This window comes from Amycolatopsis ponsaeliensis (genome assembly GCF_030182635.1).
Classification (GTDB): domain Bacteria; phylum Actinomycetota; class Actinomycetes; order Mycobacteriales; family Pseudonocardiaceae; genus Amycolatopsis; species Amycolatopsis ponsaeliensis.
This window is the reverse complement of record NZ_JAPZLD010000065.1, coordinates 1-52,542: the sequence shown is the minus strand read 5'-3', so window position 1 is coordinate 52,542 and position 52,542 is coordinate 1. Positions and strand designations below refer to the sequence as shown.

Below are 52,542 nucleotides of genomic sequence, written 5' to 3'. Positions count from 1 at the left end.
GGGGGCGTCCCATACTGTCCACCCACCGCCCCACCCCCCCCCCCCCCCCCCCGGTGAGCCCAGCCCGCCGTACGAGACCCTGACCTCGTACGGCGGCCTTTCCGCGCGCTGGATCAAGCGCTTGTCGGAAAGTACAAACCGGGGCCGTAAATTCACCCGTCTTTCAGGGGTTTTGCCGTGGTCGCGGCCACACCTCAGCGTGTGTACTTCTTCACGAAGCAGCCCCGAAAGGACGTCCACAGTGGAATTCCTCCGACCCGCCACGCTGGCCGACGCGCTCGCCGCGAAGGCCGCGAGCCCCGGTGCGGTCCCGATCGCCGGCGGCACGGACGTGATGGTCGAGCTCAACTTCGACCACCGCCGCCCCGGTGCCCTGCTCGACCTCGGCCGCGTCGCCGAGCTCCACGAGCACGGCACCGACGGCGGCCGGATCCGCCTCGGCGCGGCCGTGCCCTACGCCCGGATCATCACCGAGCTGGGCACGAAGCTGCCCGGCCTCGCGATGGCTTCGCGGACCGTCGGGTCCCCGCAGATCCGCAACCGCGGTTCCGTGGGCGGCAATCTGGGCGCAGCTTCGCCCGCGGGCGACTCCCACCCGGCGCTGCTCGCCACCGACGCGGAGGTCGAGATCGCCTCGGTCCGCGGCACCCGGATCGTCGCCGCCAAGGACTTCTACACCGGCGTCAAGCGGAACGTCCTGGAGCCGGACGAGCTGATCACGTCCGTGCTGCTGGCACCGGCCACCGGCCCGCAGCAGTTCAGCAAGATCGGCACCCGCAACGCGATGGTGATCGCGGTCGCGGCGTTCGGGCTGGCGCTGCACCCGGAGCAGCGGCGCGTCGGCACCGGCGTCGGCTCGGCCGCACCGACCCCGCGCCGGGCCCTCGATGCCGAGGAGTTCCTGGCCGGCGAGCTGGACTGGGAGTCGCCCCGGGCGTTGACCGACTCCGTGAAGCGCCGTTTCGGTGACCTGGTGGCCGGAGCCGCGGCTCCGATCGACGACGTCCGGGGGAGTGCGGCCTACCGCCGGCACGCGCTGAGCGTGATGGCGCGGCGCACGCTGACCTGGGCCTGGACCGAATACTGCGAAGGGAGCGCGAAGTGCGCGTGAACGTCACCGTCAACGGCGAACAGCGCCGGGCGGACAACGTCTGGGAAGGCGAAAGCCTGCTCTACGTGCTGCGTGAGCGGCTCGGCCTGCCGGGCTCGAAGAACGCCTGTGAGCAGGGCGAATGCGGTTCCTGCACGGTCTACCTCGACGGCGTCCCGGCCTGCGCGTGCCTGGTCGCGGCCGGGCAGGCCGAGGGCCGCGACGTCGTCACGGTCGAAGGGCTCGCTTCCGGGGACGAGCTCGACCCGGTCCAGGAATCGTTCGTCGAACGCGGCGCCGTCCAGTGCGGGTTCTGCACGCCGGGCCTGCTGGTCGCGGCGCACGACCTGATCGAGCGTGTCCCCGAGCCGAGCGACGTCGAGATCCGCGAGGCCCTCGCCGGGAACCTCTGCCGCTGCACCGGCTACGAGAAGATCCTCGACGCCGTCCGCGACGCCGCCGCGAAGAAGGCCGTCCGATGAGCGCCCCGGCTCATTCCCCGCAGGAAATGCAGGACACGATCGCCGGCGGCATCGGCGAGAGCCCGCTGCGCCCGGACGGCACGCTCAAGGTCCGCGGCGAGTTCGCCTACTCCTCCGACCTGTGGCACGAGGACATGCTGTGGGGCGCCACGCTGCGCAGCCCGCACCCGCACGCCCGGATCGTCCGCCTCGACGTCTCCCGCGCCCTGGCCCAACCGGGTGTGCACGCCGTACTCACGCATGAGGACGTGCCCGGCGAGAACGTCTACGGCCTCAAGTACCAGGACACCCCCGCGCTGGCTGCGGACCTGGTCCGGTTCCAGGGCGAGCCGGTCGCGATCCTCGCCGCCGACCACCCGGAGATCGCGCGGCAGGCACTCAAGGAGATCGTCGTCGAATACGACGTCCTCGAGCCGATCACCGACCCCGAGCGGGCCGCGCACGACGACTCTCTGCCGAAGCTGCACCCGGACGGGAATCTCGTCCGCCACCAGCGGATCGTCAAGGGCGACCCCACGGCGACCGCGGACGTCGTCGTGTCCGGCGTCTACGAGATCGGCATGCAGGACCAGGCGTTCCTCGGTCCGGAGTCCGGGCTCGCGGTACCGGCCGAGGACGGCGGCGTCGACCTCTACCTGGCCACCCAGTGGCTGCACGTCGACCAGCGCCAGACGGCGAAGGCCCTCGGCCTGCCGCTGGACAAGGTACGGCTGACGCTGTCCGGCGTCGGCGGCGCGTTCGGCGGCCGCGAGGATCTGTCGATGCAGATCCACTCGTGCATGCTCGCGCTGCGCACCGGCCGTCCGGTGAAGATGAGCTACAACCGGCTGGAGTCGTTCTTCGGGCACGTCCACCGCCACCCGGCGAAGATGTACTACGAGCACGGCGCCACCCGCGACGGCAGGCTCGTCTACGTCCGCGCGAAGATGTACTTCGACGGCGGTGCGTACGCGTCCAAGACCCCGGTGGTGGTCGGCAACGGTACGACGCTGAGCGTCGGCCCCTACGACGTGCCGAACGCGCACATCGAGGGCTGGGGCGTCTACACCAACAACCCGACCTGCGGCGCGATGCGCGGCCTCGGCGCGGTCCAGCCGACCTACGCCTACGAGTCCCAAATGGACAAACTGGCCGCCGCGCTGGGCATGGACCCGGCCGAACTGCGGATCCTCAACGCCCTGAGCGAAGGGTCCACTGTGGTCACCGGCCAGGTGGTCGACTTCCCGGCGCCGGTCGCCGAGCTGGTCCAGCGCCTGCGTGACCTGCCTCTGCCACCCGAACCCACTGGCGAACGCGACATCCGCGAGCTGCCCGGCGGCGCGTCCAACACCACCCACGGCGAAGGCGTCGTCCGTGGCGTCGGTTACGGCGTCACCATCAAGAACATCTCCTACGCCGAAGGCCTCGACGACTACTCGACCGCCCGCGTCCGGCTGGAGGTGCTCGGCGGCGAGGCGGTGGCGATGGTGCACACCGCCGCGGCCGAGGTCGGCCAAGGGCTGGTGACGCTGCAGCAGCAGATCGCGCGCACCGAACTCGGCCTGACGCGGGTGAGCGTGCACCCGGCCGACACGAGCGTCGGCGACGCCGGTTCGAGTTCCGCGTCGCGTCAGACGTACGTCACCGGCGGCGCGGTCCGCAACGCCTGCCGCGCGGTCGCCGACGCGGTGTACGCCCTCGCCGCGGTCCGGCTGGGACGCGCGGTCGAAGGCGCGACGCTGACCGGAGGCAAGATCGTCGCGGCCGACGGCGAGGTCGTCGCCGACCTGGCCGAGCTGCTGGGGGAGACCGCGATCGAGGAGACCCGCGAGTTCCACCACCGCAAGACCTACCCGCTCGACCCGGAGACCGGCCAGGGCGACGCCCACGTCCAATACGGCTTCTCGGCGCACCGCGCGGTGGTCGACGTCGATGTGGACCTCGGCCTCGTCAAGGTTGTCCAGCTCGACTGCGCCCAGGACGTCGGCAAGGCGATGAACCCCGACGCCGTCGTCGCCCAGATCCAGGGCGGCTCGGCCCAGGGCCTCGGCCTCGCCGTGATGGAGGAGATCCTGGTCAAGGACGGGAAGGTGCGGAACCCGTCGTTCACCGACTACCTGATCCCGACGATCCTCGACATGCCGCCGATGCGCGTCGACGTCCTCGAGCGGCCCGACCCGCACGCGCCCTACGGCGTCCGCGGCGTCGGCGAACCACCCACGATCTCCGCGACCCCGGCGATCGCCAACGCCATCCGCGCGGCCACCGGCCTCGAGCTGCCGCGCGTCCCCATCCGCCCCGAACACATCACTGGAGTCTGAGATGACCACGTCGATTTCCGCCGAGACCGAATGGCTCGACGAAGCCGTCCGCATCGCGGAGACGAACGTCGCGAACGGCGGCGGGCCCTTCGGCGCGCTGATCGTGAAGGACGGCGAGATCGTCTCCACCGGCGTCAACCGCGTCACCGCGAACCTCGACCCGACCGCGCACGCCGAAGTCGTCGCCATCCGCGCGGCCTGCCAGGCACTCGGCACGTTCAAGCTCGACGGCTGCGTGCTCGTCTCCAGCTGTGAGCCGTGCCCGATGTGCCTGTCGTCGGCGCTGTGGGCGCGCGTCGACAAGGTCCTCTTCGCCGCCGACCGCGACGACGCGGCCAAGGCCGGCTTCGACGACCGCGCCTTCTATGAGCTCTTCGACCGTCCTCGCGACACTTGGACGGTCCCCGTCACGCGACTGTCCGCAAAGGACGGATTCGCGCCGTTCGCGGCCTGGCTCGACAAGAGCGACCGCACCGACTACTGACCCGCCGCTTACTGACCCACAAGGCCAGCTGACCGGAGCAAACCCCAAACGAACGTCCCGCTCGCCCAGGCACGGCGCTGTGCCTTGGCCTGGCCGAGCACACCCACCGGCAAGGGCAGGACGCATGACCCAAGTAGAGATCCACGAGCCCGACCTCGACGAAGTACCCGAACCACCGCAACGCCGATCCCTGCTCGACAGGCTGTTCGAGCTGCGCGCCCGGCAGAGCACGGTCGGCCGCGAAGTCCGCGGCGGCGTCACGACGTTCGTCGCGATGGCCTACATCGTGCTGCTGAACCCGCTCATCCTCGGCGCCTCCGCCGACATCACCGGCGCCCGGCTGTCGGCCGCGCAGGTGACCACGGCGACCGCGCTCGCCGCCGCGGTGATGACCATCCTGATGGGCGTCGTCGGCAACGCGCCCCTCGCGCTGGCCGCCGGACTCGGCATCAACGGCATCGTCGCGTTCCAGATGGCACCCTCGATGACCTGGGCGCAAGCCTTCGGCCTGGTCGTGCTGGAGGGCGTCTGCATCGTGCTGATGGCCGTCAGCGGCGTCCGCGAGCGGATCATGAACGCCATCCCACGGCCGCTCAAGATGGCGATCACCGTCGGGATCGGGCTCTACATCGCCCTGGTCGGGCTGGTCAGCGCCGGGTTCGTGACCCGGATGCCGGACGCGGCGCAGACCACGGTCCCGGTGCGCCTCGGGGCGAGCGGGCACCTGCACGGCTGGCCGATCGTCGTGTTCTGCTTCGGTCTGCTGCTGATGATCGTGCTGATGGCCCGCAAGGTCCCGGGCGCGGTGCTGATCAGCATCGGCGTGGCGACGGTGTTCGCCGTCGTGCTGCACGAGGGGTTCGGTGTCGGCGGCTGGGGCCTCACCGCCCCGGCACTGCCCGATCACGTCCTTGCGGCACCGGACTTCGGGCTCTTCGGCCACATCGACCTCTTCGGCGGGTTCGCCTCGGCGGGCGCGCTCGCGGCCACGGTCTTCCTGTTCACCCTGGTGCTGTCCGGCTTCTTCGACGCCATGGGCACGATCACCAGCGTCTCCGACGAAGCCGGGCTGTCGAAGAACGGCAAGGTGCCGCGGATGGGCCGGATCCTGCTGGTGGACGGCGCGGGCGCGATCGCGGGCGGCGTCACGGGGTCGTCGCCGAACACGGTGTTCCTGGAGTCCGCGGCCGGCGTCGGTGAAGGTGCCCGGACGGGGCTCGCGAGCGTCGTCACCGGGCTGTTGTTCGCCGGGACGTTGCTGTTCACGCCGCTGGCAGGAGTGGTTCCGGCCCAGGCCGCGGCGCCCGCGCTGGTGGTCATCGGCGGCATGATGGTCGCCCAGTGCCGCAACATCCCGTGGAACGACCCGGACTACACGATCCCGGTGTTCCTGACCGCCGCGCTGATCCCGTTCACCTATTCGATCACCAACGGTGTCGGCGCCGGCCTGATCGCGTTCGTGCTGATCAAGATCGGCCGCGGCAAGTGGCGCGAGGCCGGCTGGCTGCTTTCCCTGCTGGCGCTGGTGTTCGCGGTGTACTTCGCCGTCGACGGCGTCGAAGCCCTCTTCCGCTAAGGAGTTCCCGTGACCCTGATGTTCTTCAACGGCGGCGCCATGCGCGGCGAACCACTGCACCACCTCCTGGCCGGCTCGCCGTTCGTTTCGGCGGCGAAAACCGCGCCGAAGTACCGGTTCTACGCGGTCGGAGACCAGTGCCCCGCGCTGTACCCGGTATCGCACGGCGGCGCGGCGGTGACCGGCGAGGTGTACGACGTCTCGTTGGACGACCTGCGGGACAAGGTGCTCCCGTCCGAGCCGCACGAGCTGGAGCTGGGTGTGGTGGAGCTGAAAGACGGCAGCTCGGCGTTCGCCATGCTGCTGCGGCGGCCCTACACCTCGCACGTCGCGCTGCGGGACATCACGGAGGTCGGCGACTGGCGGGCGTACAAGGCGAGCGCGTGAGCGTCCTCGTCGCACCGGACAAGTTCAAGGGGTCGCTGACCGCGGCCGAGGTGGCGTCGGCTGTGGCGGCCGGCCTCGCCGACGTCCACCCCGCGCTCGCGGTGCGGGCCCTTCCGGTGGCCGACGGCGGCGACGGCACAGTGGACGCCGCCGTCGCCGCGGGGTACCAGCGGGTGCGAGTCCCGGCGCGCGGCCCGACCGGCGCGCCGGTGACCGCGTCCTACGCGGTCCGCGGGGACACCGCCATCGTCGAGCTGGCGGAGGCGTCCGGGCTGCACCGGCTTGTTGGACCCCCGGCGCCGCTCACCGCGACCAGCGCGGGTACCGGCGACGTGCTGGCCGCGGCGGTGCGGGCCGGGTGCCGCCGGATCGTGCTCGGCGTCGGCGGCAGTGCCTGCACCGACGGTGGCGCGGGCATGCTGGCCGCACTGGGTGCCCGGCTGCTGGACGCCGCCGGGCGGGACCTCCCGCCCGGCGGCGCGGCCTTGTCCCGGCTCGCGTCGCTGGATCTGTCCGAAGTGGACTTGTCCGGAGTGGACATCGAGCTGGCGAGTGACGTCGACAACCCGCTCTACGGGCTGCGCGGGGCAGCGTTCGTCTACGGTCCGCAGAAGGGCGCGTCCGCCGACGACGTCGAGACGCTGGATGCCGCCCTGCGGCACTGGGCGTCGGTCGCCGGGCCGGAGTTCGCCGAGCGGCCAGGTGCGGGTGCCGCCGGGGGAGTGGGTTTCGCCGCGATGGCCGTGCTGGGCGCCCGGATGCGCCCGGGCATCGAGCTGCTGCTGGACCTGCTCGGGTTCGACGCGGCCCTGTCCGGAGCTTCGCTGGTCGTCACCGGGGAGGGTTCCCTGGACCGGCAGACGTTGTCCGGCAAGGCCCCGGCCGGGGTCGCCCGGGCCGCGGCGGCGAAGGGCATCCCGTGCGTCGCGGTGTCCGGGCGTTGTCAACTGTCCTCTCTGGAGCTGGCTGAGGCGGGCATCTCGGCCGCGTACGCCCTGACCGATCTCGAGCCGGATCCGGCGCGGTGCATGGCCGAAGCGGCACCCCTGCTGCGCCGCCTCGCCCACCGCATCGCGGTCGACCACTTATGTCCATGAGGGGCACCCTCATGGACATAACAGCCATGAGGGTGCCCCTCATGGACTACTTCTCGCTGTCCAGGTGGTCCAGCATCGCGGCGGCGTAGCGGTCGCCCGCCGCGGCGCCGGACGGGACCGCGGCCTCGATCGCGGCCAGGTCGTCGGCCGTCAGCGCGACGTCGGCGGTGCCCAGGGATTCGGCGAGCCGGGCCCGCGTGCGGGCGCCCACCAGCGGGACGATGTCCTCGCCCTGCGCGGCGACCCACCCGATGGCGAGCTGCGCGGTGGTGACGCCCTTCCCGGCGGCGAGCTTGCCGAGGGCGTCGGTGAGCGCCAGGTTGCGGTCGAGGTTCTCGCCCTGGAACCGCGGGCTGTGGCCGCGGAAGTCGCCCGCGCTCAGCTCCCGCGACGGCGTCCAGTGCCCGCTGAGCAGGCCACGCGAAAGCACGCCGTACGCCGTGACGCCGATGCCCAGCTCGCGGGCGACCGGCAGGATGTCCGCCTCGATCCCGCGGGAGAGCAGCGAATACTCGATCTGCAGGTCGGAGATCGGGTGCACGGCGACCGCGCGGCGCAGGGTCTCCGCACCGACCTCGGACAGGCCGATGTGCCGGATGTACCCGGCCCGCACGAGTTCGGCCAGCGCGCCGACCTGGTCTTCGATCGGCACGGCGGGGTCGAGCCGGGCCGGGCGGTAGACGTCGACATGGTCGGTGCCGAGGCGCCGCAGGCTGTAGGCGAGGAACGTCTTGACGGCCTCCGGGCGGCTGTCGTTGCCGAGCCAGGAGCCGTCCGGGCCGCGCAGCGCGCCGAACTTGACGCTGATCACGGCCTTCTCGCGGTTACGGCCACGCAGTGCGTCGCGCAGCAGCAGTTCGTTGTGGCCCATGCCGTAGAAGTCACCGGTGTCGAGCAGGGTCACGCCGGCGTCGAGAGCGGCGTGGATCGTCGCGACCGACTCGGTCTCGTCGGCGGGGCCGTACAGGTCGGACATGCCCATCAGGCCGAGGCCGAGGGCGCTGACGGCCGGACCGGTCCGGCCGAGGGTGCGGGTGTGCATGGATTCTCCCTGTTTCCGTTGTTACCCGACCGAACGTATCACCGATACCGAACAAGTGCTACTCAGGATTTGTTATCATCGGAACCATGGCGACGAAGACGGCAGTGGACACCCGCGAGCGCATCCTCGAAGCGGCGGCCGCGCTACTGGTGGCAGAGGGGCGCGACGGTCTCTCGACCCGCGCGGTGAGCGCGGCGGCGGGCGTCCAGCCACCGGCGCTGTACCGGCTTTTCGGCGACAAGGACGGCCTGCTCGACGCGGTCGCGGCGTACGGGTTCGACGAGTACCTGACGAGCAAGCGAGCCCTCGGCTCGACCGGCGACGCGGTGGAGGACCTCCGCCGCGGCTGGGACCTGCACGTCGAGTTCGGGCTATCGCGCCCGGAGTTCTACGTGCTCATGTACGGCGACGCACGCCCAGGCCGCACGTCCCCGGCCGCTCGCGAGGCCGAGTCGATGCTGCGGAGCATCGTTTCGCGTGTCGCGGAGGCCGGCCGCCTACGAGTGAGCGTCGAGCGCGCGGCGCGCCTGGTGCACGCAACGGGCATGGGCGTGGTGCTGACACAGATCGCGACACCGGAGGCGGAGCGCGACCCGGAGCTGTCGGCAACGGCCCGCGAGACGGTGCTGAGCCGAATCCTCACCGGCACCGAGGAGTCGGCCGGATCCGACCTGCCGGAGCGCGCGATCGCGTTGCGCGCGGGTCTCGACGGCACGGCGGTCCTGAGCGAGGCCGAGCGCGTGCTGCTCAAAGAGTGGCTCGACCGCATCGCCGACGCCTGATCCGGACGCCCACGCCTCGCCAGGTGTCTTGAATGAGTCATTCAGGACACCTGAAGACCTGAATGACTCATTCAAGACGTCGAGGCGGGGCCTGGCGGGCGGGCTGGGCCGTCCGACCTAGAGCTGGATCGATCCAGCCCGATCGGACATTGCTTGTCACCACCCCAAGCCCCAATATGTTGCGGCGCACAACATATTAACGACAACGCCGTCGGAGGGTCCCGATGATCAGGTGGAAAGCAGTCCTGGCCTGCGCCGGAGCAGGAGTCCTGCTCGCCGGCGCACTACCGGGCACAGCACAGGCAACCGGCACGGCAACCGACTGCTGCGGCAGCGGAGCATCCTGGGCAACGGGCAACAAATCCGCCCTCGGAACCTCGACGACAACGACCAGCCCCGTGTGGTTCACCGTCGCCGACGGCGTCACATCGGAGGTCTTCTACCCCCGCGCCGACGTCCCGAACATGCAGGACATGCAGTTCGTCGTCACCGACGGCACCAGCTTCGTGGACCTGGAACGCGACGCCACCAACCACGTCGTGACCATGCCCGACGAGAAGGCCCTGCAGTACACCGTCACCAACACGGCCAAAAGCGGGAAGTACCGCATCACGACGGACTACGTCACCGACCCGGCCCGCGCGACGCTCGTCCGCAACACCCGCTTCCAGTCCCTCGACGGCGGCAGCTACCGCCTCTACCTCCTGGCCAACCCGTCCATGGCCGGCGGCGGCGCCAACGACAACGCCTGGTGGGACGGCAGCGGCCTCCTCTCCAGCGGCACCGAGACGCTGTTCGGCGGCGCGGCCACCACGGTCGTCTCCGCGCTGCGCGTCTCGACCGGCTTCACCGCACACGACAACGGCTACAGTGGCGCGGCCAGCGACTGCCTGGTGGACCTGCGCGCCGACAAGAACCTGAACAACCAGTTCGACAACATCTCCGGCACCGGCAACGTCGTCCAGTGTGGACAGATCCCGGTCGGCACGGACACGACGTTCACCGTCGCGCTCGGCTACGGCGGCACCGCGGCCGCCGCCACTTCCGCCGCGAGCGGTTCGCTGAGCAGCGGCTTCTCCGCCGTGGCGACGTCCTACCGCGGCGGCTGGAACTCCTATGTGGGCGGCCTGAAACCCGCGCCCGCCAGCGTTTCCGGGGACACGCAACGGCGTCGCGCCTACTACGTCGCGGCGATGGCGCTCAAGACCGCCGAGGACAAGCAACACCCCGGCGCGAGCGTCGCGGGCCTGGCCACACCGTGGGGCAACTTCACCAACGGCGACCAGCTCAACGACGGCTACCACCGCGTCTGGGGCCGCGACCTCTACCAGCAGGCGACCGGCCTGCTGGCCGCCGGGGACAGCGCGCAGGCCAAGCGGATGGCCCAGTTCCTGTGGAACTCCCAGTGGATCGGCAGCCCGACCGCGGGCGACGGCATGACGTACCCGGCGGGGTCCTTCCCGCGCTACAGCCCGGTTTCCGGCGTCGCGGGCGCCAGCGCCCAGCAGCTCGGCTGCTGCGAACAGCTCGACCAGGACGCCGACGCGATCCTGCTGGCCTGGTTGACCGGCCTCACCGACGCTTCGACGTACGCCAAGGTCAAGACGACAGCGAACCACATCGTCGCGACCGGCCCGGACACCACCGAGCGGTGGGAGGAGCAGTACGGCAAGTCGCCGTCGTCGGTGGCGGCCGAGATCGCCGGGCTGATCGCCGCGGGTGCCCTCGCCCGGGCCAACGGCGACACCGCGAGCGCGACGTCGTGGGAGTCCACAGCGGACTCGTGGCGCAACTCCCTGGCCGGCTGGACCGTGACGACGTCCGGCTACTGGGGCGGCCACACCTACTACGAACGGCTCGACCGCGCCGGGAACCCCAACGACGGCGCGACGATCTGCTTCGACGAAGGCTGCTTCTACGAACACGACGTGACGGACTTCGGGTTCCTCGACCTGGTGCGGCTCGGCATCCGCCCGGCCGGCGACACGACGATCGCGAACTCGGTCGCGCCGACCGCGGCGGCGTCCGACGGCAACGCGGCGATGCAGGTGACGCTGCCGAACGGCGACGTCTACTTCCACCGCTACCCGCACGACAACTACGGCGAAAGCACCTCGACCTGCAACGGCTGGCCCGCGGGCGGCAGCCAGCGGTTCGGGCGGCTCTGGCCGGTGCTGTCGGGGGAGCGCGGTCAGTACGAGCTCGCCAACGGCCGCTCGGCGGCGGTGTACCTGAAGTCCATGGCGGACTCGGCCAACGACGGGTACTTCGTGCCCGAGCAGGTCTGGGACCGCGGCGACGTCGGCTGCTTCGGCCTGGGCCGCCCGACCGGCAGCGCGGGTCCGCTGATGTGGGCCGAGGGCCAGTACCTGCGGCTCGCGCAGAGCATGGACGCGGGCCACAACCTCGACACGCCGTCGATCGTGAAGTCCCGCTACGGCACCTGAGCGGCCAGGGTGCGGGCCCGGGTCAGCAGCTTCTCGACCCGGGCCCGCAGCTCCGGGGTCCCACGGCCGAGGTCCGGCAGCAGGTTCGCGTAGTCGGACACGAGACTCCGGTAGCCGCGGGCGAACTTGCTCGTGCCGGTCTGGCGGGCGTAGCGCTTGTCCAGGTCGATGATCTGCTGGGCCAGCACGGCCGCGGCCGCCGCCAGCTCGGTCCGTTCGTCCGCTTCCGCGTCCCGGCGTTCCCGCCGCGCCAGCGACGTCCGGGTGGCCCGGCGCGTGACCAGGTAGAGCGCCGGCGAACCCAGGAGCACCGCGCCGACCGCTGCCGCGGCGATCAGGTACCGCGGCAGCGACGGGCTGACCGTGCGGCCGCCGTCGGGAATCGCCCCGGAGTGCACCAGCAGGTCGTAGTTGACGACCATCACCTTCAGCGCGTCCACCGGGCGGTCGGCGAAGGCGTCGATGCCGTTGCCGATCATCGACTCCGCGACGAACGCCTTGCCGAAGTTCTCGTCGTCGCTCCCGGGCAGACGTGAGCAGCCGTACTTCTTGAAGTCGTCACCGTCGCGGCTCAGCATCACGGCGAGGGTGCCGTCGACGGCACCGCCCAGGCTGTCGCACGCGTCGCTGAGGTCCGCGCCCGGCTCGAGGAATCCGACCACCAGCCGCCGGTTGCCGATCACGCGTTCCGCGGCCGGCTCGTCGAGCGTGACCCCGGGTGCGGCGTACACCGACGCCGACCGGAGCTGCCGGGCGACCGCGCCGTCGAACACACCCGCCGACCACACCGCCCAGCCCGCCAGCGCGAGGCAGCCGAGCACCGCGATCCCGAACGCGGAGCGGAAGAACCGTTTCACGCGAGCCTCCCCTGCAGGAACTCGGCCGGCCGGTACTCCGGGCGGCCCAGCAGTCCGGCGGTGGTGTCCAAATCGGACTCGGCCGCGTCGAGCAGGCCGTGGACGTGCTTGTCCGGCAGCTTCCCGGTGAACGCCTCCCGGGCTGCCGTCAGTTGCGTGATCCCGCGGGTCAGGGCCGCGGCCGACGCGCCGTCGGTCAGTCCCGAGATCTCGACGGCGAGCGCGGTCAGCCCGGCCAGGCGCGCCGGCACGCCCGTCCCCGTGGCCCGGCCCGGGCGCCCCACCCGGCGGGCCGAGAGCACGAGGAACCCGACCGCGCAGGCGGCGAACAGCCACGGCAGCGCGGGCAGCGCGACCCGGAGCGGGTCGAACGGGGTGTAGGGCAGCGGACGGTCGAACAGCCCGGCGTAGCGGATGGCCGTGACCCGGTTGAGCCACGCGCCCAGCACGTTGCGCTGCGGGTAGGCGTACGTGCTGAGCCGGTCCGCGAACTGGCCGTAGAAGCTCGCCGTCGCGATGTCCGCGAACGCGGCGGCCGACGGCCCGTCGTACTCCACCCACTGGCCGTACATCGCGACGATCGGACGGCCGGGGAACTCCTTCGCCAGCGCCGGTCCGAAGTGGACCAGCGGCTGACCGGCCGGCTGCTGTGGCAGCGCCACGTACAACGGCTGGGCGCCGGGGAACGCGGCCGTCGTCGCCGGCGCGTCCTTGAGCGTCGCGCCCGGGGCGATGAACCGGCCGGTGCCGCGCAGCTGGGCGGTGACCTCGGCCAGTTCGGCGGCGGTCGGGTCGCGCCGGGCGAGGGCCGGTTGGTCCGGGGCGTCGGGCTGGTGGTTGAGGTGGGCGACCAGGGTGGTCAGCGACTCCGTGACGTCGCCGGTGGCGAACTGGCGAACCCACTCGGACGCGCGGTCGGCCGAGGCCTGCAGGGCGCCGCCGGTGACCTCGGTGCCGATCACCTGAACGGTCGCGTCCTCGACGTCCTTCACCCGGGCGCGGGCGTCCTTCGGCAGTCCGGGCGGGGCCACCAGGATGCGGGCCCCGGCGCTCCCGGCCGCCGCCTGGACGGCTTTCTCGTCCCAGGTCGCGATCGCGCCCGGCAGCCGCACGACCGGGGCGGCCTTGACCATCGCCGTCAGCTGCTCGGCCGGCGGGACGGTCGCGCCGCTCAGCTCGCCGGCCGAACCCTCCGGGATGGGATCGCCGTTCGCGGGCGCCTGGCCGTAGCTGACGCTGGTGCTTTGCTGCTGCACGAGGAGGAACGTCACGAGCACGGCGCCGGCGGCCGCGAGCAGGATCCAGCGAAGGCGGTCAGCCACGAGCCGCCGCCTGCCAGAGCACGTCGGCCCGCCGCGCGTGGTCTTCGGCGGTCTGCGCCGCTCGCGCGCCGCCGTGCGCGGCCGCGATCGTCTCGGCACGCGAGAGCAGCTGCTCGGCCGCGGGCAGGGGAGCGGACGCCGCGTCCCGGCTGACGGCGGCGCTGTCGATCGCCGCCCGCGCGGCCGACCAGGCGGTCCGCCGGCGCAGGTCCCGGTCCCGCCACCACGGCCACGCGACCACCCCGGCCCCGGCGGCGGCGATCACCACCGCGCCGAGCACCCACACAAGCCACGTCATCCGGCCACCTTCGCACTTCGATCTTCGGCGAGGACGTCATTCTGACTGCCGAAGCCCGGCGATGTGACAACGTTGCCGCATTGTGTCCCAGTCGAACACCGGACCAAGTGGACAGTCCGGGGCGGGCCCGGCACGCCCCCTCGGTGTGCCGGACCCGGCTCGTCACCGGACCAAGTGGACCGTCCTCGCGGCGGGGACGAACGTCGCCGTCTGGCCGCGGGTGAGGGCGACCTTGTCGGCTTCGAGGCCGTCGCCGAACGCGACCAGCCGGTCGGACTCGACCTCGACCGTCAGCGGCGCCGACGTCAGATCCCCTTCGGTGCACGTGGTCCCGGTCGTCGGCGACGGCCACGCCTCGCGCACGAACCAGACCAGCCGGGCCTCGCCGGGCGCGGGCAGCCGGATCCCGCTCCCGCGTTCCCGCCACACCGAGCCGCACCAGCCGGTCGCGCCGGTGCCCGTCCCGACCAGGATTCCCGACGACGCCTGACGCTCCGCCGGCCCGCCACCGACCCCCAGCCGGTAGCGGGCCGTCTGGTGCCCGGCGTGGCCCAGGTAGATCTCGTTGAGCGCGAGCAGCCGCTGGCCGTCGTCCGCGGTGAGCTCGGCCATCGTGCGGTGCTCGACGTCGCCGGTGGACCGCACGAGGTCCGCGACGGCGGCCGGCGGGTGGCGAACCAGGACCCCGGGCGCGCCGGGCGTCACGCCGATCACCGGCTGGCCGTCGAGGTACTTCGCGACGTTGGCGATCAGCCCGTCCTGGCCGACGACCACGACGACGTCCTCCGGGGTGAACAGGAACCGGTCGAGGTCGGCTCGTTCGACCTCGCCGCGGCGCCAGTCGAGCGGGATCGCCGCCGAAGCCGCGGTGAGTGCCGCGCGCACGGCGGTGTCCGCCTCGGTCACCTCGGCCAGGTCACGGCCGCGCGTGCGCAGGAAGAACTCCGCCTGGCCGCGCGTGCCGTGCCGGGCGAGCAGCTCGTCCAGTTCGGTGCGCCGGTGCACCAGCACGACGCGCGGGGCGAGGCTCACGACCGCACGCCCAGCTTCGTCAGCAACGGCGTGAGCAGATCCGGCGTCAGCACCAGGGTGTCGATCTCCGGCAGGTTGCCGGCCAGTTCCTTCAACGCCAGCCCGGTGAGCACGCCCTCGGGCAGGTCGCGGTACGCCGCCAGCCGGGCGGCTTCACCCGCCGCCTCCGCCTCGCCGAGTGCCCGCTTGCCTTCGGCTTCCACGAGCGTCAGGCGTTCCTTGCGCGACGCCTGCGCCTCGGTCTCGATCCGGTTCGCCGCGGCAGCTTCCTCGGCCTGGCGCCGGGTGTTCGCCCCGCGCTGGGTGACCAGCTGCTCTTCGCGGCGGGCCAGCTCGATCTGGCTCTGCAGCTCGTTTTCGCCGATCGCGCGTTCGCGTTCGACGGCCAGCGCGCGGCGTTCGAAGGTCGCCCGGTCGGCCTCCTGCTGCACCTTCTCCCGCGCGGTCGTCTGCAGCGCCTTCTCGACCTCCGGCTCGGCCCGGATGGCGACGACGCGGACGTCGACGACGGCCGAGCCGGTCTGCGCGAGCCGGGTGTCCTCCTCGGCGAGCCCGGCGCGGATCCGATCGCGGACCGCCCGGACGCCGTCGGCCAGCGCGGTCTCCAGGGGCGTGCGGGTCAGCACCTCGACGGCGTACTGCTGGACGTTCTCCGTCAGCAGGCCGCTGATCTGGGCGAGGGGATCGCTTCTCCAGCGCCCGGTGTCCGGGTCGATGGAGAAGTCGATCCGCTGCGCGGCCAGCGCCGGGTCCTCGATCCGGAACGTCAGCGCGAGCTGCACGGTGACGTCCTGGAAGTCGGCCGTGCGGGCGTGGAACAGCAGCGGCAGCTCGCGGTCGTCGACCGGGACCTCGGAGACGACCGCGGTCAGCGGCCGGTACCAGAACGACAGCCCGACGCCGTCGTGCGCGAGCTTGCCGCGGCGGTAGTGGCGGATGTGCACGGTGGGTGCGCCGCGCAGGTGCCGGAACCCGAAGCGGCGGTCGATGTCGGCCATGAGCCCTCCTCTTATCGTCGAGGTGACGATATGCGGACGCGGCCCTAATCGTCAAGATGACGATTAGCGGGTAGGGTGGTGGCATGGGTCACCCGCCGTTCGCCGTCACCGTCGACCTCGTCGTGCTCACCCTGACCGGGGACGAGCTGTGTGCCCTGGTCGTGCGCCGGGGCGTCGAGCCGTACCGGGGGGAGTGGGCGCTGCCCGGCGGGTTCGTCCGGAAGGACGAGGACCTCTCGGACGCGGCGCGCCGTGAGCTGGCGGAGGAGACCGGGCTGGCGCCGGGGACCGTCCACATCGAACAGCTCGCCGGCTACGGCGCGCCCGATCGGGACCCGCGGATGCGGGTGGTGACGGTCGCGTACCTGGCGCTGGCGCCGGACCTGCCGACGCCGAGCGCGGGCACGGACGCGGCGGAAGCCCGCTGGACCCCGGTGCGGTCGCTGGGCGGCGAGCACCTGGCGTTCGACCACGACCGGATCCTCGCCGACGGCCTCGAGCGGGCGCGCGCGAAACTCGAGTATTCCCCGCTGGCGACGGCGTTCTGCGCCCCGGAGTTCACCGTCGCGGAGCTGCGGCGGGTGTACGAGCTGGTCTGGGACACGCGGCTCGACCCGCGCAACTTCCACCGCAAGGTGACCGGCGCGGAGGGGCTGCTGGAGCCGACCGGCCGCACGACCACCCGCGACGGCGGCCGCCCGGCCCAGCTGTACCGGCGCGGGAAGGCCGAACTGCTCTACCCGCCGATGCTTCGGACCTGATCCGCGCCAGGCCGACCGCCGAGGGGGACTGCGGAAGCCGCCGACCGCATTGGTGCGCGGCCACGCACTGACCGATCCCGGTCCGCTGCCACTCGACCAGGCCCCGGGCGGTTCCTCCCCGGCCGAGCCGATCCTCCCTATGCCGCTCGGGCGGGCACCAGCCGTCGCGCGGCCGTGACCAGCGGGAGCAACCGCGTGCCGAAGTTGCGCACCGCGAGGCCGCCGCGCGTGGCCGGGATCAGCAGGGCCGCCGCCGTGGAAACGTTGCGCTGCTTGGGTTCCACGAGCTTCCGGTGCGCGCTCTCGTACCGGCGGAACGCCGACGCCGCGTCACCCGGTGTGCGGCCCAGCTCCTCGGCCAGGGTGTACGCGCCCGCCATCGCCAGCGTCGAGCCGTCGCCGAACAGGGACACGCACGACGCCGCGTCCCCGGCCAGCGCGATCCGCCCCGACGCCCAGCCGTCCATCCGCACCCGGCTCACCGAGTCCAGGTACAGGTCGTCGGCCTCGCGAACGCGCTCCAGCAGCTCCGGCACGCGCCAGCCCGCGCCGTCGTACGCCTGGGCCAGCATTCGCTTGTGCAGTGCCGAATCCCGGTGGTCGAACCCCGCCACGGCGTCGCCGCGGAACATGAACGCCGCGATCCCGTTGCCGCGCGCCGGGTGCACCGCGACCGCCCGGCCGGGCGAGTTGTACATCACCAGCTCCGTGCGGTCGGCCGGCGGCTCGGCCAACGGCAGCGTCGCGATGTAGACGCCCATGTGCTCGACGAACGCGTGCTCCGGACCGAACGCCAGCCGCCGCACGGCCGAGTGCAGCCCGTCCGCGCCGATGACCAGGTCGAACCGCCGCGGAGCGCCTCGCTCGAACGTGACGTCGACGCCGCTCGCGTCCTGGTCGAGCCCGGTGATCGAGTCGTGGAAGACGAACTCGGTGTCTTCGCGGGCGGCGTCGTGCAGGATCGCGGCGAGGTCGGTGCGCGGCAGCTCGATGCCGCCGTCGCCGCCCATCGCGACCCGGCCGGTCCGCCGCCCCGCGTCGTCGACGAACTTCAGCGACGTCACGGCGGTGCCCGCTTCGCGCAGCTTGGCGGTGATGCCCATCCGGTCCGCGACGGCCGCGGCCGGTCCGCGGACGTCCACCGGGCTGCCGCTCGAGCGCAGCCCGGCGGCGCGCTCGACCACGGTCGGCCGGAAGCCCGCGCGGGCCAGCCAGTACGCCAGCGTCGGCCCGGCGACGCCCGCGCCGGAGATCAGTACGGTCTGCTCGGTCATGGTGATACCCCATCAAGGTCCTGACCATCGGTCAGTACCGACCGTACGCTCCTGTCCAACGGTCAGGCAAGGCGGCTAGGCTCGGGTGATGACCGACGACACCCGCGCCCGGATCCTGCGCGCCGCGCTCGAGGAGTTCTCCGAGCGCGGCTTCCACGCGACGTCGGTCCGGGAGCTGGCCGAACGCGTCGGGGTCACCAAGACCGCGGTGCTCTACCACTTCCCAGGCAAGGCCGACATCGTAACGGCGCTGGCCGAACCGCTCCTGGACGACCTCGAAGCGACCATGACGAAGGCCGCCGACGCCGCCGACCCGCGCGCGGCGGCGATCGAAGGCCTCCTCGACGTGTGGCTCGATCACCGCTACCTGCTGCGGATGAACCTGCGCGACCTCGGGCTGACCGCGTCGAAGGTGGTGTTCGACCGCTTCCGCGACGGCATGCTCCAAGCGAACCACCTGGTGGCGGGCCCGGACGCGGACCTGGCCGGCCGGGTCCGCGCGGCGCAGGCGATCGCGATGCTCAGCGACCCGGTGGTGCTGTTCGCCGACGCCCCGGTGGACGAGCTCCGCGCGGCGATCCTCGACGGCGTCGACCGGCTGTTCGCCGCGCCGGAACCCGAGGTCAGGCCGCGTGCTCGCCGGGGCCGTCCGACGGTGATGAGCCAGGAGACGATCGAGGCGGCCCGGCGTCTCCAAGACGCCGGCCACGCCCCGGCCGACATCGCGACCGCGCTGGGGGTCTCCCGCGCCACGATCTACCGGCACCTACCCGGCGTCGAATAATGAGACGTACTAATGAGACTTATTGAGACTCGACCTCGATGGCCGGCAACGCCGCGAGCTGGGCGGAAGTCAGCTTCGAAGCCGCCTCGAACACCTTCCCCTGGTGCTCCTTGATGCGCTCGTCCACCAGGCGGCTCAACTCGAAGGCCAGCCGCCCGGTCTGCCGGACCGTGACGTCGTCCACCAGCGGCCGGACCGCGGACGTGATGACGACCCCCGAGGCCTCGCCGGCCGGGGATTGTGAGACGCCCACCGAGTACGTCTCGCGCGGGTTGACCGGCCCGTCGATCGAGAAGTCGCGGATCCGGCCGAGCAGCGCGTGCCACTCGGCGACCTCACCCGGCACCTCGGTGGCTTTGACGTCTTCCACCGTCAGGCCCATGCCCCGGTCGCCGGTGCGGAAACACCGGGCGTACGAGTTGAGCGCCGACACCCACAACGCCTCGACGAGCACGGCGTCCACCCGCGGGTGGGCCAGCTCCGTGACCAGTCGTTCGCAGCACTTGAGGGTGAACTGGAGGTCGTCGAAGATCGCGACGAGGTCGGCCAAGCCCAGCGCGCCGGGCGTGGTCAGCTGCCGGGCACTCGTCGGGGTCGTCGTGGAGGGGGTCATCCGGGGACGCTCCTGTCCTGCGGCCGTCTGGACCCTCAACGACACCGCATCCTGGAGCGTCCCGGGGTCTCAATTTGCGACACCACCCGCCATGGGCCGCAGCGACAGGGTGAACGACGTCTTCTGCGGCACGAGCCGGTAGCGCGGCAGCACCCCGGGCCCGCACGCAGCCGTCCCGAGGCCGTGCTGCGCCACGTCCAGTGTCAGGTGCACCAGCGCGCCGGACTCCAGCTCGTCCGTGTGCCGCGCCGCCTCCAACGCCGCTGCCGTCCAGCGGCGGGCCGTGAAGTCGAACGTCGGTTCGCCGTCGACGCGGATGCCCGCGCCGGACGGGGTCGTGAAACTCGCCCAGCGCGCGTCGATCCGGTTGCCGTTCTCCTGCGGGAAGACGTACGGCGTCTGCAGGCCGTCGACGCTGCTCGAAAACCGCCCGATCCGCACGGCCTGGCGGCTGTCCGGGTACGCCTCGCCCGGGCCGCCGCCGAACCACTCCGCCGAGCCGAACGTGCCCGGGACCGCCATCGCCAGGCCGAGCCGGGGGAGCGTGCCGGGGAACTCGCCGTCGGGGGTGACGTCCACGCGCAGCCGCAGGCCGCCCTCGAAGGCCGTCCACGTGTAGTCCGCGAACAGGCCGAACGGCTGCGCCGGCGGGGCGACGCGGGTGCGCACCACGAGCTCGTCCCCGTCCGCGTCGACGGTGATCACGCGGTGCTGCATCCGGTGCAGTCCCGCCTCGAGCCACTGCGAAGCCTCGGACGGCCCGGGCGACGAGCCGCGGTCGTTGTCGGTGGTCGCGCGCCAGACGTCGAGCCGCGGCCCCCGCACCGGGTGCCCGCCGAGTGCCGTCAGGGTGCCGGTCGCGGCGTCGAACTCGCCGGCCCCGAGGATCAGCTGCCCGGACGTGCGGAACACCGGCCCGCGCGTCGGCGGCGAGGGCCGGGTGGGCGCCGGAGACACCGGCAGCTGTCCCCAGCCGACGACGTGCCCGGCGGGCGCCCACGCGGTCGGGGAGCTCAGCGACGCCGAGACAGTCAGGAACGACTCACCGTTGGTGGCCGGTAGTGAAGGCAGCGCAACCGAAACACTCTGTCCGGAATGGACCGGTGGGGCGTCGAGGACACCGTCCGCGACGGCGATTCCCTCGTCCTCGAGCACCCAGGCGAACCTCAAGTGCCCGGTGTCGACGAAGTCGTAGTGGTTCTCGATCCGGACACCGGAGGGGTCCGAGGAGATCCGGACCGGCTCGATGATCTTCGCGAACTCCGTCAGCCCCGGCGACGGCGTCCGGTCCGGGAAGAGCAGGCCGTCGATGACGAAGTTGCCGTCGTGAATGGACTCGCCGAAGTCGCCGCCGTAGGCGAAGTGGCCGGGAACGGCCAGGCCGTGGTCGATCCACTCCCACACGAACCCGCCCTGGCAGTTCGGGTACCGCTCGAACAGCTCGCGATACTCCAGCAGCCCGCCCGGCCCGGTGCCCATCGCGTGCGCGTACTCGCAGAGCACGAACGGCAGATCCCGGCGCCGCGCGTTGTCGTCCTCGCGGCGCCCGATCCGCTCGACCTCGCCAGGTGACGCGTACATACGACTGTGGACGTCCACATAGGAGCAGTCGTGGTCGCCCTCGTAGTGCACCGGCCGCGTCGGGTCGCGGTGGCGCACCCAGTCCGCCATCCGTGCCAGGTTGTCCCCGGTGTGGCTTTCGTTGCCCAGCGACCAGAGGATCACGCTGGGCCGGTTCTTGTCCCGCTCGACCGTGCGCCGCATCCGGTCCAGGTAGGCGTCCGTCCACATCGGCTCGGAGCTCGGGTTGCGGTCCCACCCGAGCGGGCCGAACCCGTGGGTCTCCAGGTCGCATTCGTCGACCACCCACAGGCCGTACTCGTCGCACAGCTCGAGGAACGCCGGGTCCGGCGGATAGTGGCTGGTCCGGACGGCGTTGACGTTGTGCCGCTTCATCAGCAGGACGTCGGCGAGCGCGGTCTCGCGCGAGACGACGCGCCCGGTGTGCGGGTCGTGCTCGTGCCGGTTCACCCCGCGCAGCAGCAGGCGCCGGCCGTTGACCTTGAGCTGCCCGTCCTCGATCGTCACCGTCCGGAAGCCGATCCGCACCGGCACCCGTTCGGCCACAGTGGACAGCGTCCCGTCGTACAAGCGCGGTGTCTCGGCGCTCCACGGCTCGACGGGCAGCTCCAGCGGCTCACCGGCCGGATGGCCCGCGATGCCCAGCGAAGGGATGTCCAGCACGACGTCCGCGCCGGTGTCGACCCGGATGGTGCCGAGCCCGGTCGTGTGGTCGTAGTCCGCGCGGACCCAGTAGTCGCCGATGCCGCCGGACGGCCGCGCCAGCAGCGTCACGGCCCGGAAGATCCCGGACAGCCACCACATGTCCTGGTCTTCGAGGTAGCTGCCCGCCGACCACTGGTGCACGCGGACGACGAGGACGTTGTCCCGCGGCTTCAGCAGCGGCCCGACCTCGAACTCGGACGGCAGGCGGCTGCCCTTCGTGACGCCGAGTTCGGTGCCGTTGAGCCAGATCCGGCCGCACGAGTCGATCCCGTCGAAGCGCAGGAGAGCGGACCCCGGCGGCCACGGATCGGGCAGGTCGAACCGCAGCCGGTGGTCGCCGGTCGGGTTCTCCGACGGCACGTGCGGCGGGTCGACGGGGAAGGGGTAGTGCACGTTCGTGTAGGCGGGCGCGCCGTGGCCGTGCAGCTGCCACAGCGACGGCACCGGCAGCTCGTCCCACGCCGAGTCGTCGAACCCGGGGTCGAAGACGTCCGGGGGAGCGGCCGCCAGGCCGGGCGAGAGCCGGAACCGCCACGTGCCGTTCAACGACAGCGATGGGGCGTCGGAGGTGAAGGCCGCGCGCGGGGGTACCGAACCGTGGCCGGGGCCCGGGTCTTCGACGTACGACATGGAGTCCTTTCAGCCCTTGAGGGCACCGGCGGCGATGTTGCGGACGAAATGGCGGGCCCCGAAGGCGAAGACGACGATCAGCGGCACGATCGCCACGAGCGTGCCCGCCATGACGACGCTGTAGTCCTTGACGTACAGGCCGTTGAGCTGCGAAAGCGCGACCTGGAGCGTCACGTGGCTCGAGTCGATCAGCACGACCAGCGGCCACAGGTAGTCGTTCCACGCGTTGACGAAGGTGAAGATGCCGAGGAACGCGAGTGCCGGGCGCAGCACCGGCAGGCCGACCGTCAGGTAGGTGCGGAAGAAGCCGCAGCCGTCGATCCGGGCGGCTTCCAGGAGCTCGTCCGGGATCGCGGTCTGCGCGTACTGCCGCATCCAGAAGATGCCGAACGCGTTGGCCGCGGCCGGCACGATCAGCGCCTTGAGGTCGCCGACCCAGCCGAGGTGCACCATGGTCGTGAACTGCGGGATCGCCGAGAGCTGCGTCGGCACGACGAACGTCGCCAGCACGGTGCCGAACAGCAGCGAGCTGCCGGGGAAGCGGTACTTGGCGAAGGTGAACGCGGCCAGCGAGTCGAAGAACAGCACCAGCAGCGTCGTCACGATCGCGACGAGCAGCGTGTTGAGCAGCGAGCCGAAGAAGTCGATCTTCGCGAACACCTGGCCGATGTTGTGGAAGAACTCGCCGCCGAACGTCCAGGTCGGCGGCGACGAGTAGATGTCCGCGGTCGTGTTGGACGCCATCACGACGAGCCAGTAGTAGGGGAAGAGGGTGATCAAGGCACCGATCGTCAACGCCGCGTAGGTGACGACCCGGCCGGCTCGTGTCGTGGTCATCGGCCCGCCTTCAGGAAGCCGGGGCGCTGGATCAGCCGCCAGTTGAGGATCGCGAACAGCGCCACGACGACGAAGATGCCCCACGCGATCGCGGCGCCGTAGCCGAAGTCGCTGTTCACGAAGGCGTTGTTGTAGAAGTAGAGGACCATGGTCATCCCGGCTTCGTCCGGGCCGCCGCGGTTGCCGAGCAGGATCTGCGACTCGGTGAAGATCTGCAGCCCGCTGATCGCCGACATCACGACGGAGAACAGCAGGACCGGGCGCAGCAGCGGGAGCGTGATGCGGAAGAACGTCCGCACCGGGCCGGCGCCGTCGACGCGCGCGGCTTCGTAGACGTCCGGCGGCAGCGCCTGGAGCCCGGCCAGGAAGATGATCGCGTTGTAGCCGACCCACCGCCAGACGATCATGATGGAGATCGCGCCCCGGATCGCCCACGGGTCGGTCAGCCACTGGACCGGATCGATGCCGACCAGGCCCAGGAGCCAGTTGAGGATGCCGAACTCGCTGCTGAAGATCGAGCCGAAGACCAGCGACATGGCCACGATCGAGGTGACGTTCGGCAGGAAGTAGGCGATCCGGAACGCGCCCTTGAACCGGATCGAGGAGTGCAGCCCGACGGCGATCAGCAGGGCCAGCGCGGTCATCGGGACGGTCGACATCACCCAGATGACCAGTGTGTTCCCGATCGAGTCCCAGAACACCGGGTCGGTGACGAGGAACTGGAAGTTGCCCAGGCCGACGAACTTCATCGGCCCGACGCCGTCCCAGCGCTGCAGCGCGAGGTAGAGCGAGTACAGCACGGGGTAGAGGCCGAAGACGGTGAAGAGCACGAAGAACGGCGAGATCGCGAGGTACTGCGGCAGGTACTTCAGCCGTCTGCGACGCGGGGGAGTCCTGACGCGGGTCGGTGCCTCGGGACGGGTGAGTGTCGCCATCAGAGCACCCCCTGCCGGGTCAGCAGCCGTTCGACGGTCCGGCGGGCGTCGTCCCAGGCCCGGCCGGGGTCCTTCCCGGCGAGTTCGACGTTGGTGAGCTCGTCGGTGAACGTGTCGCTGATCGCGATGTCCCACGGGCTGAAGTAGGCGGGCTTGACCTCGCGGGCCGTCTTCCCGAGCACGGCCATCGTGGCCTGGCCGCCGAAGAACGGCTCCGGCGCGAGCAGCCGCGGGTCGGCGAACGCCGCCGGGCTGGTCGGGAACAGGCCCGCTTCGAGGTAGGAGCGCGGCTGGTTCTCCGGCGAGAGCAGCCAGCGGACGACCTCGAACGCCCGCTCCGGCCGCGGGCAGTACTTCGTGATCGCCAGGAACGACCCGCCCTGGTTGCCGGCGCCGCCCGGAGCGCGGCAGACCCGCCACTTCCCGGCGGTGCCCGGCGCGGACTTCTTGAGCTCGCCGCCGATCCACGACGCATTGACGAAGCTCAGCTCCTTGCCGGAGTTCCAGGCGGCGTGCCGTTCGACCGAGCTGCCCGGGTCCTGCGAACCGGCGTAGCCCGCGGTCAAGCCGGACCGGAACGCGGTGAGCGCGCGGTCCCAGGCGCGGCGGACCTGCGGTGCGTCGCCGAGGTAGGTGTTGTCGCGGGTGAAGTACTTCTGCGGCTCCTGCGCCATCGAGTACGTGTAGACGGTCTTGGTGTCGGTGATCAGGTGCCGGCCGGGCAGCTTCTCCTGCAGGCGGCGGCCGAAGTCGAAGTAGGCGTCCCAGGTCGGCACGGCCGCGGCGACGTCGTCCGGTTCGCTGGGGAAGCCGGCCTGCGCGAACAGGTCGTGCCGGTAGTAGAGGGCGGCGGGGCCGATGTCGATCGGGAAGCCGAGCTGGAACCCGTCCGGGCTGGTCCCGGCCTGCCACTTCCAGGGCAGGTACTGGTCCTTGACCGCGTCCGCGCCCAGGGACCGCAGGTCGGTGAAGTGGGCGGTGTCGGCGAAGTAGGTGGCGATGTCGTCGCCGAGCATCGTGATGTCCGGCAGGTACGCCTCGCCGGCGAGTGCGGCCAGGAGCCGCTGCTTGAGCTGGCCGCTGACCTGGGACGGGTACAGCTCGCCGAACCGCCTCTGGGCGTCGGCGACGACCGAGTCGGCCAGGCCGCCGCTGGTGGACCAGAGCGTGAGCTTGCCGGGGTTGGCGGTGGTCGGGCTCGTGCAGGAAGCGGCGGTGCCGAGCGCCGCCACGCCCAGCCCCGCCGCGGTCAGGAAGCTACGTCGAGTCAGCGTCATCGAGGACCCTCCGGGCGCGTGCCCGTGAACGCTCCCGTGAACGTTCACGGATTGCCCGGAAGTGTGCGTGGCGGCGGACCGGGGTGTCAAGGGATCAGGCGGATTCGCGCAGGTGGAGCGCGGCGCGGACGATCAGCTCGGCGGGTTCGAGGGGCGCGGCCCCGGTCACGAGCCGCGCCGCCTGGTCGACGGCCAGCGCGCCCAGCGTGCGGGTGTCGATCGCGACGCTGGAGAGCTCCGGCTCGACCAGGGTGCCGAGCGCCAGCCCGTCGAAGCCGATCACGGCGAGGTCGCCGGGCACGCGCAGGCCGAACCGGCGGGCTTCCCGCAGGGCGCCGATGGCGATCACGTCGTTGAAGGCGAACACGGCGGTGACGTCGGGGTGCGCGGCGAGCAGGGTGGCCAGGGCCGCGCCCCCGCCGTCGACGGTCTGGGCGGCGCGCGCGATCCACCCGGGCGCGACGGCGATGCCCTGCTCGGCGGCGGCCCGGAGGAACCAGGTCTGCCGGATGCTGGGCTCGGGCCGCCGGTCGTGGTCGAGCATCCCGATCCGCCGGTGGCCGCGCCCGACGAGGTGGGCGACGGCCTCGCGGACGCCGTCCTCGCCGTCGATCGAGATGCCGCTGAACCGCGGAGTGCGGGGTTCGCGGCCGATCAGGACCACGGGGATGCCCGGGGTGAAGCGGTCGAGGTCCTCGTCGGACCGGCTGAAGTAGCCGACCACGGCGTCGACCTGGGTGCCGATGACGCGGAGGGTGGCGAGCTCCTGCTCGACGTCGTCGGCGGTGTCGTAGACGACGACGTGCCAGCCGCGCGCCCGCGCCGCCTGCAGCGCGCCGGAGGCGACCTCGGTGAAGAAGGGGTTGAGCAGGTCGGGCACGACGAGCCCGATGGTGGTGGTGTCCTGCCGGACGAGCCCGCGCGCGAACCGGCTCGGCCGGTAACCGAGCTCCCGCGCGGCATCGAGGACGCGCTGCTTGGTCGAGCCGTCGATCTCGGCCTTGTCGTTCAGCGCGCGCGACACGGTCTGCCGCGAGACCCCGGCCGACCGGGCGACGTCGTGGATCGTCACGCGCCGGGGTTCCGTGCTCGAGGACACCGCCCACCTCCCTGTCGGAGGTCGAGTATGCCCGCCCACGGCCGGGGCGCTACCCGAGCGGGTGCCTCAGAAGACCGACCAGCCGGTCAGCGTCGTGAAGCGGTCTAGTGCCGACACGCCCGCCACGGAGTTCCCCCGCGCGTCCAACCCCGGGCTCCACACGCACACCGCGCACCGGCCCGGGACCACCGCGACGATCCCGCCGCCGACGCCGCTCTTGCCCGGCAGGCCGACCCGGTAGGCGAACTCGCCCGCCGCGTCGTACGTGCCGCACGTCAGCATCACCGCGTTGATCCGCTTCGCCGCGCTCAGCTCCAGCAGGCGGGTGCCGTCGTTGCGGATGCCGTGGCGGGCCAGGAAGAGCGCCGAACGCGCGACGTCCGCGCAGCTCATCGCGATCGAGCACTGGCGGACGTACTGGTCGAGCACCGACGGCACCGGGTGGCGCATGTTGCCGTAGGACGCCATGAAGTACGCGAGCGCGCGGTTGCGGTCGGCGTGGCCCACTTCCGACGCGGCCACCTCCGGGTCGACGTCGATGTCCGGCCGGCCGCTCTCCTCGCGCAGGAACTTCAGCAGCGCCTCGACCGCGTCGCCGTACTGGGCCAGCTCGTCGGTCACCACCAGCGCGCCCGCGTTGATGAACGGGTTGCGCGGGATGCCGTCCTCGTGTTCCAGCTGCACCAGCGAGTTGAACGGGTCGCCGGACGGCTCGCGCCCGACGCGTGCCCACACGCCGTCGCCGCGGGAGAGCACCAGTGCCAGCGTGAACACTTTCGACATGCTCTGCACCGAGAACGGCCGCTGCCAGTCGCCGACGCCGTGCACCGCACCGTCCACTTCGGCCACTGCCATGCCGAACCGGTGCGGCTCGATCCGGGCCAGGGCGGGAATGTAGTCCGCGACGGCGCCGCGGCCGACCTCGGGCGCGACGTCGTCGGCGATCCGGTCCAGCAGCGCCGCGAGGTCCACGGCCGTAGCGTAGAAGCCGCGTTCGCCCGGGCGCACGGCGGCCCTGTCAAATCGAAACCGGCAGATACCAGCGAAATGCCACTGGTGATCTCCGGCACACCTTAAGTCTTCCTTAGCCCGCTTGGTGACCTGCCGCACACGCTTTAACGTCTGGCAACCGTGACTCCACCAACGCGCAGAGGCGTCGGCTTCCCGTGTCGGCGGCTAAGCCGCGCCACGGAGGGCCAGCCCGGCCCGATCCAGGATGTTCAATGCGCCAACCCGGTCCGCGTGGGCCGTGTAACCACATGCAGTGCATTCGAATCTCGACTGGCTGACGCGGTTCTCCCGTGCCACGTGCCCGCATCCTCCGGCGGAGGTCGGGCAGGTGCGAGAGGTGTTGCGCGCGTCCACGGCGACCATGCGACGACCGGCGCTCTCAGCCTTGTTCGCCAGGATCGTCAGGAACTGCGCCCAACCCGCATCCAGGATGCTGCGATTCAGGCCTGCTTTCGCCGCTGCGCCATTGGGCAAGAACTTCCCTTCGTTGTCCGGGTCGGGCCTGGCCCTCGGACAACGGGTCATACCCGCGATGTGCAATCTCTCGTGCGCGATGACGTCGTGTGCTCGCACCAGGGCGAGTGCGGACTTGTGGTGGTGGTCATTTCGCTGCCGACGGATCTTTTCATGCAGCTTGGCAACCCGGCGGACGGCCGCACGGTGCTTCCTTGTCCTCTGCGGTGTTCTTTTGGGGAACGCCGCCAGATGGCGTTGGGCGTCAGCCAGGTCTTTCGCGGTTCGGTTCCCCCAGCGCGGATTGACAACGTGTTCGCCGTCAGAGGTGGTGAGGAAACGCGCCACGCCGAGATCGATGCCAACCTGCCGGCCGGTGGCGGGGAGAGACTCAGCAGGCACGCCATCACATGTGAGGATGACGTACCAGCGAACTCCTTCCCGTTTGACGCTGATTGTCTTGACCCGACCCTTCACCGGTCGATGTCGGTGCGCCCGGATGTGTCCGACTCCGTGCAGGCGGAGCCGGGTGACCGTGTCGTGCGGAATGGAGTCCCAGCGACACCCGTCGCCATCCTTGGGGAATGCGACGGTGTCGAAGCGACCGACAGTCTTGAAGCGCGGGTAACCGGGCCGCTCTCCCGCCTTGAGGCGCCGGAAGAAAGCCTGCATAGCCTTGTCCAGCCGTCGCAGCGTGGCTTGCTGCGAAGAGAAAGACCATCGGCCTTGCCGCTCCGGGTCGAAATTCCGAATCTCCTTGAGCTGCGCAGACTGCTCGCCGTATCTGACAGTGGTCTTCGATGCGTGCCGGTAGGCATCGCGACGTTCCTGCAATGCGCCGTTGTAGAGGGAGCAGTGATCCCGAAGCATCTCCGACAAGGCTTGCGCCTGCTTGGCTGTGGGCCGCAGAAGAAACTTGTACGCACGTATCACGGGCGTACCTCCTCAGTCCATGGCCGCGGGCGCTCCATCGCCACGGGACACCACTCCCTGGCTACGATCTGACGGCAAATATACACACAGAGTAATTCGATCGAGAAAGGAGGTGGCGAGGGCGTTCGGTGCAAGGTTCGGGTGGTGGCTTCCGTCCCGATGCGATGGTTCACCAGTCCGCCGAAGCGCCGATCCACTCGCCGAAACCATGGATTCCTCGCTGCTCACCGAAAAAGGTGAAAGCTACTCAAAAGCACTGGGCAACCGCCAGGTGCAGATGATCGCCATCGGCGGCGCGATCGGCGTCGGGTTGTTCCTCGGCGCCGGCGGCAAGCTCCACCAGGTCGGCCCGTCGCTGGTCCTCTCCTACGCGATCTGCGGAGTGGCCGCCTACTTCGTGATGCGCGCGCTCGGCGAGCTCGTCCTGCACGAGCCGAACTCCGGCAGCTTCGTCACCTACGCGCGGAAGTTCATCGGCCCGTGGGCCGGCTTCGCCTCGGGGTGGATGTACTGGGTCAACTGGGCGATGACCGGGATCGCGGAGATCACCGCGGTCGCGATCTACGTCCACAAGTGGCTGCCGGATGTTCCCCAGTGGATCACCGCGCTGGTCGCCCTCGGCGTGCTGCTCGCGGTGAACCTGGTGAGCGTCAAGCTCTTCGGCGAGCTGGAGTTCTGGTTCTCGGTGGTCAAGGTGCTGGCCATCGTGGTCTTCCTGATCACCGCGCTCGGCCTGGTGTTCACCAGCGCCGACATCGGCGGCACGCCCGCCGGCGTGCACAACCTGACCGACCACAGTGGATTCTTCCCGGCGGGCATCGGCATCGCGCTGATGACGCTGCAGGCGGTCATCTTCGCCTACTCGGCCATCGAGGTCGTCGGCATCGCGGCCGGCGAGACGAAGGACGCCCGCAAGGTGCTGCCGAAGGCGATCAACGGCGTCGTGTGGCGGATCGGCGTGTTCTACGTCGGCTCGGTGCTGATGCTGGCGATGCTGCTGCCCTGGCCGTTCTACAACGGTGACGAGAGCCCGTTCGTGACGGTGTTCAGCCGGCTCGGCATCCCGGGCATCGGCGACGTGATGAACGCGGTCGTGCTGACCGCGGCGCTCTCCAGCGTCAACTCGGGCCTCTACTCGACGGGCCGGATCCTGCGCTCGCTGGCCGAGAAGGGCGAGGCGCCGTCGTTCGTCGGCCGGATGAGCAGCCGGCACGTGCCCTACGGCGGCATCCTGTTCACCTCGGTCGCCTACCTGCTCGGCGTGGTGCTGAACTACCTGGTGCCCAAGGACGCGTTCGACATCGCGATCGCGATCGCCTCGCTCGGCGTGATCACCACGTGGGCGACGCTCGTCTTCTGCCAGATGCGCCTGCGCCAGGCCGCGCTGCGCGGCGAACTGGAGCGGCCGTCGTACCGGATGCCGTGGGCGCCGTACTCGGGCTGGGCGACGCTGGCGTTCCTGGCGCTGGTGGTCGTGCTGATGGGCTTCTCGGACGGCGCCGAGAAGATCGCGTTCTATTCGATCCCGGTGCTGGTCGTGGTGCTGGCGGTGGGCTGGCGCGTGATCTCGAAACGGCGCGAAAGCATTCCGGCGGAGTAGCGCCGGGTGGAGCGGGCCTCCTCGGGAGACCCCGAGCTCCCGGGGAGGCCCTCGCTTCAGCGCAGGTAGTTGTAGACGCTGGCCCGCGAGATCCCGAGCAGGTCGGTCAGCGTCGGGACCGCGTTCTTCACCTCGAGGAACCCGCGCTCCCGCAACGTCCGCACCAGGTCCTTCTTGGCGGCGCCCGGCAGGCTGCGCGGGGTGTGGCCGCGCTCGGTCGCGTAGTCCTCGACCAACGCCCGGAGTTCATCAGCCGTGCGGGCGCGCAGGGACTCGGTCAGCGGGGCCGGCTCGTCGGCGCGGGCGAGGCGGGTCAACGCGCGGGCGGCGGAGCCGAGCAGGGAGACGTCCAGGTTGAGGCACAGCGCCGCGACGTACTCGCCGCCCGAATTGCGGAGGCCGATCGACGTGCTCTTCGCGGGCCGGCCGTCGGGGAAGCGGTTCGGGTAGTTCTGCAGCACGTCCGGGAACCCGGGATCGGCGATCCGGGCCAGGCCCAGCTCGGTCGCCGGGTCGCCGACGGCGCGTCCGGACAGCCCGCCCTCGATCGCGCGGACGGCGTGGGCCGGGTCGCGCAGGTCGTGCAGCACGACCTCGCACAGCCCGGGGAACATCCGGCCGATCGCTTGGGCGATCTTCTCGGCCTCGCGCAGCAGGAGCTCGTCCTCGGTCATCCGATCAGCTCCCGCAGCTTGTCGGGCGCCTTCAACCCGGAGCCGGTGAGGACGACGACGGTCGTCTCGCCCGGCCGGATCGCGCCGCGCTCCCGGAAGACGTCGATCGCCGCGGCGGCGGTCGCGCTGGTCGGCTCCGCGTAGAGGCCGAGCGACGCGAGCCGGCGGGCGGCCGCGGCGATGCCGTCTTCGGAGATGGCGGCCGTGTCGCCGCCCGACCGGCGGATCGCCGCGACGACCTCGGGCAGCCGGATCGGGTGCCGGATGGCGGTGCCCTCGGCGACCGTCGGCGCGAACTCCGGGGGCCGGCGGTCGTGGACGGCGGCGTCGATGGGGGAGCAGTTGCGCGGCTGGGCGACCAGCAGGCGCGGCCGGCGGGTGATCGACCCGGCGGCCAGGAGCTCGCCGAACCCCAGGTCGCAGCCCAGCACGATGCTCCCGGCGCCGGCCACGGTGACCACGGCGTCCGGCGCGCGGAAGCCGAGGTCCTCCCAGAGTTCGTAGGCCAGCGTCTTGGTGCCCTGCAGGAAGAAGGGGTGCCAGTTGTGGCTGGCGTAGGTCGTGCGGGACGAGCGGCGGACGGCCTCGGCGGCGGTGTCGTCGCGCGTGCCGGGCACGAGTTCGACCTCCGCGCCGTACGCGCGGGCCTGCAGGACCTTCGCCGGGGACGTCCCTTCGGGGGCCAGCACGGTCGCCGCGATGCCGGCGGCGGCGCTGTAGGCCGCGACCGACGAGCCGCCGTTGCCGGAGCTGTCCTCCAGCAGTTCCGTCACCCCGGCGCCGGCCAGTGCCGAGACCATGACGCTGGACCCGCGGTCCTTGAAGCTGCCGGTCGGGCTGAACCACTCGAGCTTGAACCGCACGTCGCCCTCGCCCCAGGGCCGCGGGACCAGCGGGGTGCAGCCCTCCCCGAGCGAGACCGGACGCAGGTCGCCGGGCAGGGCGGCGCGGTACCGCCAGAGCGACCGGACGCCGGTGTCGACGTCGCCGGGGGCGAGCCCGGCCAGCGGGGCGACGGTCAGGGGCGCGCCGTCGTCGCCGCGCCACCGCAGCGGGTCACCCGGGTAGCGCGTCCCCGACCGCTCGTCGGCGTACCAGTACTCCACGACCACCTCCACGACTGGACAGATGGTGCAAGTCTAGACGATGTGTCCAGGGTTACCGACTGGTACGCGAAACGCTTTCAGCTTCTTCTAAGGAAAATCTGTCACCGGAGAGTGGAAAATCCCTGACGAAGATCGCCGCGGGAGACGGGAGGTACCGATGGTGTCCGGCTGAATACCCCGAGTCGTCCTGGTCGCGACGCGTGTCGCGGTGAGCCGGGGCGTCCGGGACCCGGAGCCGCCGTGGGTGTTTGAGCACGCGGAACCCGGGCCGCGGAGGGGTCCATAGTGGACTCGCGTGATCCCGCCGGGGTAATCGTGCGAGTTCCGGGTACGACTTTCGGCTGTGGGTAAAACTGCCGGGGAAATAGCCGTCGGACAATAGGGAATTCTGACGTTTCCGCATCTCGGGCGATCGGGGAGTCGTGACCGGTTTTACCGTCACGGCGGTTTGTGATGCGTGGACGGCAATCATTCGGACCGCCGAACGTCGTGGTCCGGTGTGATCAGCCGCACTGCGCCCACCGGGTGAGATGGCTTGCCCCATCTGGGCGTGCGTGCCACGTGGGCCGCAGGTCCGGCCACTGTGGCCGGCCGTTGTCCACAGTACAACGGCAATCGGGCGACGCTTCCCGGCGCGCGGAACGTGACGGCGGCGTTAAATTCTTGCGTCTTCCGGCTGGTCGATCCCGAATTTTCTGAACCATCGCGACGAAATCGTGGTGGGTTGTTGACGGAACCCGTGGGAACCCGCTTAAGTACACCCCGTTACCAGTCACCCATTCGTGCGTAGCGGGAGAGCCCATGCGTGTCCGGAAAGCCGACTTGGTCGTCGCCGTGTCGCCGGTGCGGTGGCCGTCGGCGCGCGGGGTCGCGGCCGCCGTGCGCGGGGGCGGGCTCGGCGTGCTCGACCTCACCGGCGGAGCGGCCTCCGACGAACTCGCGCTGCTCGGCGAGTGGGGCGTTCCGGCTTACGGCGTCCGGTTGACCGGACCGGTCGCCGACCTGCCCGAAGCCGCGACGACCGTCCTGCTGACCGAGGACTCCCCGTGCACCGCGCCGGACTTCCCCGGCCGCCGGGTGCTGGCGGAGGTCACCAGCCGGGCGTCGGCCGCGCGGGCCGTCGCCGGCGGCGTCCACGGCCTGATCGCTCGCGGTCACGAGTGCGGCGGCCGGACGGGTGAGCTGAGCACGTTCGTGCTGCTCCAGGCCCTGCTCGCCGACGAAACCCTCGACGTCCCGGTGTGGGCCGCGGGCGGGATCGGCCCGCACACCGCGGCCGCCGCGATCGCGGGCGGCGCGGCCGGCGTGGTCGTCGACACCCAGCTCGCCCTGCTGCCGGAGGCCGAACTGCCGTCCGCGCTCACCCGCGCGCTCACCGGGTTGGACGGTTCCGAAACGACGGTCGTCGACGGCGTCCGCCGCCTCGCGCGGCACGGCTCCGAGCCGGTCGAAGCCGGCCAGGACGTCTTCCTCGCGACCCGCTTCCGCGACCGCTGGGGCACGGTGACCGAGGCCGTGCGTGGCCTGGCCGACGCCATCGGTGCCGCCCTGCGCACCGAAACCCCGGTGCTGGGGCCCGGCAGCGCGGGCAGCCGCGCGCTCGGCACGGCGCTGCCGATCGCGCAGGGACCGATGACCCGGGTCAGCGACCAGCCCGCGTTCGCCGCAGAGGTCGCCGCGGGCGGTGCGCTGCCGTTCATCGCGCTGGCCCTGTCCGGCCGCGAGCAGACCCGCGACGTGCTGGAACGGACCCGCGAAGCGGTCGGCGACGCGCCCTGGGGCGTCGGTGTCCTCGGGTTCGCCGCCGAGGACGTCAAGACCGCGCAGCTCGAGGTGATCCGCGAGCTGCGGCCGACGCACGCGATCATCGCCGGCGGCCGCCCCGCGCAGGCCGCGGCGCTCGAGGAGGTGGGCATCGCCACCTTCCTGCACGTGCCGTCGCCGGGACTGCTGAAGCAGTTCCTCGAAGCCGGCGCCCGCAAGTTCGTCTTCGAGGGCTCGGAATGCGGCGGCCACGTGGGGCCCCGCACCAGCTTCCCGTTGTGGGAAGCGCAGCTCGGCGTCGTCGCCGACTTCCTCGCGTCCACTCCGGACGCGGCCGCTGACCTGCAGTTGCTGTTCGCGGGCGGGATCCACGACGAGCGGTCGGCCGCGATGGTGGCCGCGCTCGCCGCACCGGTCGCCGCGCGCGGTGCCGCGATCGGCGTGCTGATGGGCACCGCCTACCTCTTCACACGCGAGGCGGTCGACGCCGGCGCCGTGCTCCCGCTGTTCCAGCGGAGCCTGCTCGGCGCCGAGCACACCGACCTCCTCGAAACCGCGCCGGGCCACGCCACCCGGTGCGTCCGCAGCCCGTTCACCGAGGAGTACGCGGCGATCAAGGCCGAGCTCGCCGAGCAGGGCGTGCCGAGCCGTGACGCCTGGGAGCAACTGGAGCAGCTGAACGTCGGGCGGCTTCGCCTGGCCAGCAAGGGAATCGAGCGCGTCGGCGCCGAACTGCGTGACGTCGCCGAGGACCGGCAGCTCGCCGAAGGCATGTTCATGGCGGGCGAGGTCGCCGTGCTGCGCTCGGCCGTCACCACGATCGCCGACCTGCACCACGCGGTGGGCGAAGGCGCGAACGCCGTCCTGCGCGAGCGGGCCGCAGCCTTCGGCCTCACGACACCGGAACCCCCGGCGCCCGAACCCCTCGAAATCGCGATCGTCGGCATGGCCTGCATGTTCCCGCAGGCACCCGACCTGGCCACGTTCTGGGCGAACGTCCTGGCCGGCGCCGACGCGGTCACCGAAGTCCCGCCGCAGCGCTGGGACACCGCTCTCTACTACGACCCCGAAGGCCAGGGCGAGAAGACGCCGTCGCACTGGGGCGGCTTCCTCCCCGAAATCGGCTTCGACCCGCTGAAGTACGGCATCCCGCCGTCGTCGCTGGCCAGCATCGAACCGGTGCAGCTGCTGGCGCTGGAGGCCGCGCACCGCGCACTCGTGGACGCCGGTTACGAAGACCGCGCGTTCGACCGGGCGCGGACGTCCGTCGTGTTCGGTGCCGAGGCGGGCAGCGACCTGTCGAACGCGATGAGCCTGCGGACCGTGCTGCCGTCCTATGTGGGCGAACTGCCGTCCGGACTGGACGAACGGCTGCCGCGGATCACCGAGGACTCCTTCCCGGGCGTGCTGGCCAACGTCATCGCCGGGCGGATCGCCAACCGGCTCGACCTGGGCGGCGCCAACTACACGGTCGACGCCGCCTGCGCGTCGTCGCTGACCGCGGTCGACGTCGCCTGCAAGGAGCTGACCGCCGGCACGAGCGACTTGGTGTTGTGCGGCGGCGCGGACCTGCACAACGGCATCAACGACTACCTGCTGTTCGCCTCGGCGCACGCGCTCTCGCCGACCGGGCGTTCGGCGACGTTCGACAGCGCGGCCGACGGCATCGCGCTCGGCGAGGGCGTCGCGTGCGTCGCGTTGAAGCGGCTCGCGGACGCCGAACGCGACGGCGACCGCGTCTACGCCGTGATCAAGGGCGTCGGGGCGGCTTCCGACGGCCGGGCGCTGGGGTTGACCGCGCCCCGGCCCGAGGGGCAGCACACCGCGCTGACCCGTGCCTACCGCAACGCCGGCGTGTCGCCCGCCCGCGTGGGGCTCGTCGAGGCGCACGGCACCGGGACCGTCGTCGGCGACCGGACCGAGCTGGGCACGCTGACGAAGGTGTTCACCGAGGCCGGCGCGGCGCCGGGTGGCTGCACGATCGGCTCGGTGAAGTCCCAGATCGGGCACACCAAGTGCGCCGCGGGCCTCGCCGGGCTGATCAAGACCGCCCTCGCCTTGCACACCGGCGTCAAACCGCCGACGCTGCACCTTTCGTCGCCGAACGCGGCGTGGGACGCGTCGACCAGTCCGTTCGTGTTCCAGACGGCCGCGCAGCCGTGGGCCGCGCCGGCCGCCGAGCGGATCGCCGGCGTCAGCGCGTTCGGCTTCGGGGGCACCAACTTCCACGTCGTGCTCGGCGCGCACGACGGCGTCCCGCCCGCGCAGACGGCGCAGGAGTGGCCGGCCGAGCTGTTCCTCTTCACCTCGGACGCGGCGGTCCGCGACCTGCTTGCGCTGGCCTCGGATGTCCCGGCGGGGCGGCAGCCATGGCGGCTGCGGGACCTCGCGCTGAGCGCTTCCCGACGGGCCGAAGCGGCCGGTGGGCGGGTCCGTCTCGCCGTCGTGGCGTCCACTGTGGACGAGCTGACCACGGTGCTGCGACAGGCACTCGCGGGGCAGGATTCTCCCGGCCTGTACCGGGCCGGAGAGGACGAGCCCGGCGACGTCGCGGTGCTGTTCCCGGGCCAGGGCAGCCAGCGGCCGGGCATGTTCGCCGAGCTGTTCGTCGCCTTCCCGGAACTGCAGCGGTACCTGCGCCTGGACCCGCCGACGGCCGACGTCGTGTTCGGCCCGGCGGCGTTCGGCGAGCGGGCGCGGCAGGAGCTGGCCGACCGCGTCACCGACACCCGCGTCGCCCAGCCCGCGCTCGGGCTCGCGGGGCTGGCCGCGTTCCGCCTGCTGTCCCGCGCGGGCGTGCGGCCGGCGATGCTCGGCGGCCACAGCTACGGCGAGCTGACCGCGCTGGCCGCGGCGGGCACCTTCACCCCCGATGCGCTGCTGCACGCCAGCCACGCCCGGGCGGCGGCGATCCTCGACGCCATCCCGGCCGGGGACCCGGGTGCGATGGCCGCGGTCGCGGCGTCGGCGGCCGACGTGGGTGCGGTCCTCACCTCGCCGGCGGTCGTGCTCGCCAACCACAACTCGCCGGAACAGACGGTGATCTCCGGCCCGACCGCCGACATCGAGGCCGCGGTCTTGCAGCTGCGCGCGGCGGGACTCGGCGCGAAGCGGATTTCGGTCGCGTGCGCGTTCCACAGTCCGCTGGTGGCCGCGGCGGGGGAGACGTTCGGGCATGCGCTCGGCGCGATCGGCGTCGTGCGGCCCGCCGTGCCGGTCTACGGGAACCGGACCGCGGGGCCGTACCCGGTTTCGCCGGAGGAGATCCGCGGCGAGCTGGCCGCCCAGGTGGGTTCGCCGGTCCGGTTCGTCGAACAGGTCGAGGCGATGTACGCGGCCGGGGCGCGGGTGTTCGTCGAAGCCGGGCCTGGCGCGGTGCTGGCCAGGCAGGTCGGCGCGATCCTCGGTGACCGGCCGCACCGGACGGTCGGGTTCGAGCAGCCGGGACGTCGTGGGCTGCCGGGCTTCCTCGGCGCGCTGGCGCAGCTGGCGGTGGCCGGGGTTCCGGTCGAGACGGGCTGGCTGTTCCGCGGCCGCGACGCCCTCGACGCGGCGACGGCCCCGCGGCCGAAGCGTCCCGGGTGGACGGTCGACGGTCACCTGCTGCGCACGGCGGACGGCACGATCCCGGCGGGCGCGCTCCAGCCGGCCTCGCGCGTTTCCCTCGGGGTGGCTTCGGCGCCTGAGGCCGCGACTTCGGAGGCGATGGTCGCGGACTTCCTGCGGACCGGCCGCGAGATGATCGCCGCCCAGCGTGACGTGTTGCTGGGCTTCCTCGGCAGTGAGACGCCGGTGGCTCGCTCGATCCCGGTGGTCGAGGCGGTTCCGGTGCCGGCCCTTCCGGCGGCTTCGGTGGTTCCGGCTGCGGTTCCGGTTCCGGCGGACCGGCCGGTGCTGGAGACGATCGTCGAGGTGATCGGGGAGCGGACCGGGTATCCGGTGGAGATGATCGAGCCGGATCTCGATCTGGAAGCCGATCTGAGCGTGGACTCGATCAAGCGGGCGGAGATCGCGGGCGAGCTGGCGTCCCGGCTCGGTCTGGCCGGCGGTGACGTCGAGGAGTTCGCGAAGGCCCGGACAGCCGCGGAGATCGCGGAGCTGATCGGCGAGCAGCGCCCCGATGCGGCGTTGGTTGCGATGGAAGCACCGAAGGCCGCCTCGGTGCTGGAGACCGTGGTCGAGGTGATCGGGACGCGGACGGGTTATCCGGTGGAGATGATCGAGCCGGATCTCGATCTGGAAGCCGACCTGAGCATCGACTCGATCAAGCGGGCCGAGATCGCGGGCGAGCTGACGGTTCGCCTGGGTGCGGGCGAGATCGAGGAACTCGCCAAGGCCCGCACGGCAGCCGGGATCGCCGAGCTGCTGGGCGCCGGAGCCGCCACGATCGGTGCCGCGGTGGACCTTCTCGGGGCGGAGCCGGTCGCCGGGAGCGGCTCCGGACTGCCGTCGACGACCGGCGGGCCCGCGCTGGAGCCGCAGCCGGTGATCGTCGCGCCGAAGCGCTATCTCATGACGGAGTTCGACCTCGCCCCGGCCACCGCGCCCGACATCGCCGGGCGCCGGTTCCTCGTCCTCGGCACCGGGTCGCGAGCCGAAGCCCTCCGCGCCGAACTGACCGCCCACGGCGCCGAAGCCGAAATCGGCGACGACGTCCGGCCCGGCTTCGACGGCTACCTCCACCTCCCCGAAGGCGACTCCGTCCTCCCCGCCGCCTTCTCCCAGTACCAAGCTGCCCTCGCCGAACGTCCGCGGTGGCTGCTCACCGCCGGACCCGCCGAAGGGCTGCGCGGCTTCTACCGCAGCGTCTCCCGCGAATACCCGGACACCCTCGCCCGGGTCGTCGAAGGAGCGCACGCCGCCGAGTTCGTCGCCGAACTGTCCGCTGTGGACCGCGAACCCGTCGTGCTCCGGGAAGGACAAGCGCGGCGCGGACTCCGGCCCGAAGCACACGACCTCGGCCTCCTCGGCGCCAGCGGCGCGGGCCCGGCCGGTGACGGCGCCGCCGAAGCGGCCGCGATCGGGCTGGACCGGGACTCCGTCGTCCTGCTCGTCGGCGGCGCCAAGGGCATCACCGCCCGGTTCGCCGGCACCCTCGCCGGTGCGACCCGCTGCCGCGTCGAACTCCTCGGCCGGACGCCCGTTCCCGCCGGCGAGGACGAGTACCCGCAGGCGAAGGACGCCAAGGAACTGCGCGGCGCGCTCATCGCGTCCGGCCTGAAGAGCCCCGCCGAGATCGAGAAGGCCGCCCGCCGGATCGAAGGCGAACGCGAAGTCCGGGACACTCTCCGGCAGCTCGAAGCCCTCGGCAGCCCGGTGCGCTACCAGTCCGTCGACATGCTCGACGCCGAAGCCGTGCACCGCGCGGTCAAGGAGATCCACGCCGAGTACGGCCGGCTCGACGGCATCGTCTACGCGGCCGGCGTGATCGAGGACAAGCTCGTCGCGGACAAGACGCCGGAGTCGTTCGCCCGCGTCTACGGCACCAAAGTGGACGGTGCCAGGACGCTCCTGGAAGCGACCGCCGACCTGCCTGACGAACCGAAGTTCGTGGTGCTGTTCGGCAGCATCGCCGCCACCCTCGGCAACCGCGGCCAGTCGGACTACGCCGCCGCCAACGACGCCCTCGAAACGCTCGGCCGGCGATGGCCCGCCGGGCGCGCGGTGACCGTCCACTGGGGACCGTGGGCGCCGACCGGCGACCACGACGGCATGGTGACCCCCGCGCTGATGCGCGACTACGCCCGCCGCGGCATCGAGCTGATCGATCCGGAGGAAGGCACCCTCGGCCTGCTGCGCGAGCTGGCCTGGGGCCGCCCGGACGTCTCCGCCGTCGTCCACACCGCCTCCGGGTGGTGACCGGGATGCGCGTGGCCATCGTCGGGATGTCGGTGCTGCTGCCCGGCGCCCCCGATCTCGCGGCGTACTGGCGCAACCTCTCGGGCGGCGTCGACGCGATCACCGAAGTGCCGCCGGAGAAGTGGGACGTCGTCCACTACGCGCCCGACGAGCAGCGCCGCGCCGACCGCGTCTACTGCCGGCGCGGCGGGTTCGTCGACGAACTGGCCGAAGTGGACGTCACCGGGTTCGGGATCATGCCGAACTCCGTGCCCGCCACCGAACCCGACCAGCTGATCGCGCTGCGGGTCGCGGCGCAGGCGCTCGCGGACGCGGGCGGCCCCGACCGCCTGCCCGCGGACCGGGCCAAGGTGGGCGTGGTGCTCGGGCGCGGCGGTTACCTGACGCCTGGGCTGGTCCGGCTCGACCAGCGCGTCCGGACCGCGAGCCAGCTCGTCCGCACCCTCGGCGAGCTGCTGCCCGACCTCGATCAGACCCGGCTCGACGCCGTCCGGCAGGCCTTCACCGACCAGCTCGGCCCGGAGGCACCGGAATCCGCGATCGGGCTCGTCCCCAACCTGGCCGCGTCGAGGCTGGCCAACCGGCTCGACCTGCGCGGACCGGCGTACACAGTGGACGCCGCGTGCGCGTCCTCGCTGATCGCCGTCGACCACGCCGTGCAGGAGCTCGCCACCGGCCGCTGCGACGTCGTCCTCGCCGGCGGCGTCCACCACTGCCACGACATCACGTTCTGGAGCGTGTTCACCCAGCTCGGCGCGCTGTCGCCGTCCGAGCGCATCCGGCCGTTCCACCGCGACGCCGACGGCGTCCTCATCGGCGAAGGCACCGGTGTCGTCGTGCTCAAGCGCCTGGCCGACGCCGAGCGGGACGGCGACCGCGTCTACGCCGTGATCACCGGCACCGGCGTCGCCTCCGACGGGCGGACCGCGAGCCTGGCCAACCCGGACTCCGGCGGTCAGGTCCGGGCGGTGCGCCAGGCGTGGGCGGCCGCGGGCCTGGACCCGGCCGCCCCGGATTCGATCGGGCTCCTCGAAGCGCACGGCACCGCGACCCCGGCCGGCGACACCGCCGAGCTCACGACCCTCGCGGAGGTCTTCGGCACCGCGGGTGCCGCGGTGCTCGGCTCGGTGAAATCGATGATCGGGCACACGATGCCCGCCGCCGGGATCGCCGGCCTGGTCAAGGCGGCGCTGGCCGTGCACCACGGCGTCCTGCTGCCCACCCTGCACTGCGACGACCCGCACCCCCTGCTCGAGAAGACCCGGTTCGCCACCTTGGACACGGCCCGGCCGTGGGACGCCGACGTGCGCCGCGCCGGGGTCAACGCGTTCGGGTTCGGCGGGATCAACGCCCACGTGGTGCTGGAACAAGCCCCCGGCCGCGCCACGCCGGTCGTCGTCCGCGAGCCCGAACGGATCCTGCGGCTCGCCGCGCGGTCGGTCGACGAACTGCGTGACCTGCTCGACCGCCCCGGAGCACGCGGGACCGGCACCGGGCCCGTCCGGCTCGGCATCGTCGACCCGACGGAGAAGCGGCTGGCCCTGGCCCGCAAGGCGGTCGCCCGCGGCCGGGCCTGGCGCGGCCGCAACGACGTCTGGTTCGCCGACCGCCCGCTGCTCGGAGCGGGCGGCGGCAAGCTGGCCTTCCTGTTCCCCGGCCTGGAATCCGAGCTGGCGCTCAACTGCGGTGACGTCGCCCGCCACTTCGGGCTGCCGTGGGACCACGACGACATCGAGGTCGGCGACGTCGGCCGCCAGGGCACCGCGGTGTTCGAACTCGGTCGTCTGCTGAACTCCGCGCTAGATCGGATGGGCGTCATCCCGGACGCCGTCGCCGGCCACAGCCTGGGGGAGTGGACGGCGATGGCCGTCGCCGGCATCCACGCCGAAACCGAGGTCGACGCGTTCCTCGCCGGGTTCGACCCGGACGCGCTCGTGGTCCCCGGCCTGGCCTTCGCGGCGATCGGCGCGCCCGCGCCCCGCGTGCTCGAAGAGCTGGCCGGCCGCGACGACGTCGTGCTCTCCCACGACAACTCGCCCAACCAGGCCATGATCTGCGGCCCGGCGGCGGCGGTCGACACGCTCGTGACGCGGTTCCGGGACGCCGGGATCGTGGCCCAGGTGCTGCCGTTCCGGTCCGGGTTCCACACGCCGATGCTGCGGCCGTACCTCAACCCGATCCGGGCGGCGGCCGCGGGCTTCACGCTGCACCCGCCGACGCTGCCGATCTGGTCGGCGACCACCGTGGCGCAGTACCCGGAGGCCGAGGCGGACGTCCGAGACCTGTTCGTGCGGCACCTGCTGGAACCGGTCCGCTTCCGGCCGCTCGTGCGCGCGATGCACGCGGCCGGCGTCCGCGCGTTCGTGCAGGTCGGTGCCGGGCAGCTCGGCTCGCTGGTCGGTGACACGCTGCACGGCGAGGACCACCTGGTCGTGGCGGCGCATTCCGCGCACCGGCCCGGCCTCGCCCAGCTGCGCCGGGTCGCGACCGCGCTGTGGGCCGACGGCGCCGACATCGACTTCACCCGGCTGCCCGGCGACCGCCCGGCCCCGCACCGGGCCGTCAAGCTGGACCTCGGCGGCCACCTGATCTCCCTGGACGACGAGGTCCGCGCGCGGATCGCCTTGCCGGCCGCCCGGAATTCCACTGTGGACGAACTGGCCGGGAAGGGCCCGCTGGCCGCGGAGTTCGCCGCCCTGCTGGCCGACACCGCCGACCTGGCGTCCACTGTGTTCTCAGGCCGCACCGAGGCCGCACTTTCACGTGAAAGTGCGGCCCCAGGGCAGAGCTTTCACGTGAAAGCTCCGCCGCCGAAGGACCTGGACACGACGCTGAGCGTGTCGGTCGAGGCGATGCCGTACCTGCTCGACCACTGCTTCTTCAAGCAGCCGCCCCAGGCCGACCCGGGTGACCGCTGGCCGGTCGTGCCGGCGACGACGGTGATCGACCACTTGATGGGTTTCGCCGAGCAGGCCGCGCCCGGCCGCCGCGCGGTCGCGGTGCACGACGTCCGGCTGACCCAGTGGATCACGGCGGTGCCAGCGGCGACCGTCGGCGTACGCGTCCGGCCGCAGGGCCCCGACCGTGTGCTCGCGGCCCTCGACGGCTACTCCCAGGCCACCGTCGAACTCGCCCCGGCGTATCCCACGGGCGCGCCCGCGCCATGGCGGTTCCCCGCGTCGGAAGAGCAGGTGCCCGAGACCACCGCGGCCCAGCTCTACAGCGAACGCTGGATGTTCCACGGTCCGCTCTTCCAGGGCGTGAGCGAGCTGACCGCGGTCGGCGAGCGGCACGTCCGGGCCGTGCTCACGACGCCCGCCGCGCCCGGCGCGCTGCTCGACAACGTCGGCCAGGTGCTCGGCTACTGGATCATGTCCCGGCTGACCGAACGCACCACGGTCTTCCCGGTCGGCATGCGCGAGATCCGGTTCCACGGCCCGCACCCGGCCCCGGGCGAGCGCCTGGAGTGCCTGGTCAAGATCACGGCGCTGACAGAGGAGTTCCTCGACGCCGACATGCAGCTAGTCCACGACGGGCAGGTCTGGGCCGAGTTCACCGGCTGGCGCGACCGTCGCTTCGACAGCACCTCGCACATCCGGCAGGCCGACCGCACGCCGGAGCGTTCGACGCTGTCGCACGAGCAGCCGGGCGACTGGGCGCTGGTGCACGAGCAGTGGCCCGACCTGGCGACCCGCGAGCTGATCATGCGCAACTACCTCGCGGGCGCCGAACGCGACGCCTACGACCACCGTCCGCCGCGCGGCCGGCGTCAGTGGCTGCTCGGGCGGATCGCGGCGAAGGACGCCGTCCGCCAGTTCCTCTGGGCCGGCGGCGAACCCGAGATGTTCCCGGCCGAGCTGCGCATCGGCAACGACGACGCGGGCCGCCCGCACGCGACCGGGGCGTACGGCCGCGAGCTGCCGCCGCTCACGGTTTCGCTGGCCCACCGCGGCGAGGTCGGCGTGGCGATCGCCCGGCACGGCCGGTGCGGCATCGACGTCGAGGAGGTCGTCCCGCGCGCGGAGTCCACTGTGGACGCCGCGCTGGGCGCCGGTGAGCAGGCCCTGTTCGCCGGCCTGCCCGGCGATCCGGAACGCTGGTTCGCCCGGTTCTGGACCGCCAAGGAAGCCGTGGCGAAACTGCTCGGCACCGGGCTGCGCGGCGAGCCCCGGGACTTCGAAGTCGTCGCCGCGGCGCCGGACGCGCTCACCGTCCGCGCCGCCGGCACCGACCACGCCGTGCACTGCACCGATGTCGACAGCCTTCCCGGCGCACCGCCGCGCCGCTACGTCGTCGCCTGGACCGAAGAGACGAAGGAGACCGCGGAATGAGCATCGAGACCACGGCAACGGACGAAGCGACCGTGCTCACGCAGCTCGCCGGGATGCTGCAGGAGCTGCTCGAGGAGTACGGCCTCGACGACGCAGAGATCACCATGGACACGACCTTCCACGACGACCTCGAATTGGAGAGCGTCGACCTGGTGGCCCTGTCCGGGCAGCTGCGCGAGCACTACGGCGAGCGCGTCAACTTCGCGACGTTCATCGCCGAGCGCGACCTCGAGGAGATCATCGCGCTGACCGTCGGCGAGCTCGTCCGCTACATCGTCGCCTCGCTGCGGGCCGCGGCGTGAGCCGGATCCGCGCGGGCGAGCTGGAGGTGCACGTCCAGCGGCTCTCCCCGGAGGTCCCGCTCGACGGGGACGCGCCGATCGTCGTGTGCGTGCACGGGCTGCTCACCGACAGCCTCGCCAGCTACTACTTCACGCTCGGCCCGGCGTTCGCCGAGCGCGGCCTCGACGTGCTGATGTACGACCTGCGCGGGCACGGCCGCACGACGCGCCCGCAGTCCGGGTACCACCTGGAGGAGTTCGTCGGCGACCTCGTCGCGGTCCTCGACGCGACGGGGGTCACGCGGCCGGTGCACGTCGTCGGCAACTCGTTCGGCGCGTCGGTGGCGTTCGGGCTGGCCGCCGCCCGGCCGGACCGGGTCGCCAGCGTGATCGTCATCGAGGGCGAACCGCCGACGGAGGAGTGGACGCGGCACATGGCCGACGGGCTCGCCGACGCGAAGACCCGGCTGGCGATCGACGACGTGATCGGCTGGATCGCCGACAACCACGGCGCGCACACCGCGCGGCTGTCGAAGGCGGCGAACAAGATCCTCCAGACCACCACGATCGCCGAGGACATCCCGCGCAGCGCGACGATCGCCGCCGACCTCTCGGCCGTGCGCTGCCCGGTGTTCGCGATCTTCGGCGGCGACTCGGGGCTCGCCGCGCAGGTGCCGCACTTCGAGTCGCACCTGGACCCCTGCCGGTGTGTCGTCCTGCCCGACCAGGGCCACTCGGTGCTGGTCGAGCGGACGGCCGAGACGATCGAGCTGATCTTCGAGTGGGTCCGCGACACCTCGCGCGTCCCGGTGCGGGCGCGGTAGTGGCCCGGTTCCTGTTCGTCGTCCCGCCGCTGGTCGGGCACGTCAACCCGGCCGCCGGCGTCGCGGCCGAGCTCGCCGCGCGCGGGCACGAGGTCGCCTGGGCCGGGCACGAAGAGCTGCTGTGGCAGCTGGCCGGCCCGGACGTGCTGGTGTTCTCGTGCGGCCTGCCCGCCGGGGCCCCCGCGCGCCCGGCCGGGCTCAAGGGACCGGCCGCGCTGCGGTTCCTCTGGGAGGACTTCCTCATCCCGCTGGCCGACGCGATGGCCGAGGGCGTCGGCGCGGCGATCGACGCGTTCGCGCCGCACGTGGTGGTCGCCGACCAGCAGGCTCTCGCCGGCGGGCTGCTGGCCGAGGCCCGCGGCCTGCCGTGGGTCACCTCGGCGACGACGTCGGCCGAGCTCGTCGACCCCCTCGCGGGCATGCCGAAGGTCGCGGAGTGGGTCGGGTCGCTGGTCGCTGACCTGCGCGCGCGGATCGCGGACGGGCGCGGCACAGCGGACCCGCGGTTCTCCCCGCACGGCGTCCTGGCCTTCACCACCCGCGAACTGCTGGGCGCGGCGCCGCTCCCGCCGCGGGTGCGGCTCGTCGGGCCGGCGCTGGGTTCGCGTCCGTCCACATCGGACTTCCCGTGGGAGTGGCTCGACCCGCTCCGCCCGACGGTGCTCGTGTCGCTCGGCACGGCCAACACCGAAGCGGGCGCGAGCTTCCTCGCGACCGCGGCGGAGGCCTTCGCCGGGATGGCCGCGCGAGCGGTCGTCGTCGACCCCGGCGAGGTGCTCGGGGCGGTCCCGCCGAACGTCCTGGTGCGCCCGCGGGTCCCGCAGCTGCCCCTGCTGCCCCGGGTGGACGCGGTGCTGTGCCACGCCGGCCACAACACGGTGTGCGAAGCGCTGTGGCACGGCCTGCCGCTGGTGGTGGCCCCGATCCGCGACGACCAGCCGATCGTGGCCGCCCAGGTGGTGGCCGCGGGCGCGGGCATCCGGCTGCGCTTCGGCCGCGCCGGCGCGGACCGCATCGCGGCGGCCGTCGAGGAGGTGCTCACCGAGCCGTCGTACCGGCGGGCGGCGGAGACCGTCGCGACGTCGTTCCACGCGGCGGGCGGAAGTGCCGCGGCCGCGGGCCATTTGGAACAGCTCGCGCTCGAAAGCCTGGCCCATTTGAAGCCGTGAAAGTCGTAATTTACTTCGATTAATCACGCGGTTACGGTGCTGGGTATGACTGTTTCCGTCGATGTCACCGAAGAAGTTCCTGAACTCGTGAAGTCCGCCGAAGCATTGTTCGCCGAAGACGCCGGGACCCACGATCCGCGCATGGATCTCGGCTGGCCGGCCCGTGAGGGTGCGCCCTACTACCAGGACCTCGTCGAGAACGAGAACGCTCTTTGCCTGCTGGCCCGCTCGGACGGCGCGGTGGCCGGCCACCTGATCGGCCGGCTGCTGCCGGTCGGTTCCCTGCGTCCCGACGCGGTGCGGGCGGTGCTGGAAAGCATGCGGGTCGCGGCCGAGCGGCGTCGCGAAGGCGTGGGGGAGGCGCTCGTGTCGGCGTTCGTGACGTGGGCGCGGGAACGCGGAGCGAACGAACTGGTCGTGCAGGCGTACGCGCACAACGAGAGTGGGCTGGCGTTCTACGGCGCGCAGGGATTCCAGCCGTTCGAGGTCACGCTGACCCGGGCGGTCTGAGCGCTGCGGTCCGGACCTTTCCGGGGTCACACTGGGGTGCATGGGAATCCTGGACGGCCGGGCCGTCGTCATCACCGGCGCCGGGCGCGGGCTGGGGCGGGCGTTCGCGCGGCACGCCGCCGAGTCGGGCGCCGCCGTGGTGGTCAACGACGTCGACGCGGAACCGGCGCACGAGACCGTCGCCGCGATCGAAGCGGCCGGTGGTACCGCGGTGGCGAGCGTCGGCTCGGTGGCCGGCGCGGACTACGCCCGTGAGCTGATCACGGTGTGCCGCAACCGATTCGGCAAGCTCGACGGGCTCGTGAACAACGCCGCGGTCGGCTACCACGCCCGGCCGTGGGAGGACGACGACGCCGAGCGGACCCGGGCCCTGGTCGAAACCAACGTCCTCGGCCCGTTCCACTGCGGCACGGCGGCCGCCAAGGTGATGGTGGCCCAGGGCAACGGTGTCATCGTCAACGTGACGTCCGGATCGATGATCGGCCAGCGCGGCGCCGCGGCCTACTCGGCGTCGAAGGGCGCGGTGGCGTCGATGACCTATTCGTGGGCGGCCGATCTGGCGAGCCGCGGGGTGCGCGTCAACGCCGTCAGCCCGATCGCCTGGACCCGCCTGATGGCCGCGGACCCCAACGGCAACCCGGACGCGCACCCGCCGGAACGCGTGGCGCCGCTCGTGACGTACCTGCTCAGCGACCTGTCGGCCGGGGTCACCGGTCAGGTGCTGCGGCTGGCGGACGGGCACCTGCACGCCGTCCGCCAGCCCGCCATCATCCGGCCGGTGCTGTACCAGGAGGTCTGGACACCCGAGGAGATCGCCGCGGCCGTCGAGGGTGAGCTCGTCCTCGAGCCGCCGCCGCGGGACCGCTGGACCCTTTGAGCTGGCGGGATCACCGGAACGGGTGGCTATCCACAGTGGACCGTTCGCACTAGCCTCGGAGGCCGAGCGAGGAGGGTGCGGATGACGGCCACCGCGGAGGTCGCCCACGAACCGGGGCCCGCCCCGCTGAGCAAGGCACGGGTGAACGCCGTGTTCGGCGCCGTGCTGCTCGGGATGCTGCTGGCCGCGCTGGACCAGACCATCGTCGGCACCGCGCTGCCCACCATCGTCGGGGACCTCGGCGGCGCCGGGCACCTCTCCTGGGTGGTGACGTCGTACCTGCTGGCCGAGACGATCATGACCGTCGTCGTCGGCAAGCTCGGCGACCTGTTCGGCCGCAAGCTGATGTTCCAGCTGTCGGTGATCGTGTTCGGGATCGGCTCGTTCTGCGCCGGCTTCGCCGACAGCATGGTCTGGCTGATCATCTGGCGCGCGGTGCAGGGCCTGGGCGGCGGCGGGCTGATGGTCACCTCGACCGCGCTGATCGCCGACGTCGTCCCGCTGCGGGAGCGCGGCAAGTACCAGGGTGTCCTCGGCTCGGTGTTCGGCGTCGTGACCGTCGCCGGCCCGATGCTGGGCGGGTTCTTCGTCGACCACCTGTCGTGGCGCTGGGCGTTCTACGTCAACATCCCGCTGGTCATCGTGGTGCTGATCGTGGCGTCGTCGGCGATGCCGAACGCCCGCGCGGCGATCAAACCGGTGATCGACTACGCCGGGATCCTGCTCATCGGCCTCGCCGCGACGGGCCTGACGCTCGTCACGAGCTGGGGCGGCACGCAGTACGCGTGGGGCTCGCCGACGATCATCGGGATGGCGATCGGGTCGGTGGTGCTGCTGGCCGCGTTCGTCTTCGTGGAGCTGAGAGCCCAGGAACCGATGCTGCCGATGCGGCTGTTCCGCAACCCGGTGTTCACGGTCGGCGGGATCATGAGCTTCGTCGTCGGCTTCGCGATGCTGGGCGCGCTGTCGTACCTGCCGACGTACATGCAGTACGTGCAGGGCACCTCGGCGACGACGTCCGGGGTCCGGCTGCTCCCGATGGTGCTGGCGCTGCTCGTCGCGTCGATCGCGGCGGGCAACGCGGTGAGCAAGACCGGCCGCTACAAGATCTTCCCGCTGGTCGGCGCCGCGGGGATGACGATCGGGCTCTACCTGCTGTCGAGGCTGGACAGCGACACCGGGTTCTGGGAGGCGTCGGCGTACATGGCGGTGCTCGGCCTCGGGATCGGGCTCGGCATGCAGGTGCTGACCATCGCCGTGCAGAACACGGTGGACTACGCCGATCTCGGCGTCGCGACGTCCGGTGTGACGTTCCTGCGGTCGATCGGCAGCTCGTTCGGCGCGGCGATCTTCGGGACGGTGTACGCCAACCAGCTGACCCCGAACCTGGCCGCGGCGGTGGCGGCGCACCCGTTGCCGCCGGGCGTCGACCCGCGGGTCATCCAGGTGCCCAGCGCGCTGCACGCCCTGCCGGACTCGGTTTCGGCGCCGGTGATCCAGGCGTACAGCGATTCGTTGCACGTCGTGTTCCTCGCCGCGGCGCCGGTCGGGCTGGTGGCGTTCGTGCTGGCGTTCTTCCTGAAGGAGGTCCCGCTGCGCGACACGGCGCGGGCCGCGGCCCCGGACCTCGGCGACGGCTTCGCGATGCCGGAGGCCCGCACGGACGACCGCGAGCTGGAACGCGCGGTCGCGACGCTGTTCTTCCGCGAGCGCCGCAAGGTGGCTCCGGCGATCGTCGAGCGGGCGGGTTCGGACCTCGACGAGGGCGGGATCTGGTGCCTGCTGCAGGTCCACCTGCGGGAACGCCGCGGCGAGAAGCCGACGCTCAAGGCGATCGGGGAGTACTTCGCCGTGCCGGCGCCGGTGCTCGAACCGGCGTTCAACCGGCTGGAGCTGACCGGGCACCTGCGTTACGCCCGTGACCACTGGGAGCTGACGGAATCGGGGCGCGAGGAGTTCGCCAAGGTGGTCCGCGCCTGGCACGACTGGCTGGCGTCGCGGCTCGGAGACTGGGGCACGGGCAACCGCGCCGAACTGGACGCGGCGATCGGCCGGGTCGCGGCCCGGCTGCTGGACCAGAGCACGGAGGTCCGCGCCTACGGCCGCCACGCCCTGGCCTGACGAACTGCTTTCACGTGAAAGCTGGCGCCCGGGGTCAGCGGCTCCAGAAGTCGTGCGGGGTGCGGCCTGGGCGGAAGCCACTGGACTCGACGAGGGCGGCCGCCTCCGCGAAGCCGTGGCCGACCAGGCCCGGCTCGTGCGCGTCGCTGCCGAACGCCACCGCGTCGCCGCCCACCTCGAACCACCAGCGCACCACCTCGCCCGGCAGCGGCACCTTCGTGTTGACCTCCAGGGCCCGCCCGCTCGACGCCAGCGCGCGCAGCACCGTCCGGAACTCCTCCTCGAAGTCCGCCGCCACGAACGGCGGTCCCTCGCCCGGCCACGACCTCAGCGCGTAGTCGATGTGCGCGAGCACCGCGAAATCGGCCGTCGACTCGACCAGCCCGAGCACTTCTTCGAGGTACGCGCGCAAGATGTCACCCGCTGGCCGGCCCGTGATGACGGTGACCTCGTGCTGGTGGCCGTCACCGGGCAGCGAGTGCACCGAGCCGAGCACCCGGTCGAAGTCGTGGGCCGCGAGCAGCGCGTCGGCGCGAGGACGGTGCCAATGCGGCTCGCTCAGCTCCACCCCCGACAGGATCCGCAGCGACGGGAACCGCGCGCGGCACTCCTCGACGCACGCCAGGTACCCCGCGACGTCCAGGTCCGGCGGCTCGAGGACGCCGTCCGGGCGCAGCCGCACCCGGAAGTGGTCCGGCAGCAGCGGCCGGACCGGCTCCGGGATCAGCCACGGCGTCAGGTCCGCGTGCTCGGTGAACGCCACCGACGGCAACCCCAGTTCGATCGCCCGCTCGCACGACCCGATCATCGACCCGGTGACTGTGTCCCAGGACCATTCGGTGTGGACGTGACCGTCCGGCGGCAAGCTCACCAAGCCACCGTAACGCCGGTTTTGAAGTAGCGTCTGGGCATGGCGCAGAAGTCGGCGGCGGTCGAGCTCGAAGTCGGGCCGCACACCGTGCGGATCTCGAACCCGGACCGGGTGTACTTCCCGGCCCGCGGCGAGACGAAGCTCGACCTGGTCAACTACTACCTCTCGGTGGGCGACGGCATCGTCAACGCGCTGCGCGAGCGGCCGTGCATGCTGCACCGCTTCCCGTCCGGCGTCGCGGGGGAGAAGGTCCACCAGAAGCGCGTCCCGAACGGCGCGCCGCCGTGGCTGGAGACCGTCCGGGTGACCTTCCCGCGCTACAACCGGCACGCCGACGAGCTGTGCGTCACCGAACTGGCGCACGTCGCCTGGGCCGTCCAGATGTCCACTGTGGAGTTCCACCCGTGGAACTCGCGCCGCGCCGACACCGAGAAGCCGGACGAGTGGCGCATCGACCTCGACCCGATGCCCGACTGCGGCTACGACCGCGTCCGCCGGGTCGCGCACGTCGCGCACGAGATCCTCGACGAACTCGGCGCGGTCGGCTGGCCCAAGACCTCGGGCGGCCGCGGCCTGCACATCTACGTCCGGATCGAGCCGAACTGGGGCTTCAAGGACGTCCGGCGCGCTGCCTTGGCCTTCGCGCACGAAGTCGAACGCCGCGCGCCCGACGACGTCACGACGACCTGGTGGCGCAAGGACCGCGACCCGCGGCTGCTTTTCGTCGACTACAACCAGAACGCCCGCGACCACACGATCGCCAGCGCGTACTCCGTGCGCGGCAACCCGGAAGGCACGGTGTCGACGCCGATCCGCTGGGACGAGATCGACGATGCCGAGCCGGGGGACTTCACCATCGCCACCGTCCCGGCCCGCTTCGCCGAGCTGGGCGACCTCCACGCCGGCATCGACAAGGCCGTGTTCTCCCTGGACCCGCTGTTGGAGTGGGCCGACCGCGACGGCGTCGAGGAACCACCCGAACCCGACTGACGTATTTCCGGGCGGGTTCGGGGATCTGCCCGGAGTGAGGATCGTGCTATCCGGGTTGGATGCGGCCGCGTGGAGCCTGGTCGCGTTGCAAGTGGTGCTCGAACGCGAAGGCCACGCCGTGTGCGTGGCGGCTGACGCGGCCGGTGCTTGCCGCCGCGAGCGGCCGGACTGCTTGGTGCTGTCCACGGTGCACGGCACTTCGGGGGTGGACGTCCTCCACAGCGTGCGGGCCGATCCCGCGCTGGCCGGCCTGCCCGTGGTGCTCGGCGGCCGGCTGGGCAGCACGCGCGCGGAACTCCTGGCGCTGGGCTTCGACGAGGTCTTCCCGGTCGCCGCCGCGGATCCCGGGGCAGCCGTGGCGGCGCTGCGGCACTACCTGGTCGTGGGGGGGGGGCCCGGGGGTGTACCCGGGTGTGAGGGACGGAGGGGGGGGGGGCGGGGGGCGGGGGGGGTGCGGGGGGGGGGGGGGGCCCCCCCG

General features: G+C 72.0%; 40 protein-coding genes. 21 read left to right on the top strand and 19 right to left on the bottom strand.

Annotated features, from left to right (window positions below; genetic code table 11):
• Positions 1 to 241: 241 nt before the first annotated feature.
• From QQ657_RS51125 to QQ657_RS51095, 7 genes are all read left to right on the top strand, one after another.
• On the top strand, positions 242 to 1,111 hold the full coding sequence (locus QQ657_RS51125) for an FAD binding domain-containing protein (RefSeq protein WP_284749722.1): 870 nt from the start codon (positions 242 to 244) through the stop codon (positions 1,109 to 1,111).
• Positions 1,102 to 1,572, top strand: a complete 471-nt coding sequence (locus QQ657_RS51120; protein WP_284749721.1) for a (2Fe-2S)-binding protein — start codon at positions 1,102 to 1,104, stop codon at positions 1,570 to 1,572. Before QQ657_RS51125 ends, QQ657_RS51120 begins: the two co-directional genes overlap by 10 nt.
• On the top strand, positions 1,569 to 3,872 hold the full coding sequence (pucD, locus tag QQ657_RS51115) for a xanthine dehydrogenase subunit D (RefSeq protein WP_284749720.1): 2,304 nt from the start codon (positions 1,569 to 1,571) through the stop codon (positions 3,870 to 3,872). The genes QQ657_RS51120 and pucD overlap by 4 nt, the downstream gene beginning before the upstream one ends.
• 1 nt (position 3,873) lies before the next feature.
• On the top strand, positions 3,874 to 4,356 hold the full coding sequence (locus QQ657_RS51110; protein WP_284749719.1) for a nucleoside deaminase: 483 nt from the start codon (positions 3,874 to 3,876) through the stop codon (positions 4,354 to 4,356).
• Between the two features lie 124 nt (positions 4,357 to 4,480).
• Positions 4,481 to 5,932: an NCS2 family permease gene (locus tag QQ657_RS51105; protein ID WP_284749718.1), complete on the top strand. Its 1,452-nt coding sequence runs from the start codon at positions 4,481 to 4,483 to the stop codon at positions 5,930 to 5,932.
• Positions 5,933 to 5,941: 9 nt separating this feature from the next.
• Positions 5,942 to 6,319, top strand: coding sequence for an allophanate hydrolase-related protein (locus QQ657_RS51100; protein ID WP_284749717.1), 378 nt, complete (start codon positions 5,942 to 5,944; stop codon positions 6,317 to 6,319).
• Positions 6,316 to 7,416 carry a glycerate kinase gene (locus QQ657_RS51095; protein WP_284749716.1) on the top strand — a complete coding sequence of 367 codons (1,101 nt, stop codon included), beginning with the start codon at positions 6,316 to 6,318 and terminating at the stop codon, positions 7,414 to 7,416. The genes QQ657_RS51100 and QQ657_RS51095 overlap by 4 nt, the downstream gene beginning before the upstream one ends.
• A 46-nt stretch (positions 7,417 to 7,462) precedes the next feature.
• On the opposite strand, the gene QQ657_RS51090 is transcribed toward QQ657_RS51095, so the two are convergent.
• Positions 7,463 to 8,458 carry an aldo/keto reductase gene (locus tag QQ657_RS51090; protein ID WP_284749715.1) on the bottom strand — a complete coding sequence of 332 codons (996 nt, stop codon included), beginning with the start codon at positions 8,456 to 8,458 and terminating at the stop codon, positions 7,463 to 7,465.
• An 86-nt stretch (positions 8,459 to 8,544) separates the two neighbouring features.
• Here QQ657_RS51090 and QQ657_RS51085 point away from each other — a divergent pair, with 86 nt between their 5' ends.
• Positions 8,545 to 9,240: a TetR/AcrR family transcriptional regulator gene (locus tag QQ657_RS51085; protein ID WP_284749714.1), complete on the top strand. Its 696-nt coding sequence runs from the start codon at positions 8,545 to 8,547 to the stop codon at positions 9,238 to 9,240.
• Positions 9,241 to 9,464: 224 nt separating this feature from the next.
• Complete coding sequence (locus tag QQ657_RS51080; RefSeq protein WP_284749713.1) at positions 9,465 to 11,687, top strand: glycoside hydrolase family 15 protein; 2,223 nt, start codon at positions 9,465 to 9,467, stop codon at positions 11,685 to 11,687.
• Here the strand turns inward: QQ657_RS51080 and QQ657_RS51075 are convergent.
• The 5 genes from QQ657_RS51075 to QQ657_RS51055 all read right to left on the bottom strand — a co-directional run bounded on the left by QQ657_RS51075 (position 11,675) and on the right by QQ657_RS51055 (position 16,194).
• A complete protein-coding gene (locus QQ657_RS51075; protein WP_284749712.1) occupies positions 11,675 to 12,544 on the bottom strand; it encodes a hypothetical protein in 870 nt (289 codons plus the stop codon). The two genes, QQ657_RS51080 and QQ657_RS51075, sit on opposite strands and share 13 nt — an antisense overlap.
• On the bottom strand, positions 12,541 to 13,866 hold the full coding sequence (locus tag QQ657_RS51070) for a hypothetical protein (RefSeq protein WP_284749711.1): 1,326 nt from the start codon (positions 13,864 to 13,866) through the stop codon (positions 12,541 to 12,543). The genes QQ657_RS51075 and QQ657_RS51070 overlap by 4 nt, the downstream gene beginning before the upstream one ends.
• Positions 13,859 to 14,164, bottom strand: a complete 306-nt coding sequence (locus QQ657_RS51065) for a DUF6403 family protein (protein WP_284749710.1) — start codon at positions 14,162 to 14,164, stop codon at positions 13,859 to 13,861. Before QQ657_RS51065 ends, QQ657_RS51070 begins: the two co-directional genes overlap by 8 nt.
• Positions 14,165 to 14,326: 162 nt before the next feature.
• Complete coding sequence (locus QQ657_RS51060; protein WP_284749709.1) at positions 14,327 to 15,196, bottom strand: NAD(+)/NADH kinase; 870 nt, start codon at positions 15,194 to 15,196, stop codon at positions 14,327 to 14,329.
• Positions 15,193 to 16,194 (bottom strand): SPFH domain-containing protein, encoded by a 1,002-nt coding sequence (locus QQ657_RS51055; RefSeq protein ID WP_284749708.1) that lies wholly within the window; start codon positions 16,192 to 16,194, stop codon positions 15,193 to 15,195. Before QQ657_RS51055 ends, QQ657_RS51060 begins: the two co-directional genes overlap by 4 nt.
• Before the next feature lie 83 nt (positions 16,195 to 16,277).
• Between QQ657_RS51055 and QQ657_RS51050 the strand changes: the two genes are divergently transcribed.
• Positions 16,278 to 16,955, top strand: a complete 678-nt coding sequence (locus tag QQ657_RS51050) for an NUDIX hydrolase (protein WP_284749707.1) — start codon at positions 16,278 to 16,280, stop codon at positions 16,953 to 16,955.
• 137 nt (positions 16,956 to 17,092) lie between these two features.
• On the opposite strand, the gene QQ657_RS51045 is transcribed toward QQ657_RS51050, so the two are convergent.
• Positions 17,093 to 18,229 carry an FAD-dependent monooxygenase gene (locus QQ657_RS51045; RefSeq protein WP_284749706.1) on the bottom strand — a complete coding sequence of 379 codons (1,137 nt, stop codon included), beginning with the start codon at positions 18,227 to 18,229 and terminating at the stop codon, positions 17,093 to 17,095.
• Between the two features lie 88 nt (positions 18,230 to 18,317).
• Between QQ657_RS51045 and QQ657_RS51040 the strand changes: the two genes are divergently transcribed.
• Positions 18,318 to 19,013: a TetR family transcriptional regulator gene (locus QQ657_RS51040; protein ID WP_284749705.1), complete on the top strand. Its 696-nt coding sequence runs from the start codon at positions 18,318 to 18,320 to the stop codon at positions 19,011 to 19,013.
• Positions 19,014 to 19,032: 19 nt separating this feature from the next.
• Here QQ657_RS51040 and QQ657_RS51035 read toward each other — a convergent pair whose 3' ends face one another.
• The 8 genes from QQ657_RS51035 to QQ657_RS51000 form a co-directional block, all read right to left on the bottom strand.
• Positions 19,033 to 19,626, bottom strand: a complete 594-nt coding sequence (locus QQ657_RS51035; RefSeq protein ID WP_284749704.1) for a hypothetical protein — start codon at positions 19,624 to 19,626, stop codon at positions 19,033 to 19,035.
• Between the two features lie 69 nt (positions 19,627 to 19,695).
• Entirely contained in the window at positions 19,696 to 22,542 is a 2,847-nt protein-coding gene (locus QQ657_RS51030) for a glycoside hydrolase family 2 TIM barrel-domain containing protein (RefSeq protein ID WP_284749703.1), read from the bottom strand.
• 9 nt (positions 22,543 to 22,551) lie between these two features.
• Complete coding sequence (locus tag QQ657_RS51025) at positions 22,552 to 23,379, bottom strand: carbohydrate ABC transporter permease (RefSeq protein ID WP_284749702.1); 828 nt, start codon at positions 23,377 to 23,379, stop codon at positions 22,552 to 22,554.
• Positions 23,376 to 24,314 carry a carbohydrate ABC transporter permease gene (locus tag QQ657_RS51020; protein ID WP_284749701.1) on the bottom strand — a complete coding sequence of 313 codons (939 nt, stop codon included), beginning with the start codon at positions 24,312 to 24,314 and terminating at the stop codon, positions 23,376 to 23,378. Before QQ657_RS51020 ends, QQ657_RS51025 begins: the two co-directional genes overlap by 4 nt.
• Positions 24,314 to 25,591 (bottom strand): ABC transporter substrate-binding protein, encoded by a 1,278-nt coding sequence (locus tag QQ657_RS51015; protein ID WP_284749700.1) that lies wholly within the window; start codon positions 25,589 to 25,591, stop codon positions 24,314 to 24,316. Before QQ657_RS51015 ends, QQ657_RS51020 begins: the two co-directional genes overlap by 1 nt.
• A 94-nt stretch (positions 25,592 to 25,685) precedes the next feature.
• Positions 25,686 to 26,690 (bottom strand): LacI family DNA-binding transcriptional regulator, encoded by a 1,005-nt coding sequence (locus QQ657_RS51010; protein WP_284749699.1) that lies wholly within the window; start codon positions 26,688 to 26,690, stop codon positions 25,686 to 25,688.
• A 66-nt stretch (positions 26,691 to 26,756) separates the two neighbouring features.
• Positions 26,757 to 27,662: a glutaminase gene (locus QQ657_RS51005; protein ID WP_284749698.1), complete on the bottom strand. Its 906-nt coding sequence runs from the start codon at positions 27,660 to 27,662 to the stop codon at positions 26,757 to 26,759.
• Positions 27,663 to 27,866: 204 nt separating this feature from the next.
• Positions 27,867 to 29,087, bottom strand: a complete 1,221-nt coding sequence (locus tag QQ657_RS51000) for an RNA-guided endonuclease InsQ/TnpB family protein (RefSeq protein ID WP_284749697.1) — start codon at positions 29,085 to 29,087, stop codon at positions 27,867 to 27,869.
• A gap of 208 nt (positions 29,088 to 29,295) precedes the next feature.
• On the opposite strand from QQ657_RS51000, the gene QQ657_RS50995 reads away from it, so the two are divergent.
• The gene (locus QQ657_RS50995; RefSeq protein WP_284749696.1) at positions 29,296 to 30,687 is read left to right on the top strand and encodes an amino acid permease; all 1,392 of its coding nucleotides are present in this window, start codon (positions 29,296 to 29,298) and stop codon (positions 30,685 to 30,687) included.
• Positions 30,688 to 30,743: 56 nt separating this feature from the next.
• Here the strand turns inward: QQ657_RS50995 and QQ657_RS50990 are convergent, their stop codons facing one another.
• The gene (locus QQ657_RS50990) at positions 30,744 to 31,361 is read right to left on the bottom strand and encodes a helix-turn-helix transcriptional regulator (protein WP_284749695.1); all 618 of its coding nucleotides are present in this window, start codon (positions 31,359 to 31,361) and stop codon (positions 30,744 to 30,746) included.
• Complete coding sequence (locus tag QQ657_RS50985) at positions 31,358 to 32,479, bottom strand: threonine synthase (RefSeq protein ID WP_284749694.1); 1,122 nt, start codon at positions 32,477 to 32,479, stop codon at positions 31,358 to 31,360. Before QQ657_RS50985 ends, QQ657_RS50990 begins: the two co-directional genes overlap by 4 nt.
• A gap of 789 nt (positions 32,480 to 33,268) precedes the next feature.
• Between QQ657_RS50985 and QQ657_RS50980 the strand changes: the two genes are divergently transcribed.
• The 8 genes from QQ657_RS50980 to QQ657_RS50945 all read left to right on the top strand — a co-directional run bounded on the left by QQ657_RS50980 (position 33,269) and on the right by QQ657_RS50945 (position 50,203).
• Positions 33,269 to 40,090, top strand: a complete 6,822-nt coding sequence (locus QQ657_RS50980; protein WP_284749693.1) for a type I polyketide synthase — start codon at positions 33,269 to 33,271, stop codon at positions 40,088 to 40,090.
• 5 nt (positions 40,091 to 40,095) lie between these two features.
• Positions 40,096 to 44,421 (top strand): beta-ketoacyl synthase N-terminal-like domain-containing protein, encoded by a 4,326-nt coding sequence (locus QQ657_RS50975; protein WP_284749692.1) that lies wholly within the window; start codon positions 40,096 to 40,098, stop codon positions 44,419 to 44,421.
• A complete protein-coding gene (locus tag QQ657_RS50970) occupies positions 44,418 to 44,723 on the top strand; it encodes an acyl carrier protein (protein WP_284749691.1) in 306 nt (101 codons plus the stop codon). The genes QQ657_RS50975 and QQ657_RS50970 overlap by 4 nt, the downstream gene beginning before the upstream one ends.
• On the top strand, positions 44,720 to 45,526 hold the full coding sequence (locus QQ657_RS50965) for an alpha/beta fold hydrolase (protein WP_284749690.1): 807 nt from the start codon (positions 44,720 to 44,722) through the stop codon (positions 45,524 to 45,526). Before QQ657_RS50970 ends, QQ657_RS50965 begins: the two co-directional genes overlap by 4 nt.
• Positions 45,526 to 46,695 carry a glycosyltransferase gene (locus QQ657_RS50960; RefSeq protein ID WP_284749689.1) on the top strand — a complete coding sequence of 390 codons (1,170 nt, stop codon included), beginning with the start codon at positions 45,526 to 45,528 and terminating at the stop codon, positions 46,693 to 46,695. The genes QQ657_RS50965 and QQ657_RS50960 overlap by 1 nt, the downstream gene beginning before the upstream one ends.
• Positions 46,696 to 46,740: 45 nt before the next feature.
• A complete protein-coding gene (locus QQ657_RS50955) occupies positions 46,741 to 47,205 on the top strand; it encodes a GNAT family N-acetyltransferase (protein WP_284749688.1) in 465 nt (154 codons plus the stop codon).
• A 40-nt stretch (positions 47,206 to 47,245) separates the two neighbouring features.
• Positions 47,246 to 48,082: an SDR family NAD(P)-dependent oxidoreductase gene (locus QQ657_RS50950; protein WP_284749687.1), complete on the top strand. Its 837-nt coding sequence runs from the start codon at positions 47,246 to 47,248 to the stop codon at positions 48,080 to 48,082.
• 81 nt (positions 48,083 to 48,163) lie between these two features.
• Positions 48,164 to 50,203: an MDR family MFS transporter gene (locus QQ657_RS50945; protein WP_284749686.1), complete on the top strand. Its 2,040-nt coding sequence runs from the start codon at positions 48,164 to 48,166 to the stop codon at positions 50,201 to 50,203.
• Positions 50,204 to 50,237: 34 nt separating this feature from the next.
• Here the strand turns inward: QQ657_RS50945 and QQ657_RS50940 are convergent, their stop codons facing one another.
• On the bottom strand, positions 50,238 to 51,074 hold the full coding sequence (locus QQ657_RS50940) for a PHP domain-containing protein (protein WP_284749685.1): 837 nt from the start codon (positions 51,072 to 51,074) through the stop codon (positions 50,238 to 50,240).
• A 39-nt stretch (positions 51,075 to 51,113) separates the two neighbouring features.
• Between QQ657_RS50940 and ligD the strand changes: the two genes are divergently transcribed.
• Positions 51,114 to 52,064 carry a non-homologous end-joining DNA ligase gene (ligD, locus tag QQ657_RS50935; protein ID WP_284749684.1) on the top strand — a complete coding sequence of 317 codons (951 nt, stop codon included), beginning with the start codon at positions 51,114 to 51,116 and terminating at the stop codon, positions 52,062 to 52,064.
• Between the two features lie 46 nt (positions 52,065 to 52,110).
• Here ligD and QQ657_RS50930 read toward each other — a convergent pair whose 3' ends face one another.
• On the bottom strand, positions 52,111 to 52,437 hold the full coding sequence (locus QQ657_RS50930) for a hypothetical protein (RefSeq protein WP_284749683.1): 327 nt from the start codon (positions 52,435 to 52,437) through the stop codon (positions 52,111 to 52,113).
• Positions 52,438 to 52,542 lie beyond the last annotated feature (105 nt).

Coding starts and splice junctions, on each gene's coding strand:
- QQ657_RS51065 (WP_284749710.1), bottom strand. CDS start 14,164: ATGACGTGGCTTGTGTGGGTGCTCGGCGCGGTGGTGATCGCCGCCGCC.
- QQ657_RS50975 (WP_284749692.1), top strand. CDS start 40,096: ATGCGCGTGGCCATCGTCGGGATGTCGGTGCTGCTGCCCGGCGCCCCC.
- QQ657_RS50995 (WP_284749696.1), top strand. CDS start 29,296: ATGGATTCCTCGCTGCTCACCGAAAAAGGTGAAAGCTACTCAAAAGCA.
- ligD (WP_284749684.1), top strand. CDS start 51,114: ATGGCGCAGAAGTCGGCGGCGGTCGAGCTCGAAGTCGGGCCGCACACC.
- QQ657_RS51105 (WP_284749718.1), top strand. CDS start 4,481: ATGACCCAAGTAGAGATCCACGAGCCCGACCTCGACGAAGTACCCGAA.
- QQ657_RS51020 (WP_284749701.1), bottom strand. CDS start 24,314: ATGGCGACACTCACCCGTCCCGAGGCACCGACCCGCGTCAGGACTCCC.
- pucD (WP_284749720.1), top strand. CDS start 1,569: ATGAGCGCCCCGGCTCATTCCCCGCAGGAAATGCAGGACACGATCGCC.
- QQ657_RS51025 (WP_284749702.1), bottom strand. CDS start 23,379: ATGACCACGACACGAGCCGGCCGGGTCGTCACCTACGCGGCGTTGACG.
- QQ657_RS51040 (WP_284749705.1), top strand. CDS start 18,318: ATGACCGACGACACCCGCGCCCGGATCCTGCGCGCCGCGCTCGAGGAG.
- QQ657_RS51015 (WP_284749700.1), bottom strand. CDS start 25,591: ATGACGCTGACTCGACGTAGCTTCCTGACCGCGGCGGGGCTGGGCGTG.
- QQ657_RS51035 (WP_284749704.1), bottom strand. CDS start 19,626: ATGACCCCCTCCACGACGACCCCGACGAGTGCCCGGCAGCTGACCACG.
- QQ657_RS50970 (WP_284749691.1), top strand. CDS start 44,418: ATGAGCATCGAGACCACGGCAACGGACGAAGCGACCGTGCTCACGCAG.
- QQ657_RS50945 (WP_284749686.1), top strand. CDS start 48,164: ATGACGGCCACCGCGGAGGTCGCCCACGAACCGGGGCCCGCCCCGCTG.
- QQ657_RS51085 (WP_284749714.1), top strand. CDS start 8,545: ATGGCGACGAAGACGGCAGTGGACACCCGCGAGCGCATCCTCGAAGCG.
- QQ657_RS51090 (WP_284749715.1), bottom strand. CDS start 8,458: ATGCACACCCGCACCCTCGGCCGGACCGGTCCGGCCGTCAGCGCCCTC.
- QQ657_RS51055 (WP_284749708.1), bottom strand. CDS start 16,194: ATGGCCGACATCGACCGCCGCTTCGGGTTCCGGCACCTGCGCGGCGCA.
- QQ657_RS50950 (WP_284749687.1), top strand. CDS start 47,246: ATGGGAATCCTGGACGGCCGGGCCGTCGTCATCACCGGCGCCGGGCGC.
- QQ657_RS50955 (WP_284749688.1), top strand. CDS start 46,741: ATGACTGTTTCCGTCGATGTCACCGAAGAAGTTCCTGAACTCGTGAAG.
- QQ657_RS50990 (WP_284749695.1), bottom strand. CDS start 31,361: ATGACCGAGGACGAGCTCCTGCTGCGCGAGGCCGAGAAGATCGCCCAA.
- QQ657_RS51110 (WP_284749719.1), top strand. CDS start 3,874: ATGACCACGTCGATTTCCGCCGAGACCGAATGGCTCGACGAAGCCGTC.
- QQ657_RS51050 (WP_284749707.1), top strand. CDS start 16,278: ATGGGTCACCCGCCGTTCGCCGTCACCGTCGACCTCGTCGTGCTCACC.
- QQ657_RS50980 (WP_284749693.1), top strand. CDS start 33,269: ATGCGTGTCCGGAAAGCCGACTTGGTCGTCGCCGTGTCGCCGGTGCGG.
- QQ657_RS51030 (WP_284749703.1), bottom strand. CDS start 22,542: ATGTCGTACGTCGAAGACCCGGGCCCCGGCCACGGTTCGGTACCCCCG.
- QQ657_RS51045 (WP_284749706.1), bottom strand. CDS start 18,229: ATGACCGAGCAGACCGTACTGATCTCCGGCGCGGGCGTCGCCGGGCCG.
- QQ657_RS51080 (WP_284749713.1), top strand. CDS start 9,465: ATGATCAGGTGGAAAGCAGTCCTGGCCTGCGCCGGAGCAGGAGTCCTG.